44 protein-coding genes and 4 pseudogenes (2 of these 48 only partly in view) are annotated in these 57,671 nt (G+C 41.6%); 38 read left to right on the top strand and 10 right to left on the bottom strand.

The window, feature by feature from the left end; translation table 11 throughout:
- Positions 1–640, bottom strand: the 5' portion of a protein-coding gene (locus P7F88_RS20225; protein ID WP_277827713.1) for a TIGR03013 family XrtA/PEP-CTERM system glycosyltransferase. Its footprint begins 764 nt before the window's first position; the window shows 640 of its 1,404 coding nt (coding positions 1–640); the start codon lies at positions 638–640; its stop codon lies off the left edge, out of view.
- 611 nt (positions 641–1,251) lie between these two features.
- On the opposite strand from P7F88_RS20225, the gene P7F88_RS20220 reads away from it, so the two are divergent.
- From P7F88_RS20220 to P7F88_RS20065, 32 genes and pseudogenes are all read left to right on the top strand, one after another.
- Complete coding sequence (locus tag P7F88_RS20220) at positions 1,252–1,899, top strand: XrtA/PEP-CTERM system exopolysaccharide export protein (RefSeq protein WP_277827711.1); 648 nt, start codon at positions 1,252–1,254, stop codon at positions 1,897–1,899.
- A 13-nt stretch (positions 1,900–1,912) separates the two neighbouring features.
- Positions 1,913–3,484, top strand: a complete 1,572-nt coding sequence (locus P7F88_RS20215) for an XrtA system polysaccharide chain length determinant (RefSeq protein WP_277827709.1) — start codon at positions 1,913–1,915, stop codon at positions 3,482–3,484.
- On the top strand, positions 3,481–4,395 hold the full coding sequence (locus P7F88_RS20210) for an XrtA-associated tyrosine autokinase (protein WP_277827707.1): 915 nt from the start codon (positions 3,481–3,483) through the stop codon (positions 4,393–4,395). The genes P7F88_RS20215 and P7F88_RS20210 overlap by 4 nt, the downstream gene beginning before the upstream one ends.
- Positions 4,346–5,710, top strand: a complete 1,365-nt coding sequence (locus P7F88_RS20205; protein WP_277827705.1) for a TIGR03016 family PEP-CTERM system-associated outer membrane protein — start codon at positions 4,346–4,348, stop codon at positions 5,708–5,710. The genes P7F88_RS20210 and P7F88_RS20205 overlap by 50 nt, the downstream gene beginning before the upstream one ends.
- A 114-nt stretch (positions 5,711–5,824) precedes the next feature.
- Positions 5,825–6,982, top strand: a complete 1,158-nt coding sequence (locus P7F88_RS20200; protein WP_277827703.1) for an XrtA/PEP-CTERM system-associated ATPase — start codon at positions 5,825–5,827, stop codon at positions 6,980–6,982.
- Between the two features lie 50 nt (positions 6,983–7,032).
- The gene (locus tag P7F88_RS20195) at positions 7,033–8,037 is read left to right on the top strand and encodes an NAD-dependent epimerase (protein WP_277827701.1); all 1,005 of its coding nucleotides are present in this window, start codon (positions 7,033–7,035) and stop codon (positions 8,035–8,037) included.
- A 606-nt stretch (positions 8,038–8,643) separates the two neighbouring features.
- Positions 8,644–11,552 (top strand): annotated as a pseudogene (locus P7F88_RS20190) (diaminobutyrate--2-oxoglutarate transaminase family protein).
- Between the two features lie 12 nt (positions 11,553–11,564).
- A pseudogene (locus P7F88_RS20185) lies at positions 11,565–12,810 on the top strand (carboxynorspermidine synthase).
- 82 nt (positions 12,811–12,892) lie between these two features.
- Entirely contained in the window at positions 12,893–14,038 is a 1,146-nt protein-coding gene (nspC, locus tag P7F88_RS20180; protein WP_277827699.1) for a carboxynorspermidine decarboxylase, read from the top strand.
- An 875-nt stretch (positions 14,039–14,913) separates the two neighbouring features.
- Complete coding sequence (locus tag P7F88_RS20175; protein ID WP_277827697.1) at positions 14,914–16,287, top strand: undecaprenyl-phosphate glucose phosphotransferase; 1,374 nt, start codon at positions 14,914–14,916, stop codon at positions 16,285–16,287.
- 104 nt (positions 16,288–16,391) lie between these two features.
- Positions 16,392–16,955: a polysaccharide biosynthesis/export family protein gene (locus P7F88_RS20170; RefSeq protein WP_277827695.1), complete on the top strand. Its 564-nt coding sequence runs from the start codon at positions 16,392–16,394 to the stop codon at positions 16,953–16,955.
- Positions 16,956–17,362: 407 nt separating this feature from the next.
- A complete protein-coding gene (locus P7F88_RS20165) occupies positions 17,363–19,555 on the top strand; it encodes a GumC family protein (protein ID WP_277827693.1) in 2,193 nt (730 codons plus the stop codon).
- 71 nt (positions 19,556–19,626) lie between these two features.
- The gene (locus P7F88_RS20160; protein ID WP_277827691.1) at positions 19,627–21,051 is read left to right on the top strand and encodes a DUF2264 domain-containing protein; all 1,425 of its coding nucleotides are present in this window, start codon (positions 19,627–19,629) and stop codon (positions 21,049–21,051) included.
- A complete protein-coding gene (locus P7F88_RS20155; protein WP_277827689.1) occupies positions 21,041–22,315 on the top strand; it encodes an oligosaccharide flippase family protein in 1,275 nt (424 codons plus the stop codon). The genes P7F88_RS20160 and P7F88_RS20155 overlap by 11 nt, the downstream gene beginning before the upstream one ends.
- 48 nt (positions 22,316–22,363) lie before the next feature.
- On the top strand, positions 22,364–23,236 hold the full coding sequence (locus tag P7F88_RS20150; RefSeq protein WP_277827687.1) for a glycosyltransferase: 873 nt from the start codon (positions 22,364–22,366) through the stop codon (positions 23,234–23,236).
- A gap of 343 nt (positions 23,237–23,579) precedes the next feature.
- On the top strand, positions 23,580–24,458 hold the full coding sequence (locus P7F88_RS20145; RefSeq protein ID WP_338405570.1) for an O-antigen ligase family protein: 879 nt from the start codon (positions 23,580–23,582) through the stop codon (positions 24,456–24,458).
- The gene (locus P7F88_RS20140) at positions 24,424–24,909 is read left to right on the top strand and encodes a serine acetyltransferase (RefSeq protein ID WP_277827685.1); all 486 of its coding nucleotides are present in this window, start codon (positions 24,424–24,426) and stop codon (positions 24,907–24,909) included. Before P7F88_RS20145 ends, P7F88_RS20140 begins: the two co-directional genes overlap by 35 nt.
- A 106-nt stretch (positions 24,910–25,015) precedes the next feature.
- A complete protein-coding gene (locus P7F88_RS20135) occupies positions 25,016–25,936 on the top strand; it encodes a glycosyltransferase (protein ID WP_277827683.1) in 921 nt (306 codons plus the stop codon).
- 25 nt (positions 25,937–25,961) lie between these two features.
- Positions 25,962–26,744, top strand: a complete 783-nt coding sequence (locus P7F88_RS20130) for a WecB/TagA/CpsF family glycosyltransferase (protein ID WP_277827681.1) — start codon at positions 25,962–25,964, stop codon at positions 26,742–26,744.
- 108 nt (positions 26,745–26,852) lie between these two features.
- Positions 26,853–27,977 carry a GDP-mannose 4,6-dehydratase gene (gene gmd / locus P7F88_RS20125; protein ID WP_277827679.1) on the top strand — a complete coding sequence of 375 codons (1,125 nt, stop codon included), beginning with the start codon at positions 26,853–26,855 and terminating at the stop codon, positions 27,975–27,977.
- 59 nt (positions 27,978–28,036) lie between these two features.
- Positions 28,037–29,029 (top strand): GDP-L-fucose synthase, encoded by a 993-nt coding sequence (fcl, locus tag P7F88_RS20120; protein WP_277827677.1) that lies wholly within the window; start codon positions 28,037–28,039, stop codon positions 29,027–29,029.
- Positions 29,030–29,767: 738 nt separating this feature from the next.
- The gene (locus P7F88_RS20115; RefSeq protein ID WP_277827675.1) at positions 29,768–30,220 is read left to right on the top strand and encodes a GDP-mannose mannosyl hydrolase; all 453 of its coding nucleotides are present in this window, start codon (positions 29,768–29,770) and stop codon (positions 30,218–30,220) included.
- Positions 30,221–30,271: 51 nt separating this feature from the next.
- A pseudogene (locus P7F88_RS20110) lies at positions 30,272–31,709 on the top strand (mannose-1-phosphate guanylyltransferase/mannose-6-phosphate isomerase).
- 191 nt (positions 31,710–31,900) lie between these two features.
- Positions 31,901–33,282, top strand: a pseudogene (locus P7F88_RS20105) (phosphohexomutase domain-containing protein).
- Between the two features lie 5 nt (positions 33,283–33,287).
- On the top strand, positions 33,288–33,995 hold the full coding sequence (locus P7F88_RS20100; RefSeq protein ID WP_277827673.1) for a hypothetical protein: 708 nt from the start codon (positions 33,288–33,290) through the stop codon (positions 33,993–33,995).
- Between the two features lie 66 nt (positions 33,996–34,061).
- A complete protein-coding gene (locus P7F88_RS20095) occupies positions 34,062–34,430 on the top strand; it encodes a VanZ family protein (RefSeq protein WP_277827671.1) in 369 nt (122 codons plus the stop codon).
- Between the two features lie 132 nt (positions 34,431–34,562).
- Positions 34,563–35,477: a hypothetical protein gene (locus P7F88_RS20090; RefSeq protein WP_277827669.1), complete on the top strand. Its 915-nt coding sequence runs from the start codon at positions 34,563–34,565 to the stop codon at positions 35,475–35,477.
- A gap of 135 nt (positions 35,478–35,612) precedes the next feature.
- Complete coding sequence (locus tag P7F88_RS20085) at positions 35,613–36,992, top strand: O-antigen ligase family protein (protein WP_277827667.1); 1,380 nt, start codon at positions 35,613–35,615, stop codon at positions 36,990–36,992.
- Between the two features lie 181 nt (positions 36,993–37,173).
- Positions 37,174–38,109 carry a porin gene (locus P7F88_RS20080; protein ID WP_277827665.1) on the top strand — a complete coding sequence of 312 codons (936 nt, stop codon included), beginning with the start codon at positions 37,174–37,176 and terminating at the stop codon, positions 38,107–38,109.
- Positions 38,110–38,260: 151 nt separating this feature from the next.
- A complete protein-coding gene (locus P7F88_RS20075; protein WP_277827663.1) occupies positions 38,261–38,911 on the top strand; it encodes a DUF2057 family protein in 651 nt (216 codons plus the stop codon).
- 19 nt (positions 38,912–38,930) lie between these two features.
- Positions 38,931–39,374, top strand: coding sequence for a low molecular weight protein-tyrosine-phosphatase (locus P7F88_RS20070; RefSeq protein ID WP_277827661.1), 444 nt, complete (start codon positions 38,931–38,933; stop codon positions 39,372–39,374).
- A gap of 18 nt (positions 39,375–39,392) precedes the next feature.
- Complete coding sequence (locus P7F88_RS20065) at positions 39,393–39,854, top strand: low molecular weight protein-tyrosine-phosphatase (RefSeq protein ID WP_277827659.1); 462 nt, start codon at positions 39,393–39,395, stop codon at positions 39,852–39,854.
- A 37-nt stretch (positions 39,855–39,891) separates the two neighbouring features.
- Here the strand turns inward: P7F88_RS20065 and P7F88_RS20060 are convergent, their stop codons facing one another.
- A complete protein-coding gene (locus P7F88_RS20060; protein ID WP_277827657.1) occupies positions 39,892–41,058 on the bottom strand; it encodes a nucleotide sugar dehydrogenase in 1,167 nt (388 codons plus the stop codon).
- A 170-nt stretch (positions 41,059–41,228) separates the two neighbouring features.
- Here P7F88_RS20060 and P7F88_RS20055 point away from each other — a divergent pair, with 170 nt between their 5' ends.
- A complete protein-coding gene (locus P7F88_RS20055) occupies positions 41,229–41,666 on the top strand; it encodes a hypothetical protein (protein WP_277827655.1) in 438 nt (145 codons plus the stop codon).
- 75 nt (positions 41,667–41,741) lie between these two features.
- Here P7F88_RS20055 and P7F88_RS20050 read toward each other — a convergent pair whose 3' ends face one another.
- Positions 41,742–42,272, bottom strand: coding sequence for an REP-associated tyrosine transposase (locus tag P7F88_RS20050; protein WP_277827653.1), 531 nt, complete (start codon positions 42,270–42,272; stop codon positions 41,742–41,744).
- Between the two features lie 429 nt (positions 42,273–42,701).
- A complete protein-coding gene (locus P7F88_RS20045) occupies positions 42,702–43,214 on the bottom strand; it encodes a glycine cleavage system transcriptional repressor (RefSeq protein WP_277827651.1) in 513 nt (170 codons plus the stop codon).
- 280 nt (positions 43,215–43,494) lie between these two features.
- Here P7F88_RS20045 and P7F88_RS20040 point away from each other — a divergent pair, with 280 nt between their 5' ends.
- Positions 43,495–44,727, top strand: a complete 1,233-nt coding sequence (locus tag P7F88_RS20040; protein ID WP_277827649.1) for a CinA family nicotinamide mononucleotide deamidase-related protein — start codon at positions 43,495–43,497, stop codon at positions 44,725–44,727.
- A 278-nt stretch (positions 44,728–45,005) separates the two neighbouring features.
- Positions 45,006–45,311: a hypothetical protein gene (locus tag P7F88_RS20035; protein ID WP_277827647.1), complete on the top strand. Its 306-nt coding sequence runs from the start codon at positions 45,006–45,008 to the stop codon at positions 45,309–45,311.
- Positions 45,312–45,367: 56 nt separating this feature from the next.
- On the opposite strand, the gene P7F88_RS20030 is transcribed toward P7F88_RS20035, so the two are convergent.
- From P7F88_RS20030 to ubiG, 4 genes are all read right to left on the bottom strand, one after another.
- On the bottom strand, positions 45,368–45,646 hold the full coding sequence (locus P7F88_RS20030; RefSeq protein WP_277827646.1) for a 2Fe-2S iron-sulfur cluster-binding protein: 279 nt from the start codon (positions 45,644–45,646) through the stop codon (positions 45,368–45,370).
- Positions 45,647–45,720: 74 nt separating this feature from the next.
- Positions 45,721–46,854, bottom strand: coding sequence for a class Ia ribonucleoside-diphosphate reductase subunit beta (gene nrdB / locus P7F88_RS20025; protein WP_277827644.1), 1,134 nt, complete (start codon positions 46,852–46,854; stop codon positions 45,721–45,723).
- Positions 46,855–46,974: 120 nt separating this feature from the next.
- Entirely contained in the window at positions 46,975–49,251 is a 2,277-nt protein-coding gene (gene nrdA / locus P7F88_RS20020; RefSeq protein WP_277827642.1) for a class 1a ribonucleoside-diphosphate reductase subunit alpha, read from the bottom strand.
- 426 nt (positions 49,252–49,677) lie between these two features.
- Complete coding sequence (ubiG, locus tag P7F88_RS20015) at positions 49,678–50,391, bottom strand: bifunctional 2-polyprenyl-6-hydroxyphenol methylase/3-demethylubiquinol 3-O-methyltransferase UbiG (RefSeq protein WP_277827640.1); 714 nt, start codon at positions 50,389–50,391, stop codon at positions 49,678–49,680.
- A 355-nt stretch (positions 50,392–50,746) separates the two neighbouring features.
- Here ubiG and gyrA point away from each other — a divergent pair, with 355 nt between their 5' ends.
- A complete protein-coding gene (gene gyrA / locus P7F88_RS20010) occupies positions 50,747–53,377 on the top strand; it encodes a DNA topoisomerase (ATP-hydrolyzing) subunit A (protein WP_277827638.1) in 2,631 nt (876 codons plus the stop codon).
- Between the two features lie 108 nt (positions 53,378–53,485).
- Positions 53,486–54,133: a tetratricopeptide repeat protein gene (locus P7F88_RS20005; protein WP_277827636.1), complete on the top strand. Its 648-nt coding sequence runs from the start codon at positions 53,486–53,488 to the stop codon at positions 54,131–54,133.
- A gap of 542 nt (positions 54,134–54,675) precedes the next feature.
- Here P7F88_RS20005 and P7F88_RS20000 read toward each other — a convergent pair.
- Together P7F88_RS20000 and nrfA are read right to left on the bottom strand one after the other, a co-directional pair.
- On the bottom strand, positions 54,676–55,314 hold the full coding sequence (locus tag P7F88_RS20000; protein WP_277827634.1) for a hypothetical protein: 639 nt from the start codon (positions 55,312–55,314) through the stop codon (positions 54,676–54,678).
- A gap of 222 nt (positions 55,315–55,536) precedes the next feature.
- Complete coding sequence (gene nrfA, locus P7F88_RS19995; RefSeq protein WP_422128291.1) at positions 55,537–56,958, bottom strand: ammonia-forming nitrite reductase cytochrome c552 subunit; 1,422 nt, start codon at positions 56,956–56,958, stop codon at positions 55,537–55,539.
- A gap of 487 nt (positions 56,959–57,445) precedes the next feature.
- Between nrfA and P7F88_RS19990 the strand changes: the two genes are divergently transcribed.
- On the top strand, positions 57,446–57,671 hold the beginning of the coding sequence (locus P7F88_RS19990) for a multiheme c-type cytochrome (RefSeq protein ID WP_277827632.1). It continues 431 nt past the right edge of the window; 226 of the gene's 657 nt are visible here — the first part of the coding sequence; it begins with the start codon at positions 57,446–57,448; its stop codon lies beyond the right edge, outside the window.

The following is a 57,671-nucleotide window of genomic DNA, read 5'->3' as shown; positions in this document are numbered from 1 at the left end:
TGATGATTTCAGAGATATCATTTTTTACTGCAAATGATTCAAGTGACTCACCTTTAAGTGCGATTTTTTGTTCACTATCGACTTCTTGAATAGCATCACCTTCCATTGGAATAAAGCCAACAATCTGCATCCCTACTCGGTCTGCTTTTCGTCTCATACCTTTAACGATTAAACTAGCGCGTTTACCTGCTCCCAGTATCATTATTCGTTTTAGACCGATCTGCTTATAAGATGTTTTGCTTGCTGCATAACGTGTAACAACAAACATTAGCAGTGCAGTGCCAAAGTAAAGCTCGGTAAAGTAAAGGGGTAACTCACTGACAGAAAATACTTTGTAGAATACCTTTGCAAGTAAAAAGGCGATGAAAACGCTTACAGCGAGTCTGATTATTATTCCTTTAAAGGTTGCTCGTAACTTTTCGTTATATAAACCCACAGCAAGTATGCAAGTTTGCATAAAGAATATAAATATCAATAGGTGAATTATTAAGCCCTGGTCAAAAGGATTAAATAAATTGGATGCAGATGCTGAATCAAAACTCACTATTAATATGAAAAAAGTTGCAATAATGGTTATAAAGTCATTAGTTGTAATAATTACACTACTTGGTTTCAATCCTTGAAAATGTGACTTTGCCATCTTTCTAATCTCTTTGCCTGATTGAGATATGTATAAATATTGCAGCCAAATCAGAGTGATAACCTTTCATCTTCAATAGCAATGCAATGTTCAACCCGTTTATAAAGCCTTGATTTAGTAATTGTTATATTTGTTGTGATTCAATTTTGGAGTAATTACTTAATTTAGAGTAATACTACAAATATTTGAATTTAACATTTACAAAAGGCAAGTTTCATATCTACATTTGATAATGTTGAGTAAAAACTTTATAGGTTAAGTAACCACTGGCCTTTATCATAATATAGCAACGGATATAAAAATTAGTACGTCAAAAGTTTATATTTATTTTTTTTCTAAATTATAAGAATTGTCCTAACCTATATAATGAATAACAGCATGTATAATAAGGTTTTAGATAAAACTACGATCTCATTGTTCCTATGCCGGAATGACAAATGTCGACAAAATGAGAAAAAGTGAAACTAAAGCGTTAGTTAAGATTTTTCACTACTACACTATATTGAGGTGACATCGAAAAACAGTGTCCAGAAGTTGCTACATACTGATTTCTTTGTCTATTTTGTATCAATATCCACGGAAGAACTAGACAGTAAAAATAGGTGATTACTATGGAAAGATCCGCCAAGCTTGGATACTGGTTTCAAAGAGTACTAATCGTGACTAGCCTTGCTCTTGTGACCGCTTGCTCTAACTCGTTACCTAATCTACCCAAAGCATCAGTACATTCCTCGTTCACGGATAATGTAGATAATTACAGCTATCTAATTGGTCCTAATGATTCGCTAAATATATTTGTATGGGGTAACCCAGAAGTGTCAGGGCAATATACGGTAAGACCCGACGGGATGATAACCACATCTTTGGTAGAAGATATAGAAGCGTCTGGACGAACACCTACTGAGTTAGCGCGTGAAATCGAAAGTAAACTATCCGAGTATCTGAGAGAGCCTATCGTTTCCGTTATTGTTACTGGTTTTACCGGGCCGTTCAGAGAGCAGGTTAGAGTGATTGGTGAAGCTTCGGAACCACAGGCAATCAGCTACACCGAAGATATGACACTTCTTGATGTCATGATCGCTGTTGGCGGGTTAACAGAATACGCAAACGGTGATGATGCGAGACTGATTCGTGTGGTTAATGGTCAGCAGAAACAATTTGGTATTAAAATCGATCAACTTATTACCGATGGTGAAATAGAGGCCAACGTCGATATTCTGCCTGGCGACATCATTATTATTCCAGAAGCATGGTACTAACCAGGAGCCATGTATGCAGGAACTCTTTGACGAGATACTCCAGTATCTAAGAGGTGTTTGGCTAAAACGTCGGTATATTCTTGTGGTGAGCTGGTTACTGTGCCCGATTGGTTGGGCACTGGTAACCATGATGCCAAATCAATATACCTCTGAAGCAAGAGTTTACGCCGATACACGTTCAATATTGCAGCCACTGCTCAGAGGATTAGCCATACAGACAGACCCGACCCGGGAGCTGCAACTTATGGTAAAAACTCTCTTGAGCAGACCAAACCTCGAGATCATTGCGAGAGATATTGACGCAGATATCAGGGCTCAGAGTAGCCAGGAGTATGAGCAAATAATTTCTGATCTTGAATCGAATATTGTGATTCGCTCCACTGGCAGAGAAAACTTATACACCATTAGTTATAAAGGGCCGGATCCGGTGTATGCAAAAAACGTGGTTCAGGCGGCATTAAACGTGTTTGTTGAAAATACGCTTAGTGAGCAAAGGCTAGAGACCGATCAGGCGAGCCAGATTATTACTAGCCAGATCGAAGAGTATGAAGCCAGGTTGACTGACGCTGAAGAGAAGTTAGCGGAATTTAAACGTGATTACCGTGGCGTAATGCCGGGAAGTGATAGTGGATATTACGCTCAGCTGCAGCAAAACCGTCGTTCGCTGGAAGATGCTCAACTGGCCCTAAGTGAGACTGAAACCAAGGCAGCATCTTCACGTTCTCAGTTAGCAAGAGAAGAGTCAAGAGCAACCGAGCAGGTCACTAAGGTACGAACCGAACATGACGAACGGATTTCTTCGCTACAGCAACGCTTGGATGACCTGTTATTCCGGTTCACCAATAAGCATCCGGATGTAGTGGAAACTCGTCGTCAGTTAAAAGACTTGCAGGATCTACGATCGAGTACTATCGCCTCATATTCTGTAAGTGAAGTTCTGGCAAACAACTTTGTGTATCAAGATCTTAAAATCAAAACCAGCCAGCTAGAAAATGAAGTCGCATCACTCAGAGTTCGAGTTTCGAGGTATGAAAGCAAAATAGCAGAGCTTCAGGAGAAGATAGATAAGGTTCCGGATGTAGAAGCGAAACTTACGGCATTAACTCGTAACTATGAAATTACTCGTCAGAAGTATAATCAGCTTCTTTCCAGAAGAGAAAGTGCGCTGATTTCGCAGAGTGTTGGTGATTCATCTGACGATATCAAGTTTCGGATTATTGATGCTCCACGCGTACCGTTAAAGCCTTCTGGCCCCATCCGCCCATTACTGCTTACGGCGGTACTAATTGTAGGCTTTGGTGGTGGTATAACACTTTCGTTGCTTCTTAGTCAGCTGTCGCCAGTTGTCTCTTCCACCAGGCAGCTATATCAATCGATGGATCTGCCGATATTTGGTGTTGTTTCTGCAACAGAACGGTCCGGCCTGGCTAGATGGGAGAAGCGTAAAACCAGATATTTTGTACTCGGGAATTTGATGTTGTTCGCCATGTTTGCTGCCTTTATTGCACTAAACACCATGCCAGCAGCTCAAGGGTACATGTCTCAGGGTGTTGAGTTTATTAAGCAGGGAGTAAGCAGACTGTGAGTTCGATTGTTAAAGCAATGGGAAAACTAAATGTAACTCCCGACAAACAAGAAGATTCGGTTCAGGGTAGTGCTCCTGATTTACATAACAATGCCCAAACGTCTCCGCAGGAACGGCAGGCAGAGGTTAAAGAATTTCATAGTCCTCCGGTTTTAGAGATAAGCAATTCACGTCTCAAAGAGCTGGGGATGATCTCGGCTGGTGGCGACCAGCGTGAGCGTAGAGTGAAAGATGAGTTCAGAGCTATAAAACACAAGCTGATAAAAAACGCGTATGGTGCCGGTTCAGAGTACATACAGAACAGTAATATGGTGATGGTTTCCAGTTCAAATGCCAATGAAGGAAAAACGTATATAGCCATTAATCTGGCATTGAGCATAGCGTCTGAAAAAGACAAAACCGTATTGTTGGTTGATGCTGATGTACTCAATCCAAGTGTGGGCCACACTCTGGATTTAGAGCACAGGCCAGGACTGATTGACTATCTGCTTGGTGATGTAGACAGCCTGGCTGACATTATTTATCCAACGTCGATTCCTGATCTAAGAATCATGCCAGCGGGCACCTCGCATCATCTAAGCTACGAATTGCTATCCAGTGACAGAATGTTGGCTCTGACAAAGGAACTAGCGACAAGATATCCAGACAGGATGATAGTGCTTGATTGCCCTCCGTTACTAGGCGTAGTCGAGACAGTAACTCTATCGAACCTGATAGGACAGGCCGTTGTCGTGGTAGAGCAGAATAAAACAAAAGTGTCGGATGTGAAACAAGCGGTCTCACTGCTTAATAGCGATATGGCAGTCGGGTTTGTCATCAATAAAGCTGTGCACAACACCGGGCATGGCTACGGATATGGGTATGGATATGGCTACGGATACGGCTATGGTTCGACTGGTAAAGGGAAATAAAGGATTAATATTAGGTAGTATGGCCCTTATCTGCTTCGATATTTCAGCAGCAGATGTAGAGTTTATGCCTTTTGTTGATGCTGAATACACTTATACAAGCAACATCGATCAGTTGACTGTTTTGGAACAGAGTAGTGATATTACCACTTTGGGCGCGGGGCTGATTATTGATTCACAAGGAAACGACGGCAACCTTTCTTTGGATTACTCAGCTAAAAAGCTGTTTTACTCGCATGACTCTGAACGCAATAAATCTTATAACGACCTAAGCTTTAATGCAGACAAGGTGCTTGTTTCTGAAGTGCAGCTACGAGGGGATGTTGGAGCCTCAATAGCGAATATCGCTAGTAACATTGAAAATAACGCAAGTGATGATCTGATTTCAGGAAACACTATAGAAACAAGAAATTTTGTGGGCGGCCTTTCTTATCAATCTAACCCACGAAGTTACGTTGATTTAAATACACGAGTTAACGCAACGGCAACCCGAAACGAGGATGATGAAGGGGATAGCAATGGGTTTGGTGTTTCGCTCTCACTAAATGAGGGAGACAAGATAACTCAGCTATTCTGGTCAACAAACTACGATTACGCTACCAATGAAAGTAGTTCGGGAGGAAACAGAACCGAAAAGCATATCTACAGGCAAAAAATAGGGATGCAGCAGGTAGATGGCTGGAGCCCGTTCCTCAATTTTGATTATGAAGATTACAACGGACAAGGTGCAAGTGACAGTGCGAACTCTTCAAACGTAGGGCCTGGTGTCCGTTACTATTGGCACCAGCGTTCTTATGCAGAAGTGAGTTATGAGTTCGATTTGGAAGATAACGATGACTTTCTGAGAGGGGCTGTTTATCTGAATCCGACTCAGAGAACTACTTTTTCTATCGACTACAGAAAACGGTTTTATGGTGACGCTTATGAGTTGGCACTTAGCCACCGCAATCGTAGATTAACCAATGAGATCAGTTATGAAGAAGAAGTTGAAAGTTTTGGCCGTCCGTTTTTTATAGAAGGCAATGAGATTGAAGAGTTCTTACTTTATAAAACGCTTTCGTGGCAGACCAGTCTGGATTTACGCCGTTCTTCGGCTTCTGTTGAAATAAGAACAAGATCTATAGAATCCCTTAACAACAGCGCGTCAAACAAAGATTCCGACTCCTACGGTAGTACGCTGGAATTTGAGTACAACATAACTCGCAAAGTAAAAACGAGCCTAAGCTTTGGATATGATTTCTATGAATTTGAACAGGGGGAAGCACCACACAGGAAGACCATTATCGCAACTGGGATTGGACGTTTGAGTTTGAACTGATGAAGGAACTAACGTCTGGGTTGAGCTTTGTGCATCAAAACCGTTCATCAACCGAAAGACTCTCTGAATTTGAGGAAGAAAGAATCAACTTCAATATAAGGAAAGAGTTTTAACATGTATGAATCCTACTTTGGTTTGAGTGGAAAACCCTTCAGGTTAAGCCCTGATCCGAGATTCTTTTTTGAGAGTCCGCATCATGGTAAGGCAATTTCTTATCTGCGTTATGGGTTAGAGTTAGGAGAAGGGTTTATTGTAATTACCGGGCCGGTTGGTACTGGGAAAACGACTATTGCACGTAGCTTACTATCAACTCTGAGTAACTCAATCGTTGCTGCTCAGATAGCGACAACCTGCCTGTCACCGGAAGAGTTGGTTAACCTGGTTGCTGCTGAGTTTGGTTTACAAGTTGAGGGCCTTACTAAAGCCGATATTCTCAAACGATTTGAGACATTTCTACGCAACTTAAGTGCGCAAGGAAAACGGGCACTGTTGATTATCGATGAAGCACAAAACTTACCTTCAGAAACCATTGAAGAGTTGCGGATGCTTTCCAATTTTCAGATTGATGATAAGCCACTGATCCAGAGCTTCCTGCTTGGTCAAGAGGAGCTTAAACCCATTATAGAGCTTCCAGAGATGGAGCAGTTTCGTCAGAGAATCATCGCGTCTTGTCACTTAAGGCCACTGAATAAAGATGAAACCCGAGAGTATATTCTTCACCGCCTAAAACAGGTTGGTTGGACCGACAATCCAAGGTTCGAATCCAAAGCATTTAAGACCATTGCCAACTACACAGGCGGCGTACCACGCAAGATAAACATCTTTATGGACCGGCTCTTCCTGTTCGCGTTTATGGAAGAACACAATCATATTTCGACTGACGAAGTTGAGCAGGTTATACAGGAACTGGGTAATGAGCTTTCCGGCGGAATGCAACCGGCCAAACCAGTTTCCGGTGAACAAGCTATGCCTCTTTATAAAAAGAAACAGATAGCCGCGGAAAAAGCAGCAGCAGGCATGAATGGTAACAGTGTTGATCTGGAAACCATGCAAAAGGTGCTGTCCGATGTGTCCTTTATTCTGGAAGATGTGGTACAGAAAAAAACACTGACCATCAAACATCTGGACCGGTTAATAAGAGAGAAACGCAAAGAGCTTTCTAACCCGGATGAACCTTCGGTTTCTACCTCAAAAAGTGAAAACCATATTAATCGTTTAGCCAAAAAGGTGTGGATGAGGCAATTGATTAAAGAACAGGAGGGAGAGGTTTAGGAGAAGAGGAAGTAGTCACGCATGGATTAAGCTTATAGAAGGGACGCAACATGAAGTATTTAGTGACAGGTGCCGCTGGCTTTATAGGTAGCGCAATAGTAGAAAAGCTAACTGCCCGGGGTCATGATGTAATAGGCATCGACAATATTAATGACTATTACGATGTTGCGTTAAAGCACGCCCGCCTAAAGCGAATAGAATCTTCTTTGTTTGACTTTATTAAACTGGACATTGTTGATCGAAGCGCAATAGACAAGCTTTTTGCTGATAATCAGTTCGATAGAGTGATTCATTTAGCAGCGCAAGCTGGTGTGCGTTATTCATTGGAAAATCCACACGCTTACGCTGATTCCAATCTAGTCGGCCACCTCAATATTCTAGAGGGTTGTCGGCAATACAAGGTTAAGCACCTGGTTTACGCCTCATCCAGTTCCATCTATGGATTAAATACCAAGGTACCTTTCTCAACTTCAGACTCCGTTGACCACCCAGTCTCGTTATACGCTGCGACCAAAAAAGCCAATGAGTTGATGTCGCATAGTTATTCCCACCTTTACGATATTCCCACAACAGGCGTTCGTTTTTTTACCGTTTATGGTGCCTGGGGAAGACCAGATATGGCACCATTTATCTTCACCCGAAAAATTATCAATGGTGAAACCATCGATATTAATAACCGAGGCGATATGTGGCGTGACTTTACCCATGTAGACGACATCGTTGAAGGCGTTGTTCGAATCGCCGATGTGGTTCCGGTGCGCGATAACTCATGGACAGTCGAAGAGGGCAACCCTTCAAGAAGCTCAGCGCCTTATTCGGTGTACAATATCGGCCATGGTTCCCCTATAAACCTGATGAAGTTCGTTGAAACTATCGAGGCTGAGCTAGGTATCGTGGCGAAAAAGAACTTCCGCGAAATGCAGCCAGGCGATGTTTACCAAACCTATGCGGATACCAGTGATCTGTTTGAAGCAACAGGCTACAAAGCCAAAGTATCAGTACAAGAAGGCGTCGCAGATCTAGTCCGCTGGTATAAAGACTTCTATCAGAAATAGAGTCCAACCCACGAACGCTTCCTTGTTCCCATGCTCTGCGTGGGAATACATACAAACCTTAATTATTTCCCATTATTCCAGCTTACCCCTTCACTCCGCTAGCCACGGGCCTGCGAAGGCAGGAATCAAATAAAAACACTTTCAAGGAAAGCAAGTAAGATCCCGGACAATTGCTTAGGCAATTTCCGGGATGACAGTTTCTAAGAAGATATTCCAGACAACCCACTCACAACTATTGCATCAATCTCTCATTTTGTATAAACTCGCGCGCAATCTCGGACAGAGCTCTGGGGGATACGCGGAAAGTCCTTAAGGCTGGTGACTTTTCGTAGGGTAGGTACTAAGCAAAACCCATGCTTAGTAGACGGGATACTTTTATAGGAAACCCAACATTGTTTTCAATTCAATCAAATTTCAAAATCAGCTTCGTTCTTCCTAGTTGCAGTATTATTACTGAACCTTGATCTGCTGAAAAATCAAATTATTAGCCTAGGCTAATCGTCTGCCTGTACCTCGTTTATTGCAACAACGAGCTCGGGTCATTTGCTGTTTTCCGTTCATATTAATCGGCGCAGCTACGACATATTCTCTATTAAGGTCAATATTATGAGCACAGTTTTAGAGCTGGAAATTGATAAAAATATCAACCCATTTAATGCGGAAACACCAGTAGTTGAAGGTGTTTACGACTTATCGTTGGATCAGCTGCTAATTGATCAGCAAGAGCACGAATCCGAAGTTCGTTCTTATCCACGCCGTCTTCCTCTTGCTATTAAGCGCGCCTATGGCGCTTTAGTAGAGGATACTCGCGGTCAGCTTTTCCTGGATTGCCTAGCAGGTGCTGGCACATTGGCTCTTGGTTACAACCATCCGGAAATTAATCAGGCACTAAAAGATCAGCTTGATTCTGGTTTGCCGTACCAGACACTGGACATTACTACCGAAGTAAAAGATCGATATATCAAACAGGTGAAGGCGTTTTTGCCTGAAGACTTTGCAAAAGATGCAGCCATTCAGTTCTGTGGCCCTTCAGGTGCCGATGCGGTAGAAGCGGCTATTAAGCTTGCCAAGCAAACCACCGGTCGCAACACCATGTTTGCGTTCCGTGGTGCTTACCACGGTATGACAAACGGAACTATGGGGATGATGGGTAACCTGAACACCAAAGCACGCCGCACCGGACTGATGTCTGATGTGCACTTTATGCCGTTCCCATATAGCCTGCGTTGCCCATTTGGAATGGGTGGCGAAGAGGGTGCTAAGCAGAGTATCCGTTATATCGAGCGTATGCTTCACGACGATGAAGCAGGCATCATGAAACCAGCCGCAATTATTGTTGAACCAGTACAGGGTGAGGGCGGTGTGATTCCTGCTCCTGCATTCTGGCTAAGAGAGCTTCGCCGTATCTGTAATGAGCATGGCATCTTACTTATTTTCGATGAAATCCAATGTGGCGTTGGTAAAACTGGCTTCAACTTTGCGTTTGAAGAATCAGGCATTTCTCCAGACATCCTATGTCTTTCAAAAGCTATTGGCGGCGGTATGCCAATGTCTCTGCTTGTTTTCAATAAAGGTGTTGATACCTGGAAAGCGGGAGAGCACACAGGCACTTTCCGTGGCAATCAGCTTGCGATGGTTTCCGGTGCAAAAGCGTTGGAAATTATTGAACGCGACAACCTTGTTGAGCATGCTAACATTGCTGGTAACTACCTACGTATGGGACTGGAAAAAATCCAGGAACGTGTAGATTGTATCGCTGAAGTTCGCGGTAAAGGCCTGATGTTGGGTGTCGAAATCAAAAAGCCAACCGGTGAAGTGAACCGATTTGGTGAGCCGGAAGCCGATTCGGAACTGACACTAAACATCCAGCGAGCAGCCCTTGAACGAGGCCTGATGGTTGAAAAGGGTGGGCGCGAAGGCGCGGTTATTCGTTTTCTGCCACCGCTGACTATCTCTTTAGAACAAATTGACTTCGCTTTGCGCACTCTTGAAGAAGCCATCGTTGTTTCTGGCGGTAAAAACTGATGTCGGTAGATAAACTGGTGAAAAAAGAGAACTCAAGTTGGAATCAGCACTTTATCCATACCGGTGTAAATGGTGCGGATGAATATGCCGAGGTGATGGCGCATACCAATACCAACCTGAAAGCACTATTTGAAGACTTTGATAAGCCTTATTCAGGTATGGACCCAAAGCAGCTAGAAAGTGCCGTCAACGCTATCGATTTAGGTATGGGAAATCAGGATCTTAAGTCGGTAATTGATACTGCGACTAACCTGGTGGCGAAAAACTCAATTATTACCCAGCATCCCGATTGCATCGCGCACCTGCATACGCCTCCGTTAATGCCAGCTATTGTTGCTGAAGCGATTATTGCGGTACTTAACCAGTCTATGGATTCCTGGGATCAGGCATCGGCTGCTACGTACGTTGAGCAAAAAGTGGTTGATTGGTTATGCACGGTTTACGAACTAGGCGAAAAAGCTGATGGCATCTTCACCAGTGGCGGAACTCAATCGAATCAGATGGGCTTATTGCTTGCTCGCGACTGGATTGCTGACAAGATTTCCGGTCACTCGATTCAAAAAGATGGCCTGCCAGAGTACTGGTCAAAACTAAGAATTATCTGTTCGACAAAATCGCATTTTACCGTTCAGAAAACCGCTTCAATTATGGGCTTGGGTGAGCGTGCCGTTCTATGCGTGGATACACACGAAAATGGCACAATTAAAGTTGATGCCTTGAAGCAAGCAGTAGAGCAAGCAAAAGAAGATGGGCTTATTCCTTTCGCTTTAGTCGCAACAGCCGGCACAACCGATCACGGTGCTATCGATGATATCAATGCACTGGCAGATGTAGCTGAGCAAAACGAGTTTTGGCTACATGTTGATGGCGCTTATGGCGGCGCTCTTATTCTGAGTAGCGCGAAATCACGCCTAAAGGGTATTGAACGTGCTAGCTCAGTTAGTGTTGATTTCCACAAACTGTTCTATCAAACCATCAGTTGTGGTGCGGTGCTTATTAAAGATAAAGCCAACTTTAAGTACTTGCTTCATCATGCTGATTACCTGAACCGTGAGCATGACGAACTACCAAATCTGGTTGATAAATCTATTGCAACAACCAAGCGTTTTGATGCGCTTAAAGTCTTTATGACCATGCAGAACGTTGGCCCTCAGGTATTGGGGGAAATGTACGATCACCTGCTTGAGCAAACTCAGCAAGTCGCTGCTATGGTTGACGAACATGCCGGCTTCGAGCTTCTGGCGAAACCGTCTCTTTCTACAGTGCTATTCAGAGCAACCAGTGCAAACGGCGAACAACTTGATGCGCTTAACCAGAAAGTACGTATCGAGGCATTAACGCGAGGAGTTGCTGTTCTGGGTGAAACTACGGTTGATGGCAAATCTGCACTGAAATTTACGATTTTGAATCCATGTCTGACGCTATCAGACTTTGAGAAACTACTAACAAACATTGATTCGCTGGCAAATGAGCTGGCAACTTCTCTATAAGGAATAAATACTATGTCTATCTTACAAATCGGAGCAGGTGGCGTTGGATGGGTTGTTGCTCATAAAGCGGCGCAAAATAACGATGTATTAGGCGATATTACTCTGGCATCTCGTACAATCAGCAAGTGTGAGAAGATCATCGAGTCAATCAAAAACAAAAACAACCTGAAAGATCCTTCAAAGAAACTGGAAGCTCGTGCGGTAAACGCAGACGACGTTGAAGCTCTGGTTGCTCTTATTAAAGAAGTAAAACCAGATCTTGTTATTAACGCAGGTCCTCCGTGGGTGAATATCACCATTATGGAAGCGTGTCTTCAGGCGAAGGTGTCTTACCTGGATACTTCTGTAGCGGTAGACCTGTGTTCTGAAGGCCAGCAAGTGCCACAAGCGTATGACTGGCAGTGGGAGTTCCGCGACAAGTTTAAAGAAGCGGGCATCACAGGTATTTTGGGTGCTGGATTTGATCCGGGCGTGGTAAGTGTGTTTGCTGCATACGCGGTTAAGCACCTTTTCGATGAAATCGATACTATCGACGTGATGGATGTAAACGCAGGCGACCACGGCAAGAAGTTCGCAACCAACTTCGATCCGGAAACCAACATGCTTGAGATTCAGGGCGACTCTTTCTACTGGGAAGAGGGCGACTGGAAACAAGTACCTTGTCACTCTCGTATGTTCGAGTTTGATTTCCCGCTAGTTGGTAAGCACAAGGTTTACTCAATGGCACACGATGAAGTGCGTTCTATGCAGGAGTTTATCCCGGCTAAGCGTATCGAATTCTGGATGGGCTTTGGTGACAAATATCTGAACTACTTTAACTGCATGCGCGATATCGGCCTTCTAAGCCCAGATCCGCTAACGTTACATGATGGTACTGTTGTTCAGCCTTTGCATGTATTGAAAGCGATGCTTCCAGACCCAACTTCACTGGCTCCGGGTTACACGGGTAAAACCTGCATCGGTACCTGGGTACAGGGTAAAAAAGATGGCAAAGAGCGCAGCGTATTTATCTACAACAACGCTGACCACGAAATCGCATATGATGATGTAGAGCATCAGGCTATCTCATACACAACTGGTGTACCCGCTATTACCGCTGCACTTCAGTACTTCCAGTGGAAAATGGGCAGAAGCGGGTGTATTCAATATGGAACAGCTAGACCCAGATCCATTCCTGGAAACCATGCCAGAGATCGGCCTGGACTGGCACGTTCAGGAACTGGAAGTAGGCCAGCCGGATATCAAAATCCTAAAATAGTCCTGTTACCTGTTACCTGTTACCTGTTACCTGCACATACTCGTTCCCACGCTCTGCGTGGGAATGCATACCAGAGCCAAACATGAACAACAAAATAACCACCCAAAACCTAAAAACCCCATACTTCATGATCAATGAAGAAAAGCTGATTCAGAACCTGGAAAAAGCAAAACACCTAAAAGAAATCTCAGGTGTGAAACTCGTACTTGCCCTGAAATGCTTCTCAACATGGGGTGTATTCGACATCATAAAACCATATCTCGACGGTACAACAAGCAGTGGCCCCTACGAAGTAAAGCTTGGCTACGAAACCTTTGGTGGTGAAACTCACGCATACAGCGTTGGGTATAGTGAAGACGACGTACGCGAAGTTGCCGATATCTGCGACAAAATGATCTTCAACTCACAGTCACAGTTAGCTGCTTACCGCCACCTTGTAGAAGGCAAAGCCTCGATTGGCCTTCGCTTAAATCCGGGGGTGAGCTACGCAGGGCAGGATTTAGCAAACCCGGCGCGTAAGTACTCAAGGCTAGGTGTACAAGCAGATCATGTTAATCCAGAGGTATTCGATAACATCAATGGCGCTATGTTCCATATGAACTGTGAAAACAAAGATGTGAATGCCTTTATTTCACTACTTGATTCTATTTCTAACCAGTTCGGCAAGTATCTGAACAAGCTTGACTGGGTAAGCCTGGGTGGTGGTGTGTTCTTTACCTGGCCTGGGTACGATATCGACAAGCTAGGCGCAGCGTTAAAAGCATTTGCCGAGAAACATAGTGTACAGCTCTATCTTGAGCCTGGTGAAGCCATTATCACCAAAACAACCGATTTGGTTGTGACTGTGGTAGACATCGTAGAAAACGAAATGAAGACGGCAATTGTAGACTCTGCAACAGAGGCGCACCGCCTTGATACGTTAATCTACGATGAACCAGCATCGATATTAGAAGCATCAGAGCAGGGGAGCCACCAATACGTAATTGGTTCGTGTTCATGCCTGGCGGGTGATCAATTCTGTGTATCTCGATTCGATAAGCCACTAGAGATAGGGCAAAAGTTACATATACTGGATAGTGCTGGTTACACCATGGTTAAGCTTAACTGGTTTAATGGTTTAAAAATGCCTTCCATTTATTGCGAAAGATCAAACGGCGATATTCAGTTATTAAACGAATTTGGCTACGAAGATTTCAAACGTTCGCTTTCACAATGGAAAGTTCAATAACCATACGTTTTGAATTAGTCATCCATAAGTTTTGAATTCGTCATCCCTGCGAAGGCAGGGATCTATTTTCTCTTACTTCTCACATCATCTAAACTTCCCTTCCAAGCCTGTATTCAAACAAAAATTAAAGCCAGAATTAATTGGCAATAATCTCATTAAAAACCTTAATGATAGTAATGAGAATATAACTACTTGAAGTTGAGAGCTTTGAAACTGATAAATATATCTTACTACATTAGGGATTTATAAAATACATTTGTATTTGGAAACAAATTGTCTCAAAAATGATAATTAACTAATTAAAACATCAATAATAAATTCTAGTTCGAAGCTAAGTTTGATGGAACTTGATGGGAAATGTATTCAGATAAATAAATCTATCAGTTAAAAGCCAAATTGGAGTGCTTATACTAATCAATTACTTATAGTGATGCTGATGTTATTATGTCTTAAAAATAAGAATTTGAGACAGTGTTTTGGGCAGCATATCACGCCTTGATTGAAATCAATGTCTCCTATGTATCATAATCTAGGCACATAATTTTGGCTTGAGTATATATTCAAGTTGTAATAATTTATGTTCATTATAAATGCCGAGCCACCTGTTGAATGAGTGGCTACGAGTAACAAAAGAAATAAATTGTAGTGTTGATGCTTCTCCCCTTAATTATTAAGTATCGAACAGAAAGAACACTAACGAACGTAATAGAGCATTCCATTGGCTAATTACCCATTGGAATGACATTTGGTTGTCTAGATTTAAGCATGGTAGGAGCTTTGAACCTAAGGGCGGTAGCATGCTTAAATCAAAATTATGAGCTAGGTAAATTGCTGTGGGATATGGAAATCGAATTAAGCACCATGGGGAAGAGTCGGTGCTTATATATCGCGTTGTCGATATATTCACAATTTGTGCTCTTCTAATTGCTGCCTCGTCAATATACGTAGGCGCATTCTCTCCCTTATACCAATTAATTTTAAGCGTGGTAGTTGTCGCTTATTCATTAGTTTCTGAAGTTCTTGGTGTCTACCAAAATCATAAATACTCCTCTTTCAAGCAAATCATTCTAACCATTCTCGCTACCTGGTTTATCTGTGTAGCCGTTTCACTAGGAATGGGCTTCTTCTTCAAGATCGGTGAAGCATACTCACGCGTGGTTCTTGGTTTTTGGTTTGTAGCTACTCCTCTTTCGTTATTGTTCTGGCGCTGCTGTGTATTTAAGCTTCCGCGATATTTTCGTCCTCGAGATTCCTATAAAGATAAGTCCATCATCATTGGCGCTACACGTGCCGGAATATTGTTGGCAAACGAGCTAAAGACAAACAAGCATATTGATGAAAACCTGCTTGGTTTTTATGATGATAGAACGCCGGATCGATTAAGCGAAAGTGTCGGCACCAGTAAATTGCCTGCAGCGATGCGTGGCAACATTGATGACGCATTAAGAATGGCGAAAAACCGTAGCGTTAAGAATGTGTATATTGCGCTACCAATGGAAGCCGCTAAGCGTATTAAGCAAATTCTAAATGCGTTTGCTGACTCAAATGCTCATGTCCATGTTGTTCCAGACTTTTTTACTTTTGATTTAATGCATTCTCGCTGGAAAAACGTTGGAAACGTTGTCACCTTAAGCGTCCACGACACTCCATTTCGTGGTTTTACTTCAATGATAAAACGCGTTGAAGATGTAGTATTAGCCTCAATCATCATTGTATTAATCAGTCCTGTGTTAGCAGCCGTTGCATTAGGCGTTAAGCTCTCATCTAAAGGGCCGGTAATCTTTAAGCAAGACAGATATGGTTTAGACGGAAGACCAATTAAAGTGTGGAAGTTTCGTTCCATGCGTTCAACAGACAATGGACCTGTTGTAAAACAAGCAACCAAGGATGATCCCCGCATTACCCCGTTCGGAGCCTTTATCCGACGCACATCCCTTGATGAACTCCCTCAATTTTTTAATGTGCTGACAGGGCAGATGTCCATTGTTGGACCACGCCCGCACGCCGTAGCACATAACGAAGAGTACCGTGGCCTTATAGACAAATATATGCTCAGACACCATGTTAAACCAGGTATTACTGGCTGGGCACAGATCAACGGCTACCGTGGCGAAACCGACACCCTGGACAAGATGGAAAAACGAGTAGAGTACGATTTAACCTATATCCAGAACTGGTCAATTTGGTTGGATATAAAAATTGTGTTCCTGACCGTATTCAAAGGCTTTGTCGGTAAAACAGCTTATTAGTTTCACTTAACCAGAACAATACCCCTTTATCTCCTGTGCATGGGGAGTGGTAAGTTGCGCCCAAAAACAAGATTCGCAAGAACAACACCAGGATTAAACACAAGATGTTAAAGACGATCACAAAACTATTTTTAGTTTGCTTAACCTTTATATCAGTGGCTAGTTATGCCTCCGATTATACCCTTTCAGCAGGGGATACTATTAGCATCTCGGTTTATGGGGAAGAAGACCTTACCTTTGAAAACATGGTTATCGATAACCGACAAAACTTCGATTATCCATACCTTGGCAGCATTAGCACTAAGGGTAAAACATTAAAACAGGTTCAGGTTGCTATCGCGGACGGTTTAAGAGGTGATTACCTTATCGACCCAAAAGTAACCGTTAGCATAGTGAAATACCGAAACATCTACGTAAATGGTGTAGTAAACAAACCAGGTGCTTACGAATACGAGCCTGAACTAACAGTTGAAAAATCCATCGCATTGGCAGGCGGATTTTTAGCGAAATACCGCAAAACAAAAGGTATTTACCTAACGCAAGAAAACGAACTAGAAGGCATGAGTCAAAAACAGATTCAGGACTTCTTAAAAAACAAAGGTGAAGTTGAGTTAACCGAAAAAGTAAGACCCGGCGACACCATCTACGTAGTAAGTTCTTTCTGGTAAAACGGTAATGCCTCGTTCCCACGGCCATTTTCTCGTTCCCACGGACATTTTTTCTCGTTCCCACGCTCCGCGTGGGAATGCGTACAGCACTAACTTACTACGTCATTCCGTATAGCGAGGAACGAGCGTAGTACGGAATCTAGTTAAAGCACGTGGAAAAGTTGTCTCGTTCCCACGCTCTGCGTGGGAACGCATGCAGCTCTAACTTACTACGTCATTCCGTATAACGAGGAACGAGTATAGTACGGAATCTAGTTAAAGCACGTGGAAAAGTTGTCTCGTTCCCAAGGACATTTTTCTCGTTCCCACGCTCCGCGTGGGAATGTGTACAACCTAAACTCAAACAATCACTTTCTCGTTCCCACGCTCCGCGTGGGAATGCATACGAACCTTAACCCAGGCCATATATGCAACAGTTGTTAGAAGAAAACAAAACAAACTCAGAAGAGATCATAGACCTAAGCCACTATTTCAGAGTTCTTAAAAAAAGCTGGTTATCCATTTTCCTATTTGCCGTGTTGGTTACAGGTATCGCCGTATTGGTAGTACTGTCTATCACTCCTAAATACACTGCAACTGCAACACTACTTATCGAAGCGCAAGAGAAAAAAGTAGTATCAATTGAAGAAGTTGTAGGAATCGATTCCAGCCAGGCCGAATACTATCTAACACAGTTTGAAATACTTAAGTCTAACCAGATAGCCGAGAAGGTTATTCAAGATCTTAAGATCGCAGAACTTGAAGAGTTTAATGGTTCACTTAGTACCGAAAAATCAATTGTAGATGAAATAAAAGCAATACCTCTAGTTGCGTCTCTGCTAAATACCGACCTGAACAAAGCGCCGTCAGAAGAATCAATTCGACAATCAGTATTAAAAGCGTTTAAAGATAACCTTGTTATCTCGCCAGTTCGCAAAACCCAACTAGTGAAAATCAGTTTTACTTCGGAAAACCCAGAGCTAGCTGCCAAAGTCGCCAACGCAATCGGCTATGCATATATCGATATAAACCTGGAAGCACGAATCTCTACTACCGAATACGCTTCTAGCTGGATTACTACTCGCCTGGTTGAACTACAAGATCAACTAGCTGCATCAGAGAAGGCATTATCTGACTTCTTAGTAAGAGAAAAATTGATTGACGACAGCGGTATTCAATCATTAGCGAGCCAAGAATTGGCAAACTTAACAGAACGCCTTGCAGAAGTGCGTGATAGACGCATCGAAACAGAATCTGCATATACTGCGCTTCGTTCGATTAACGTAACAGATGTTGCCTCCTTATCCGCCATTCCGAGTATTTCGTCGCACCCACAAGTAATTGCAATTCGTGAAGCAGAAATTGATGCAGTAAACGAAGTAAACGAGTTAAGTAAACGTTACGGCCCTAAACACGACAAAATGAAAGCGGCCAATGCAAAACTGAAATCAGTTCAGGAACAAGCTCGTTCAATTACCAAAAAACTAATCAATGGTATTGGTAAAGAATTGCAGGCAGTTCGTAAGCAAGAATCACTCATTACTCAGGAAATAAATAACCGTAAAGGGGAATTTCAGGAAATTACGGTTAAAAAGAGTAAGTACGAAGCGCTGAAACGTGAAGTAGCAACCAACAGAAACGTACTGAATGTTTTCCTGAATCGCCAAAAAGAAACTACCGCAACCAGTGATTTTGAATCGGCAAATGCAAGGTTCACCGATGAAGCACTGATTCCTCAGGAACCTAGTGCACCAAAGAAAAAGCTGATTGTAGCATTAGCCTTTGTTGCAAGTCTTGGCTTTGCAGTAGTGATGGTGTTTATCCTGGATGCAATGAAAAATACTATTGAATCAGTGAAAAACTTTGAAGAACGTTTTGGATTGATTCCTCTTGGAGGAATCCCTCAAATTAAAGCCAAACGCTTTAAGAAAAAGCCACTGGATAACACAGTATTCTTTGATGAAAACGAAGTAAGCTTTAGCGAATCTATTCGTTCTATTCGCACCTCATTAATGCTTGCTTTTATGAACAAGCAACATAAACGAATTTCTGTTACCTCTTCGTTGCCAGCGGAAGGAAAAACAACAGTTGCTATCAACCTAGCAATGTCTTTTGCTAAGGTTGAAAACGTACTTCTTATTGATGGTGACTTACGCAAGCCTTCAGTTGCGGAGCGCTTTGGTCTTAAAAAATATCAGCAGGGTTTAACCAACCATCTATTAATGGGCACTGAACTACAAGACTGCCTGTTTAAAGATGAGCAATCGGGTTTAACCGTATTACCAGCAGGTATGCTAACACCTAACCCACAGGAACTATTAAGTTCCCCTAAATTTGCTGAACTACTCAATACCCTTGAGCAGCAGTTCGACAAGATCGTAATAGATACTCCTCCAACGCTACCTGTTAGTGATTCACTCATTATCAGCCAGCTAACTAATGAGGCATTAGTTGTTGTTAAAGCAAACTCAACCAAACAAGATGCAATTAAAAAGACCATGTCTAAACTAATTAGTCACAATATTACTATTGATGGTGTGGTGGTTAATCAGGTGAATAGCAAGGCTGCTCAGAAAGAATATGGGTATGGCGAATATAATTACGGTGTTGATATGGGTTGATGTCGTGTTGGAAATGATTCAAAAACATTTAACTTATGATTTAGTTATTCGCGTTAGTGTGAGTTATTTAATTGTTCGTTAATAAAATTACTATATCTAAATTCTGTTTGATAAAAATGACTGTGTATAGAAAAATTAAAGAACAAATCAACAGGTATAAGTATTACAGCTTAGATAGCTGTAATAAGTTTGCAAATGAACTAGCTAAGCCGGAGGAGTTGGAAGGGCTAGATTCGATTGGAATTTGTAATACAGTAATTAGCTACATTTTAGATGTATACGAGAGATATTCGTTTTTAAAAGGGAGCCATGCATCATATCCTGGTTTTATCAGTAATAAAAACAGGAAAATTGACTCAATAGAGTCTGTAGCAAGAATACTGCCGCTATTGTCTGTTTGTATAAAGCGACATGAAGAGTTATGTTTGAGACATTCTAAAGAACAATTGATAGATATGTATACAGCTGTCGTGAGTTCCGCAACTGACAGAGCTAGCGCTTGTTATTGGGGTGACCCACAAGATTTTGACCAACTAATAGTTGAAATGTGTGATGTTGCATTGTCTATTTGGATACTTAAGGACACGGTATGGTCAAGTTTAAATAATGATGTCAAAGAAAATATTATATCTTGGTTAAAAAAAGCACTATATAAAGAAACCGTAGAGAATAATTGGTTGTTCTTTAAACTCATTATCATGGAGGTTCTTTTAGAATTAGGGGCCGAAGTAGAATTTAGACAAGATATTTATGATAAATTGTTGTCTTTTAGGAATAGTGAAGGTTGGTTTCGAGATGGAATCAATGGGAATTTTGACTACTATAATGCATGGGGATTTTATTATGCGATTTACTGGTTGTTAAAAATCAATCAAAATAGATATTCTATATTCATTGATGAAAGTTTTGAAACGTTTTTAAGTCAATATAAACATTTTGTATCACCCAATGGGATTCCTTTTTATGGAAGAAGCGCGTGCTATAAATATGCGATCTCTGTACCGTTATTGATTGGTGCGATTTATAAAGAAGATATAGTACCTAAAGGCGTGGCTATACGAGCGATGAATGTTATCTGGAAACACTATTGGAGATACGAAAAGAACTCCAAATCCATTCTGAGCCAAGGACTGCTGAATGACGATGAAAGACTTTTTAACGAATATAGCTGTTCAGGTAGTTCGTTGTGGTCTCTTAGACCTATTATTTTATACCTTTTTGAATATGAAAACTTTAAAGGTTATCGAGAGAAGTCTCTTCCCATTGAAATACGTGATTTCAAAATAAGTGCTAATGAAGGAAGGTACATTCTAACCGGTATTAAGAACGAACGAGCGATAGAGTTAAGAATAGTTGAAAATAAAAATATGCCGCACCCTGGTATAAAAAATAGAAGTCTAAAGTATAAACTTAAAGAACTAATATTTAAAAAAGGTTCTAGGCCAGATAATTATGATTATCAGTATAGAAGAGCTGTAATATATAATGATAAATAAAAGGCTGTTTAGTAATAAGCATATAATCAATATTATTTGGTTGTTAATTGATAAAATGTTTCTTATTCTTGGTGGATTTATTGTTTCCATTATAGTGGCAAGATATCTTGGACCAGATACTCTAGGCAAGCTATCATTTGGCGTTGCGGTTTCTGGTATGGCAGTCGCCTTTAGCCAGTGGGGTTCAAGCCATATAATTTACAACTTAGCTGCAAAAAAACCAACAAGAGCAAGGATCTATATACAGTACTCTTTAAGTTTTAGGGTTTGTGCCTTTCTTCTATTTACGACAATGACAGCCATTGCTCTTTATGCACTTGAATATGATCTAGAAGATGTATTATTTATTGTTTTAGTAGTTATTTCTCACATGTTCTTAGGTTTAGATACTTATCAGTATTATTTTAATGGTTCATTAAATTCAAGATATAATGCAATAGGTTCAATGCTTTCAAAAGCGACATCATTAGCTTTGAGGTTGTTGTTAGTGTTAATAACAGCCAATTTTTGGTATTTTGTTATTCCGTACTTTATAGAAGGCTTAATTTGTTTTTTTTATAAGAAAAATAAATTCGGCCTTGTCGAAGTAAATAAGGGAACGGTTTACGCTAAAAGCTTTTTTATCAGAGGTTTGCCGTTATTAGTTAGTGTTGTTTGTACGTTCATATATGTCAAAGTAAACGAATTTGTATTAGGTATTGTAATGGGATTTGAGTCCTTGGGTATTTATACTGTTGCTTTTACACTTTCTTACTTTTGGTTGTTTCTTCCTCAATCTGTGGGGATCACTTTGATATCTAGAGTTATGCAAGACAAGGAAGAGAATCAGGTGATAGGCTATGGTTTTGTTAATTTGTGTATGATTTTACTATCCATCCCAATTATCGTTCTTCTTGGCCTCGCTTCAGAAACTTTGGTTAGTTTAGCATACGGTGATGTATATAGTGTTGCATCTAGTTCTATTTGGTTATTGTCATTATCAGCACTGTGTTCAACTTTAACGTTCATTAATAACAGAGTATTGACTTCAATGAAAGGAGGTGCTCAATATTTGATGAAAAAAGTCGTACTTTCTTCCATTATTAGTTTAGGTGTTAGCTATTACTCAGTGTCTACATATGGTTTGGTCGGTGCAGCTTATAGCATATTAATTTGTGAGTTTCTTAATCTTACACTATTTAACTACTTTTTTAATAAAGCAATATTCTTGAAAATACATATAAACATGCCCTTATCGTTAATATATTATAGAAATTATATTTAGCTTTATCAGGTGTTTTTTATTTATTATAGTTTAATAGGAATTCTATTTATGAATGACTTGGTTTCCGTATATATAACAACAAAAAACCGTGTTGATCTACTGCAAAGAGCTGTTGAATCAGTACTTTCTCAGTCATATAAAAATATCGAAATTATTGTGTCTGATGATGGTTCAACAGATGACACTCACCTATACCTATCACAAATCAAAAATGAAAGAATAAAAATTATACTTGGTAAAGAATCTAAAGGAGCATGTGCAGCTAGAAATAAAGCTATCAAAATGTCATCAGGAAAATATGTTACTGGTCTAGATGACGACGACTATTTTGAATTTGATAGGATTGAAAAATTTGTTAAACACTGGAAACTTATTGAAAAAAGTGGACTAGATAATAATGCTATGTCTGGGCTATTTGATGACGAAAAATACCTGGTCGGCGAGGGTAAGTACAAAAATACGACTAGAGCTGATAAAGCTTTTCATCATGAACTTGTCTCAGAAAACAAAATAGGCAATCAGATATTCACTAAAAAGAAGTATTTTGTTGATTCTGGGTTGTTTGATGAAGAGCTGCCTGCTTGGCAAGATTGGGATATGTGGATAAGGATTTCAAAAAATTTTGGGCCCCTATATAATATTCATGAAAAAACTTACATTGTTGATGCAAAACACAATTCTGGAAGAATAAGCAGTTCAAAATCAAAAAAAATCAGATTAGCCTATGCAAGGCTAATATCTAAATATCACTCCAATAGTGATCGAAAAACTAAACTAGCACTATTAGAAAAACTGTATGAATATCCTCAAGTTGATGTTAAAACTAATGAAGTTTTTGAATTGATCATGAACAACAGGGTCAAAACAGTAATTAAATATTTTGCAAAGAAGTCATATCACACTATCGTATGCTCCAATTAAAAAAGAAACATGTCACAACAAGTTTTATTATTGTATTGTTGTTCATATTACATTACTTAGATTCATATAATTTAGGTGGAATTAAAGTCTCTCAGATATGGAAACCTAGCTTAATTTTATTGTTAATGCTGGTGTCTATATTAAGGCTTTATAAATTTCCACTATTTATATTTGTGTTATATATGTTTTCGTTTAAGCAACTCTTATCTAGTGACTTATTTGATTTTCCAATGTCCACTTTCTCTGATTTCTTTTTGGTGATTTCGTTACCTTTATGGTTTACCGCTTTGCATTCTATATCAAAAGTTTCTAAAAAAGAGGAGCAGTTCAACCTATTTTTGTCATGGATACGTTATGTTTATTTATTGTTTTTTCAAGTGTACCATTTGTACTTAATATTTTAGAGCCTATCTCTGATGGTTATTCACTCGCATTGTTAGGTATGGAGACTAGCGGATTAGTAGGAGTTTTTCAGAAATCACATAACACCGGAATATTAACATCTATATCTTCAGTATATTTTTTATATAGGTACTCTGAGTCAAATAAAACATACCCTTATTTATTATTGTTCGTTATTTCGAGTGTTTTCGTTTATATGACTTATGTTCGAACGGGATGGCTGATGTTACTTGTCGGAGTATTGGTTTTTACTTTCAGTTTTTATAGGTTCAACATAAAGTATATACTTATTTTGACAGTAAGCTTATTAATAGTGTCGACCTTATTAGCATCCAATGAAATATTTATGTCGAGGATCTATGACAATAATATATATGTAGAGCAGTATTGGTACGAACGCATAGGTTCTGGAAGGTTACTTTTCTCATATTACAATATCTTGGAGATAATTAATTCAGATTTGTTAACAATTTTTTGGGGAGTGGGCAAGGAGAGTTCAATGATAAGAATGGAAGAACTGATAGGGCTCAGAATATTTTCTCACAACGCTTTCGTCGATGCACTTAACCACCACGGTATTGTTGGTTTTACTTTATTTGTGTTGTTTTTTATAAGTTTATTTTCATTTTTGCAGGCGCATAAATCAAGTAAGCATTATTCTTTTGCACTTTCGGTACTAGTTATTTATGTGATTTTTAACCTGGTTCAAGGCGGTAATTTATTTGTTTTAAACATACTGTTTGCTAGTATTTTTTATTTTATTAAGTATGAGAGTGACAACATAGATGAAGAATCATTTAGTAAGAGACATCGTTCGTAACAAAGGTAATACTAAAGGTTTAATATTTATTATTTTGTTTAGGATATGCAGATTATCTCAAGTGAGCATATTCACAAAGGTGTTATTTTTTCCTTTGAGTTTTTTATATAAATTAACTGTCCAGTGGATACTGGGAATAGATATACCACTACGTGTTTCGATCGGTGAAGGGTTTGTGCTATACCATGGTGTTGGTGTAGTTGTTCATCCAAGCGTAATAATTGGGAAAAATGTGACGATGCGTCAATCTACGACCATTGGTATAAAATACAATAATGGTAAGGCTCCTATAATTGGTGATAACGTTGATATTGGTGCGCACTCAGTATTAGTTGGCGATATAACAATTGGTAGTAATGTTATTATTGGGGCTGGAACTACTATATTGAAAACTATCGATTCCGGGTTGACTGTTGTTAATGAAAATAAAGTTAGGGTTTTGAATGGTTAAAAAGGTATTAGTCATATCTACCTCAAGGTCAACAAGAGGTGGAATAACATCAGTAGTAAAGTCGCACGAGCAATGTGAATTTTGGAATAAGTATGGATGCTATTGGTTGGAAACACACATTGATAGCACCATAAAAAACAAACTATTGATTTTTGTTAAGTCACTATTTAAGTTTTATACCATATTTTTGAGGTATGATATCTTTCACGTACACTTAAGTGAGCCTTCTTCTTTGGTTAGAAAATGCTTCTATATTTTTCCAGCCTTTTTTGCCAGAAAAAAGATAATAATTCATTTTCACTCTTTTAGCCCAGAAACGACGATTAAATCCCGTTTTAAGCCTCTTTATTACATTGTTTTTAAATTGTCTTCTAAAGTGGTTGTACTATCCCCTTATTGGAAAAAGATCGTGCAAAATTCTCTTGGTGGTAATATTGATGTTAACGTGATATATAATCCTTGCATGCCAGTGAATACACCAATACTAAATTTTAAAGAAAACTCAATTCTTTTCGCTGGTACACTTAATCAAAGAAAGGGTTTTGTTGATCTTATAAAAGCTTTTTCTAACTTAAAAAATAGTGAAAATTGGAAGCTCAAGTTTGCCGGAAATGGAAATATAGAGTTAGGCAAGCAAATAGCCAGAGAAAATGGAGTTGAGCATAATGTAGAGTTTCTCGGTTGGGTGAAAAATGAAGAAAAGACAGCCAACTTTTCTTCAGCGTCAGTGTTTTGTCTGCCCAGCTATGCTGAAGGATTCCCAATGGCAATATTAGACGCTCTAGCTTACGAGTTGCCGATTATTACTTCCGATGTAGGTGGCGTTCCAGACTTATTTGAACATGGATTAAATGCACTCATCTTTAAACCGGGCGACTTGACAATGCTCACGCAAAACTTGGAAATAATTATCGGAAGTAAAGAACTTAGAACTAAGTTGGCTCAAAACGCATCCATGCTAAAAAATAAGCATTTTTCAAAAAAGGTAGTAAATAAAGCTATCATTGAGCTGTATGAAGAAGTTTGAAGAATATAAAGACTGAGGGACCTATATGACTAAGATAATCAAAATGACTGTCGATGTTGTCGATACTGCCCAAGTAATTAAAAAAATCTCAGAGTATGTGCGATTACGCACTGTAGGCCAATATATATGTGTTTCAAACGTCCATATGTGTATGGAAACTTTTGATTCTAGAGAGTTTCGAGAAGTTGTAAATGGCGCCGATCTAGTGATTCCAGATGGTCGTCCTATTTATTGGGCTCAAAAACTATTAGGTCATAAAGAAGCACAACAAGTCCGGGGTCAGGATATAACTAATTCCTTGTGTGAATTAAGTAATACTAGTGATCTTAAAATTGGTCTATATGGAGGGTCATCAGACGAAGTACTTGATAAAGTCATCGAAGTTCTAAAGAAATCCTATCCAAGTATATCTATTACTTATTCTTTTTCACCACCATTTAGAGCTCTGTCTGAAGAAGAAGACAAAAACATAATAGATGATATTAATAATGCAGAAGTGGATGTTCTGTTTGTTGGGATTGGATGCCCCAAACAAGAAAGATGGATGGCGCAACATAAAGATTCATTAAGTTGTGTGATGTTAGGCGTTGGCGCCGCATTTGATTTCATTTCAGGTAGTAAAAAGCACGCACCGAGGTGGATGCAAAAAGCGGGACTAGAATGGGCGTTTAGGCTAGCTAGTGAACCAAAAAGGTTGTGGAAGCGCTACTTAAAACAGAATCCTCGCTTTATTTATCATTTTTCTATACAACTTTTTAAAGCAAGGTTATTCAATAAACCTAATCCAGTCAACTCTAACGAAAGCTAATTTCTTATTTGTTTGTTTCAAACTGCAAATTTATTTCTTAACTAATCTAAACAAATTTAATTTCCCGAATTATCGCGTCGGGCCTCTATTTATTCTTAGGATATAAAAATGTCAAAAAAGGTTGCTCTAATCACGGGTGTTACGGGCCAGGACGGTTCGTACCTAGCAGAATTTCTATTAGAAAAAGGCTATGAAGTTCACGGTATTAAACGTCGTGCTTCGCTATTTAATACTGAACGTGTCGATCATATATACCAGGATCCACATGAAGAGAACCCAAGCTTCTTCCTACATTATGGTGATTTAACGGATACATCTAACCTAACACGTATTATTCGTGAAGTTCAGCCAGATGAAGTCTATAACCTGGGTGCACAATCTCATGTTGCTGTTTCATTTGAAGCACCGGAATATACTGCTGACGTGGATGCTATGGGTACACTTCGCTTGCTAGAAGCTATTCGCTTCCTCGGTATGGAAAAGAAAGTGCGTTTTTATCAGGCATCAACTTCTGAGCTTTATGGCCTGGTTCAGGAAATTCCGCAAACAGAAACCACACCTTTCCATCCGCGTTCTCCTTACGCTGTAGCAAAAATGTACGCTTACTGGATTACAGTAAACTACCGCGAAGCATACGGCATGTATGCTTGTAACGGTATTCTATTTAACCACGAGTCACCACGCCGTGGTGAAACCTTTGTAACTCGTAAGATTACACGTGGTTTATCTAATATCTCTCTTGGACTAGAGAAGTGTCTGTACCTGGGTAATATGGATTCTCTACGTGACTGGGGACACGCTAAAGATTACGTGCGTATGCAGTGGATGATGCTTCAACAGGATCATGCAGAAGACTTTGTTATCGCGACGGGCAAACAAATTTCTGTACGTGAGTTTGTGCGTATCTCGGCTCAAGAGCTGGGAATTACTCTGGAGTTCTCTGGAGAAGCTGAAAATGAGATCGCTACCATTACAGCGATTGAAGGTGATAAAGCTCCAGCATTGAGCGTAGGTGATGTAATTGTTCGTGTAGATCCTAAATACTACCGACCAGCAGAGGTAGAAACGCTATTGGGCGATCCAGCGAAAGCAAAAGAGAAATTAGGTTGGGTTCCCGAGATTACTGTTGAGGAAATGTGTGCAGAAATGATAGAGCAAGATCTTAAGAAGGCTCGTCAGCACGCGTTACTTAAAGAGCATGGTTACGATGTAAGTGTATCTGTAGAAGGGTAGGCTGGGTTACAGGTTACAGGTTACAGGTTACAGGTTATAGCGGTTTGTAGCTGAGCCTGTTGAACTGTGCAGAACGGGTTTTAAGAATGGAAAAGAAAAGAGTATTTGTTGCTGGTCATAAAGGTATGGTTGGCTCTGCGATTTGTCGTCAGCTGCAAAAATTTGATGATGTTGAAATTGTAACGCGTGATTTTTCGGAATTGGATCTAACCAATCAGGCGGCGGTAAAGGCGTTTTTTGAACAAGAGCAAATTGAACAGGTTTATCTGGCTGCAGCTAAGGTGGGCGGTATTGTCGCTAACAACACTTACCCAGCAGAGTTTATTTACCAAAACCTGATGATTCAGAACAATGTGATTCATAGTGCGCACAAAGCGGGTGTTCAGGACCTGCTGTTTTTGGGTTCTTCTTGTATCTACCCTAAGTTAGCAGAGCAACCAATGCGAGAAGACGCTCTGCTAACAGGTACACTGGAAGAAACAAACGAGCCATACGCGATTGCTAAGATTGCTGGCATTAAGATGTGTGAATCTTATAACAGGCAGTATGGACGTAACTATCGTTCAGTAATGCCGACCAACCTGTACGGTGAGAATGACAATTTTCATCCGCAGAACTCCCATGTAATTCCTGCACTGATTCGTCGTTTTCATGAAGCAAAATTGGCGGGTGATGCTGAAGTGGTTGCATGGGGTACTGGTAAGCCTATGCGTGAGTTTTTGTATGTTGATGATATGGCAGCGGCCAGTGTTCATGTAATGAACCTTGATACGGAAACGTATCAGGCAAATACCGAACAGATGCTTAGCCATATTAATGTTGGTACTGGTATTGATTGCACTATTCGAGAGCTGGTTGAAACTGTTGCTAAGGTTGTGGGTTTTGAAGGTGAGATCGTTTTCGATACCTCTAAGCCAGATGGAACACCACGTAAGCTAATGGACGTTTCAAGACTTGAGAGTCTAGGCTGGAAGGCGAGTATTACGTTGGAAGATGGTCTGGCGCTGACTTACGAGTGGTTCCTGGCGAATCAGGATAACTACCGGAAATAATATACGTTCTCTTAACCATTGATATGCATTCCCACGGTGACCGTGGGAACGAGATGTTGGAGGAATCTGGAGTCAGACTGCAATTGCGCTCGTTACTATGTTCTGTGTGGTAATGAATACTGTGCTTAGAGGAACTGCTGTATGTTCTTGGTTCGAGTATGCATTCCCACGGGGACCGTGGGAACGAGGTGTTGGAGGAATCTGGAGTCAGACTGCAACTGCGCTCGTTACTATGTTCTGTGTGGTAATGAATACTGTGCTTAGAGGAACTGCTGTATGTTCTTGGTTCGAGTATGCATTCCCACGGGGACCGTGGGAACGAGGTGTTGGAGGAATCTGGAGTCAGACTGCAACTGTGCTCGTTACCATGCTCTGCTTGGTAATGAATACAGTACTTAGAGTAACTGCTGTATGTTCTTGGTTCGAGTATGCATTCCCACGGGGACCGTGGGAACGAGATGTTGGAAGAATCTGGAGTCAGACTGCAACTACGCTCGTTACCATGGTCTGTGTGGTAATGAATACAGTACTTGATGGTTTCGGTGGAGCTTTTTAGGTTTGGTATGCATTCCCACGGGGGACCGAGGGAACGAGGTGTTGGAGGAATCTGGAGTCAGACTGCAACTACGCTCGTTACCATGCTCTGTGTGGTAATGAATACTGTGCTTAGAGGAACTGTTGTATGTTCTTTGGTTCGAGTATGCATTCCCACGGGGACCGTGGGAACGAGGTTATGCGATGTTTTTGGAAAAAGAAACCTTCTCTACGGTTATTAAATCCACTCCCTTGGTGTCTATCGATCTGGTTGTTGTTAACGAGAACGAAGAAGCTTTGCTGGGCTTGAGGTTAAACCGTCCGGCTCAGGGGTATTGGTTTGTGCCTGGTGGTCGAATTCAAAAAAATGAAAAGCTGGAAGATGCTTTTAAAAGGCTAACCAAAGAAGAGCTGGGTAAAGAATATAGTATGGAACAAGCTTGCTTACTTGGGCCTTATACTCATCTTTACGACGATTACGTATTTGGTGAGGAGTTTGGTACTCACTACGTTGCGATTGCTTATGTGCTAGAAGTCAAAACAGACGAGCTAAAACTACCACTTGGAGATCAGCACAATAGCTACAGATGGGTGAATAAAGCAGCACTTCTGCAGGATAACTCGGTGCACCTCCATACCAAGTGGTATTTTCAATAAATACGATAATATATACTAAGCCAATATAAGATTTTATTTCGAGGATTAATAATGATCTTACCTGTAATTATGGCAGGGGGCTCAGGTAGCAGGCTTTGGCCTTTGTCCCGAACGCATCACCCAAAACAGTTTCTATCGCTGGCAAGTGAAAATACTATGCTGCAGGAAACGGTTTTCAGGTTAAAGAATGTGGAGCACAATCCACCGTTGATTATCTGTAACGATAGTCATCGCTTTATCGTCGCAGAACAATTCAGAGCCTCAAAAATTCAGCATAGCGGCATTATTCTAGAGCCAGTCGGCAGAAATACCGCACCGGCAGTAGCGATAGCAGCGTTAAACGCGATTCAGGATGGTGAAGACCCATTACTTTTGGTATTGGCGGCTGATCATGTCATAAAAGATGTTGCAGCCTTTACTGAGTCTGTAACTAAAGCGCAAGAGTTAGCAGCAAAAGGTAATTTGGTTACTTTTGGCATTGTGCCAAACTTTGCTGAAACAGGTTATGGGTATATTAAACGCGGAGGTTCAGTTTCAGAACAAAGTTTTTCTGTGGACGCGTTTGTAGAAAAACCAGATCAACAAACTGCCCAATCTTATCTGGATAGTGGCGACTATTACTGGAACAGCGGCATGTTTATGTTTAAGGCGTCGGTGTTTCTCGCCGAGCTTGAAAAGTTCCGCCCGGATATTCTTGCTGCTTGTAAAGATGCCTTCGTCGAGAAGTATCCAGATCTCGACTTTATCAGGTTAAAAGAAGACATATTCGCTAAGTGTCCAGATGAATCTATCGACTATGCGGTTATGGAGCAGACAGACAAAGCCGTTGTTGTTCCGATGGATGCAAACTGGAGTGATGTAGGTTCCTGGAAAGCGATTTGGGAAGTAAACGATAAAGACCAAAACGGCAATACTACCCGTGGCGATGTTCTAACTGATGATACCAAAGACAGCTATATCTATTCTCAGAACAAGCTTGTTACCACTGTTGGTGTCGACAACCTAGTGGTTGTTGAAACCAAAGATGCCATTCTGGTAGGCTGACAAAAGCAAAGTTCAGAATGTGAAAAACATCGTTAATGAGCTTAAGAAAGCAGATAGAACCGAACATCTTGAACATAGGGAAATCTTCCGGCCATGGGGATCGCATGACGCTATCGCCAGTGGCGACAGGTTTCATGTAAAACAGGTTAAGATCAAGCCAGGTGGAAAAACTGCACTCCAATTACATTATCACCGTGCCGAGCATTGGATAGTAGTAGCCGGTACCGCCAAGGTAATACGTGGCGATGAAGAATTTATGCTAACGGAAAATGAGTCGACATATATTCCTCTTGGCGTTCCCCACGCTATTGAAAACCCTGGCAAATTAACGCTTGAATTAATTGAGGTTCGCTCGGGTAGTTACCTTTCTGAGGATGATATTGTGCGTATTGAGCGCGATGGGTATGTTGACTCAGAAACTAAGCTGTTGGGTGGAGATAGTTAGCTCTGTGGTTATGCTTAGCTTCGGTATGCATTCCCACGCGGAGCGGGGGAACGAGAGATGGTAAAAGTTAGGAACTGTTGAAAAACAGATCCCGGACAATTGCTTAGGCAATTTCTGGGATGACGACGGTTAGGTGTTTTCCGAACTTACGACGGTTAGTTAACATTCGGGATGACGATGAGACATCATAAATGAAAAAAATAACTTGTTTCAAAGCTTACGATATACGTGGGAAATTGGGCGAACAATTGAATGAAGATGTCGCCTATCGTATTGGGCGCGCTTATGCCGAGCATTTTAAGCCACGTAAAATCGCTGTTGGGGGCGATGTTCGTTTGTCATCAGAGTCGTTAAAGTCGGCTCTGGCTTCGGGTTTAATGGATTCCGGGGTAGATGTTATTGACCTTGGAATGACAGGCACAGAAGAGATCTACTATGCGGCATTCTGCCTGGATGTTGATGGTGGTATTGAAGTGACCGCTAGCCATAACCCGATTGACTATAACGGCATGAAGCCTGTAGGCAAGGGCGCTCAGCCGATAGGAAGTAAAACCGGACTTGATGATATTAAGCAACTCGCAGAGAAGGGCGTGTTTAGTTCTTGTGAAAAAAAGGGCGGTTAATAAAACACGACAACAAAAACGCTTATATCGATCACTTGCTTAGTTACATAAAACCGAACAGGATAAAACCTCTAAAATTAGTGGTTAACTCCGGTAATGGTGCAGCAGGTCCGGTTGTCGATGCGCTAGAAAAGAAATTTGCAGAGTTAAACATTCCTATAGAGTTTATTAAAGTTCATCACCAGCCAGACGGTAACTTTCCAAATGGTATCCCTAACCCGATATTGCCCGAAAATAGAGCGGTGACCTCCGAAGCGGTAATTAAGTACGGTGCGGATATGGGCATTGCCTGGGATGGTGACTTCGATCGTTGTTTCTTCTTCGATGGGAAAGGGCAGTTTATCGAAGGTTATTATGTTGTTGGTTTGCTGGCTGAAGCATTTCTTCAACAAAAGTCTGATCAGAAGATTATTTACGATCCTCGTGCATACTGGAATACAGAAAGAATTATTTCAAGGAACGGTGGCATACCAGTAATGAGCCGATCCGGTCATGCGCGTATCAAGCAAAAGATGCGAGATGAGGATGCCGTTTATGGCGGAGAAATGAGTGCCCATCACTATTTCAGAGATTTTGCTTATTGTGATTCAGGCATGATTCCCTGGTTGCTTGCTGCCGAGTTAGTATCGGTTAAAAGAGCAAAACTATCAGAGCTGGTTAATGCGATGATTTCTGCCTATCCAACATCCGGTGAAATAAACTTTAAGATTGAACAGCCAGCTGAGGCGATTAACAGGGTTAAAGAGCACTATCAAAACGACGCCACTCAGATAGAGAATATCGATGGTCTTGGTATGGCGTTTGAAACCTATGATATGGCCTGGCGTTTTAATTTACGTTCTTCTAATACCGAACCTGTTGTACGTTTAAATATAGAGGCAGAGGGTGATAAGAAGTTAGTTGATGCCAAGGTAAAAGAACTCACTCAGTTACTATTAGGAACACAGTGATAATAATGAAGCGTTCTCTATCTACTATTTCGTTATTAGCGATTTGTATAGTTAGCCTTGGGGTAATATTTGCGGCTGTTCATGTGGGCATGGGCTCGCTCTACCAGATCGGATTGGATAACTCAGTAAAGCAGTACGATCAACAATACACCGGGTTAGTTGAACTATCTGAAGAGCAAAAAGTTGAACAAACTAAATCGTTAGCTAATATCAATTTCTTAGTGGAGAAGATGCTGCACTGGAATAGCTACTCGCCGGAAGCACTCTCTCTTGCTGCGTACACAAGGTGGTTAAACAGTTATTCAGAAGAGAATAGCGATTCTTACGAAGAGTTTTTGAGCGAAGCAGTAGTCTTGAATTCTAAGGCAATAGTTTCCAGACCAATTTACCCGGATATCTATGCCCAGCAAGTTTATGCTAAAAACGCTTTGGTTAGCCCTAAAGAAGATGTGTTTGCTCCCTTATATCTGGCCGAGCGTTTTGGGCCGTATGAAAAAGCCACTGCCAGAGCAGGAATTGATTTCTATTTTGGTTTTTGGGAGCAAATATCCACACAGGATAAGGTTAAAGCTAGCCGATATATCTTAACCCCGCAAAAATATGGACTATCTATTCGGCAGCGCGACGAGATATTCAGAAACGCACCATACAAACAAAGAGTATGTAACTTGCTAGCATTTAGTAATAAAAAATCTCGTGTGTGTAGCAATTAAAAACAAGTTTGAGAATTGAGGATTACTTTGGTTTATACACGCACTCGCTTCCCGCTGTTTTTGCTTATGTTAGCAATTGGCGGTGGAGCTTCATTAGCAAAAAGCTCTGGATTATTTTTGCCGCAAATCGGGTTTGCGGAGGTTTATGTTGGTGGACACCAATATTTGCATCTAATTGTTGCTTTAACTCTGAGTTTTGTTGCGGTTTGGAGCACTTTACCAGAGGAAAGGAAGTTTATCTTTGGCTCATTTGGCTGGCCGACAATAGCGCTGTTGTTATTAGTTGCCGTCGATGAATTGCTTCAATATTTTTTACCAAGCAGACATTTTTCGTTGATTGATTTATCAATAAATATTCTAAGTGTTTTATCTGGTGTCTTTATTTACAAAATACTCAGTCTTATATCAGAGAAAATGGGAATATTTAAAAATTAATTGCTTGTTTTGAACATAAATCAAATATTAGAATTCAGAACAAATATGTAAAAAGCCTCTGGCTAAGTTTTGAAAGTAGAGAATAAGTATCCACTAATACAGTGATCTATGACTTTAGGAAAAGGAATATACATGAACGTAAAAAAATTATCTCTAAGCATTGCTACTGCCTTAGCGATACTTTCAGCGCCAGCGTATGCGATCACTGAAAGTGAGCAGTTGGAGATCAATGAAGCAATTTTGGCTGCACAAGTGGAAGGAATTAGCGCGGAAGCTATGGTTGCTAACCTAATTTCTCAATACCCAGCGTTAGCAGCAGAAGTTGCGGCTTCAGTAATTGCATCTGCACCGGAAGCAGCAGCAGCGGTAACAGCGGCGGCAGTTGAGGCAGCGCCAGAAGCAGCAGCAGCGGTAACAGCGGCGGCAGTTGAGGCAGCGCCAGAAGCAGCAGCAGCGGTAACAGCGGCGGCAGTTGAGGCAGCGCCAGAAGCAGCAGCTGAAGTAACAGCGGCAGCGGTAGAGGCAGCGCCAGAAGCAGCAGCAGCGGTAACAGCGGCGGCAGTTGAGGCAGCGCCAGAAGCAGCAGCTGAAGTAACAGCGGCGGCAGTTGAGGCAGCGCCAGAAGCAGCAGCAGCGGTAACAGCGGCGGCAGTTGAGGCAGCGCCAGAAGCGGCGGCAGCAGTAACAGCGGCAGCGGTAGAGGCAGCGCCAGAAGCGGCGGCAGCAGTAACAGCGGCAGCGGTAGAGGCAGCGCCAGAAGCGGCAGCTGAAGTAACAGCAGCTGTAGCGGTAGCAACGGAAGTTGCAGCTGCAGTAGCAGAAGATCCAACAATTGCTGCAGTAGAAGCTGCGATTGAGGCGGGAGTCGACCCAACGATAGTTGGTGAAGCGACTGCTGCTGGTATTGCTGCAACACCAGCGACACCAGCGACACCAGCAACTCCAGCGATACCTGCGACCGAAACCACTGACGCAGTTGCAGCGACCCCTGCGACCCCAGCCACGCCAGCCACCCCGGTGCGTGATGATGGAGTATCACCTAGCTAATTCGTATTGAGTATAACTATTGTAAAAAGTCCAAATTGATATTTGGACTTTTTTTCTGTTTCTCATTCTTTCATTCCGGCTTTTCTTTATATGTGTTGCTGCTTTACGGAGCCGTAGTCGTTTCTAAGGATTTTGATGACTCGAATAGAACGTATTTGCTTTTTCAGCCTGCTCACTCTTATTGTTTGGTTACCTTTGCCTCTTGCAAGTCATCGTGCCTGGGCATGGTCTATTTTTGAAGTATGGGTATCACTTCAAACACTATCGTTAATTCTGACTTATAAAAACAGTTTTCCATGGCATCGAATTAGAAGGTTTGCCTGGTTACTTATTCCACTTTGCTTATTCCAGCTTTGGGTAGTTATACAAATAGTGCCATTGCCACACAGTATTGTTGAGCTAGTGTCTCCTGTAGCCTACAACGTCTACGAATCTTTAGGCTTGGATAACATGACATTATCACTGGATCGATATGCTTCGTTTTCAGGCTTGCTAAAAGGTATCGCTTATACGCTCTTTGCATTTAATGCTGTACTCTTGATAAATAGCGTAGACAGGGTAAAAAAAGTCTTATTGTTTGTGGTGATTAGTGGGACATTCCAGGCATTTTATGGCGCGTTAACTATCTTAACCGGTACAACTGAAAGTTGGATATTTGGTATTCAACAAGGAGCACGCGCTACTGGTACATTTGTGTATCATAATCATCTGGCGAACTATTTAGTTATGACTCTTTCATTGGGTACAGGCCTAATTGTATCTCAGCTTCACCAAAGTGAGTCAGGTTCCTGGCATGTACGTTTTAAGCGCTGGACAGAGGCCATTTTATCTCCAAAGATGCTGGTTCGATTGTGTCTGGTAGTAATGGTTATTGCGCTTGTTATGACTCGTTCAAGGATGGGGAATACGGCCTTCTTTTCAGTAACGATTATTGGTGGTTTGGTTGCTTTATTATTTTATAAAAACCGCCCCAGAGCTCTTACGGTTCTTATTATATCGCTACTGATGATTGATACCTTTATTGTGGGCACCGTTTTCGGTTTAGGAAAAGTTAAAGAACGTTTAGAACATACCTCTATGACCTCTGAAACGCGTGACCAGGTAGTATTTTGGAGTATGGACATAATTAAAGATTATCCGGTTTCGGGCACTGGGTTAGGTAGCTTTTATTCAACGTTTCCAAGTTACACCCAGTACAATATCGGATACTACGATTTTGCTCACAATGAATATATTCAATTTGCTGTTGAAGCGGGTATACCAGCAACATTAATATTAGGTGTTCCTGTATTACTGGCGTTGTGGTTTAGTTTTAAAGCAATGCGTAAAAGAAATAGCAAAACTTTAAAAGGTGCCGCGTTGGGCTGTTTTATGGCAATTATTGGTATGCTCATACATATCAGTGTTGACTTTAATCTTCAACCACCAGCGAATGCCGTCACTTTTATTTTAGTGCTAGTTCTTTCGGGATGTTCGATTAGTTTAAAACCAATAGCTAAGAATAATGTCTCATAACTGAGATAGTGTGGTTTGAGTAATTATTCTTTGTTGAAATTTCACAGCAATACTAGATGATAGATACATCAAAAATATATAAGTATAAATTCAAGTAATTATCTAATTATAAAGTAGAACTTTAGAATTGACTTAAGTAAGTTTAACGGACAATTCCAGCGTCAAAATTGGAGAAGGAATAATGAAGAAGTCTTTATTATCATTAGCAGTGGTAACTATGTTTGCGAGTTCAGCAAACGCAGCAGAAGTATATGCACTAGATGGTGTAACAGTTGATGTTTCGGGTGACGTAGAAATCAACTACTTTAAATCTCAAGACAAAGCATTAGATCCAGAGCTTCAGGTTGCTGAAGGTAATTTTGGATTTAACCTGAACTACGAAATGACGGAAGATTTTTCTGTTGGTGGTGTCGTAGATTTCGACGCAAATAATGAGACGGACGATGTGACTCGTGGTGATGTTTATCTGTCTCTGAATTTCACGAATGTACATACGGTTACGTTTGGTGTACAACCAACTATCCTCGATGATGCGGGCATTGGGGATGACTTTGAGTTCGGCTTTACGTCATACGTCGATAACCTTGATAGCAGTGGTGATCAGGTTATTAAGTATAAATACGACGGTGGCGAAGTGTTTTATGCAGGTATCGCATTTTCTGATCATAAAAATGAGGACAACTTTACGCCTGGTGATTATGAGTTAGACGGAAATATTGGTGCTCGTTTAGATGAGGTTGAGCTCACTCTTTATCTAGTTAATGCAGAGATAAATGGAGAAGATGAACGAGCTTATGTATTAGAAGGCCGTTATGTATTAGGAGATATAAACTTCGCAGCGACATACGCAACGTCAAAAGCTGAGAACACTGGCGAGCCGGATACTGATATCGATATGTTTGGATTAACAGCATCATATTCGAGAGGAGATCGTTTTACCTACGCAGCGGGCTGGGCGAATATAGATAACAGCGATAACTCAGACAGAATTAATGACCTTTATGTGAACGTTGCCTTCGATTTGTCCGATCAAGTGCAAGCTTACGCAGAGCTCGGCTTCACCGACGAAGACAATACAGATACTGGTTATGTTGTTGGTATGAGTGCTTCTTTCTAATTTGGACCTTTTTATCTAACCATAACATAGGTTTTGACGCTTTAATTTACCCACCTTCTCATAAAATATGGGAAGGTGGGTTTGGTGTATTTATAAGGAGCAATAGATTTTGAATACTAACCGCTATTTTAATAATTGTTTAGCATCGCTTATGTTGCTTTTGTCTTTCTCCGTTACTTCAGCTGAGCTTAGCGTACCAAGAACGGTTGATGTGCTGGCGATAAACGGTGTACAGGTCAAGGAAAAGGAGCACTACACTCTAAATGCTGGTGAGAACCAACTTGTTATTCGCTATGCTCAGGTACTTAAAAAGGGTTCACTTAAAAAACAGTTTGAGTCGAAACCTTATGTTGTATCTGTTTCAGTAATTAACCAGTCAAGCGATTATCGTATTACGCACAAACGATTCCTTAATTATTCTGCTGCTGAAGCTGCCTTTAAAAATGATAAGGCGGGTTGGGTACTAGAAACGGACAATGGTTCTATAATGTTAGAGACGGTTGAACTACCGGGTAATCCAGGTTTTATGCCATATCAGGACATAGAAAAGGCGGTTGCTAATTATAACCAACAAGCAGGAATAGAGATTTCTGATCCAGTTGGAGACGTTCAAAAAGTAGTGGAAGTTAAGAAAGATGTAGTTAAGCCAACACCTGCAGTTGTTGAGTCTAGTGCCTCTGTATCTTCTGTTGCCGTTGGTTCGAATTCGGCTGAGTTTGTTAAAGATATTCAATCCTGGTATTTAAATGCATCCGATGAGGAACGAAAGTCACTTCTTAAGTGGATGATCGAACAACAGTAAGGTTCATACTGAAACGCAAATGTTTAATAGTATTCTAGTGATATGTACAGGCAATATATGCCGTTCTCCTTATGCTGAAAAAAAGCTTAAGCAACTGCTGCCTGGCAAGATGATTACATCAGCGGGAGTAGCGACCACTAAAAGTAAACTGGATAATGCACCAGCTGACGCGGAAGCGATAGCAGTAGCTAATGAGTTTGACATTGATATCAGTCAGCATAGAGCAAAGCAGGTAACTCAGAGCCTTATTGATGAATATGATTTGATACTTGCTATGGAGAGAAATCAACTGGATCTTCTATGTGAAGACTTTCCAACAGCGCGTCATAAAGGTTTTCTATTTGGTCATTGGGTAGGAATGAGTGTAATTGAAGATCCTTACCAAAAAGGGCAACATGCGTTCAGACAAGCCTATACTAATATCGATAATGCTGCTCTTGCATGGGCTAGAAAAATTGGTTGATATTAGGATTGTTGGCCGTTGAAAAGTGTTTTGGTTCTCTGTACAGGAAATATATGCCGTTCGCCTTATGGTGAATACAAGCTTCGATCGCTTTGTCCCGAGTTGAAGGTAAGCTCTGCTGGTATTGCTACAAGGTTAAGCAAATTACAAGGAAGGCCGGCTGATAGAGTAGGGCTAAAGGTAGCAGCGGAATTTTTTGGTATCGACATGAGCGAGCATAAGGCCAATCAGGTTACGCAAAGACTTATCGACGATCACGATATTATTCTTGCTATGGAAAAGCATCATCTGGATGAACTGAGGGAAATATTTCCTGGTTTAGAAAGTAAGTGTTACTTATATGGAAGTGTTGTTGGTGTGGAAAATATTGCAGATCCGTATATGCAGGGGGCGCATGCGTTTCGTTCAATATTTACATTGATAGATAGGGCTTCAGAAGTCTGGGTTGAAAAGTTTAGATCCCTGCCTTCGCAGGGATGACAATAATTTCATAGCATGACGATATGGAGGTCTGTGATTAGTCAGAGCCAAATAGGTCACGGGTGTAGACTTTATCCGCTACATCTTGAATTTCTTCAACCATACGGTTAGATACAATCACATCAGATTCTTTCTTGAAGGCATCTAGATCTTTAATTACACGTGAGTTAAAGAATCGGTCTTCTTCTAGCACCGGCTCATAAACAACGACTTTAATCCCTTTGGCTTTAATGCGCTTCATTATTCCCTGAATGGAAGAAGCGCGGAAATTATCCGAGCCGGCTTTCATAATCAAACGATAAATACCAACGACCTTTGGCTTTTTAGCGATGATGCTGTCAGCGATAAAGTCCTTCCTTGTATGGTTAGCGTCTACAATCGCTCGGATGATATTGTTTGGTACTTGAGCATAGTTCGCTAATAACTGCTTGGTGTCTTTAGGTAGGCAGTAACCACCGTAGCCAAATGATGGGTTGTTATAGTGATTACCGATCCTCGGATCTAGGCCAACGCCTTCAATTATTTGTCGGGCATCAAGTCCTAGTGATTCAGCATAAGAATCAAGCTCATTAAAATAAGCAACACGCATAGCTAAATAGGTATTCGAGAACAGTTTTACCGCTTCAGCTTCTGTGGAGTTAGTAAATAGAACTTCGATATCTTCTTTTAACGCTCCTTCCTGCAATAAGCTGGCAAAACGTTTTGCCCGTTCTGTCTGCTCACCGACGATGATTCTGGAAGGGTATAAGTTGTCGTACAGTGCTTTACCCTCTCTCAAAAACTCAGGCGAGAAGATTATATTTTCACTTTCTAATTCGTTTCGAATGCTTTCGGTATAACCAACAGGCACTGTTGACTTAATTATAATTAGTGCATCTTTGTTTATACTAATAACGTCTTTAATTACCGCTTCTACAGATGCAGTATTAAAGTAGTTAGTATCAGGGTCGTAGTCAGTAGGGGTAGCAACAATAACGAAGTCTGCGCCATCATAGGCTTTTTGTTTATCTAGTGTTGCGGTTAAATCTAGAGATTTGGTGGAAAGGTATTCTTCTATCTCTTTATCAGCTATTGGCGATATACGATCATTTAGCTTGTTTACTTTATCTTCTGAAATATCAAGTGCGAATACTGTGTGATTTTGAGCGAGTAAAACCGCATTAGATAAACCCACATATCCAGTCCCTGCTACAGCAATCTTCATTTTAAATCCCTAACAACTGAATTATTTATATTAAATTATGGTTTAGCCTGATAAATTAGCATAGCTACGCTTTATGACAAATTGATATATATAACGTACTTTCATATTTCTGTATTATTTTTGAGAATTTAAATAATTAATAATATTCAAGGATTTGAATAGAGGTAAACGTGACCGATGAAACCATTCAGGTGCAAACTATTCCATCGGATCTAAGAAGAGATCCCACTGTTATGCGCTTGCTGGAGCGCATGCCAGAGTCCGTGCAAGAAAGTTTTAATGATGAGCAGTTGATGCACCTTCGCAACGCAGTCGGAGCCCGTAACTGGGGAAATCATAGTGTCGACAGTCGAGGCGTTCTAACCTTCCCAATGCTTAAGTGGCGTTATTACTATGTGTTTCTGATAGGCCGAAACCGCCGTGAGCTAAGCGCTCAAGAAAAAAGGATGGCAATGTTACTAGGTGCTCTGTTTATGACGGGAATGACCGTATTTGCCGTGCTTTCGGGTTTGCTGGTTCTTTATCTCATCAAATCGGCTATGGGCATCGATCTGTTCCCTAACTTCTCATTAGGTATCTGGGGCTGGTTTAAGACGAATGTGTTGTGAGTGGTGAACTTTGTACTAGTTCCTCACGGTCCCCGTGGGAATTCATATCGGAGTTACTTGTATCAGCGGAAACAACTACCATACTTTGTGAACCTCTATGAGACCTGGCATTCCTTCATAATCACGAGCACTTGAATATCGCCAGTGACTAGCTTTATCAACATAACCTCTTTTCACAGGATTTTGATGAATATACTCAGTTTTCTGACGCATCATATCTTCTCCCGAAATTAACTCAGGATGGGCACCTTCCTGCCAAAACTGATAGGCACGATCATGTTTATGTGCTTTCTTGTAAAACATCAGTTGATCAAGAATTGTTCTTACATTGTGCTCTGTTAAGTACACAATTAGCTGTCTGGCGGTATAGGATTTAAATCTAGCTATATCTCTACTAAGTTGTTCACTCTGAACAATTAAATGCATATGATTTTCTAGGATTACGTAAGCATATACCTTCAAGCCATCTTTCATTAGAAAGGCGAGTGATTCTAGTAGTATGTCTACGGTTTGAGGGCGAGTAAAAACAGGAATCCAGTGTAGAACTGTCAGGGTCACAAAGTGAGGAGCATTTTGTTGGGTAATTTTATATCGACTTCTTCCCATGTTTTTCCTTTGCGCTTGATTCACTTGTTTTGGATTATGAGCTAAACAAGAAGTGAAGTGGGGAGAGAATATGGACTATGCGTCGCATATCTAGTTCAGGTATGCATTACCACGCGGAGCGAGGTAACGAGGAGTTCTGCTCTGGTTCAAGTTTTTCCATTCCGACCGTACAGGACTTAGGCCTAGTTCCTAACGGTCCCCCGTGGGAATTCATACGGAGTTGCTCGTATCATTGGAAGTAATCAAGCCATCGATGGTATCTGGGAAAGGAAGCGGCTATATCGGGTGTTTTTCGGGGAGGTGTGCATTCCAACGCGGAGCATTGGAACGAGGAATGTGTCACTTCAGAGCATTGGAACAGGGATAAACAGAAGAAAAGGGCCACACGGCGTGCGACCCCTTCGATTGCTACTGAGTACTCTTACTTTTTTAACTGCTAAGAACGACCCTTGTATCTTCACTTAATGATTCAAGCTCTTTTGTGACATCTTCAATAGCAACGTCTGCTGGTAACCTTATCGCCATATCGGCTGTAAACAGGCTGTTACTGATGCCACCACCGCCAGCGATAAATACTCTATGGCAATCCATATCAAGAATATGTATATCCTGGCCATCTAGCACATGAGTGATTTCGTTGACTATACCGGCTCGGTCATTCGAATCGAGGCGAATTTGGAATATCTCTTCCTTGTCATGAGCAACACTGTCTGAATCAACAAACTGAACGAGCAATTCAGGAATGCTTCTAAACGCCTGTTTTACCGCCTCTTCGTTTTCTTCCGGGAGCTCGATTTTAATTACCGCTGCGACCTGGTTTTCTATGAAGTTGACTTTACTGATTAACCATTTGCCATCATTTTCATGTGTGGTTGCTGCCAACTGCTTGATTGTTGAAGGTGATGCCTTGCCTACAAAGTTAACAATAAAAGTACTGTTCATAATAACCCTCCCTAATTGGGTAAGCACTCAGTAATCAGAAATAACACCTATTCTTAGTGTAGAAGCTAAATAATTGAAAAGTATGACAGTTGTCAATTTTTACAGATCACGTGGTTATTTGATGGTGAAGAATGCTATCTGGTACGCAAAATTTTCGGGATAAGGATTTTCTTTACCTTATTTTTTAGACCGGTGTTTTTTAGAACAATGAATACTCGACAATTGTTCGTGGAGTCAGTAGTTTAACGGTATGCAACCTTGGGATTGATAAGGTAAGTAAATGAATAAAATAGCAATGTTGAGTACGGGTGAAGAGGTTCTTCACGGAGATATCACCGACACAAATGCAAGTTGGCTGTCCAGGCGATTTTTTGAAGAAGGGTTCGCGCTTTCAAAGCGCTCTACGGTTGGCGATGCAAAATCGGCTCTGGTTAATGAATTTATTAATTTGAGCCTTAATTTTGATATCGTGATCGTCAATGGAGGGCTAGGGCCAACATCCGATGATCTCACCGCTGAAGCAGCGGCCGAGGCGGCCGAGGATGAGTTGGTTTTGTTCAAGCCATGGTTAGAAAGACTGGAAGCTATGTTCCAGAAATCTGGCAGGGTAATGCCAGAAAGTAATATCAAGCAAGCGGTGCTGCCTTCGTCTTCTTCTATTGTCGACAACCCGATAGGAACGGCATGCGGCTTTAAAACACAGATTAATAACGCGACCTTTTACTTCACTCCGGGTGTACCTCGGGAGTTCAAGTATATGGTGGATACTCAGTTATTACCTGATATCAAACAGCAGCTTCAAACGGTTATGCCTCTGGAAGTAAGCCGAATGTATACCTTCGGCCTTTCTGAGTCCGGGATATCTGACTTGCTGGACAAAATTGCTCTGCCCGAAGGTTTCGAGTTTGGTTATCGTTCTTCATTGCCATTTATCGAAGTAAAGCTATTTGGCCCGATGGACGATGAAAAACGTCTTCAGATTTTAAAACTTGTTTACGGGCATTTAGGGGAAAACGTTGTAAGTGTTGATGAGCCCTTACTGGATAACATTGCCGCTTCACTTATGGATAGCGGGCAACTGGTTTCTATTTCCGAAATAGCCACCGCTGGTTATCTGACTAGCTGGATGACGGAGAATGAGCAGTTATCTAATAGCGTTAAACAATCCTGGATACTGAACTCCAATACAGCTCTCAATAACGTTGAGCAGGAAGCTCTAGCGTCTGCTTTAGCATTGGCAGCTTCGATCAAAGAGAAAACAGCAAGCCATATCGGGCTTTCGACAGGAAAATTCGATGAGGACCATGTAGCGATAGCCATGTCTACTTCAGAAGGGGAGTGGGGGCAGGTTGTTAAACTGAAGCGAAAATACGAACGACAAGATGTAAGAAAGGTGATTGCGACAATTGCGTTGGATATGCTTCGTCGTAAGCTAGAAAGCAAACCAGTTTTTGGAAATTACACTTTTATTGAACGCGAAAAAGAGTTGTTTATTCCTACTAGTGCACTCTAAATTACACATGGTTATAAGCGTAATACCTCCATCTTTAGAGGGCTGAAGGGGAGGTTTGCCATAGGCTATAAACTCTTCCACCACTGGTTTTATAACGATATTTTCGGTTGTTTTGCAATCACATATAACATAACGATCTATTGGTTAATGTTATGTTAATTAATGAGTTTTTTTGTTATTGCGATAAATCACACGATCTGGCTCTAGCGTTTATAAATAAAAGGAATAAACTGGATTAGAGCCTGTTGGATAAGCAGGTAGACCATGGAGGTGTCGTTATGCAGTGTTATTCAAAAATCGAAGTGTGGTACAAAGTATCCGGCGATCGCATTCTTCTTGGCGAGACAAGCAGCAACAAAAGAACCGACGTTATTTCGCTATGGGTAAGCCTACCATTTGATACTACTTCTTCTCAAAATGAAGGGTATGAGCTGACTTTAGTCGACGATGACGGAAAGCAGATTGGAGCTAAGAAAGTAACTCCTGAAAATGCGGAGATTGTGCTGGGAAAGCGCCAAAAGCTGGAGCTGACTCAAATGGTGAACGAGTTCGCATGTCTTAACAGCTACGCTTTAACTACCTAAGCCTTGAGAACCTAGGGGCCTTGATAAACCAGGCATAAATAACTTAGCCCGGAAAGTTATGCCGATTTAGCCTTTACTTGATAATTCACTCTTGCCAATACAACATTGGATTTCGCCCTGCTAATGCAGGGCAATATTTCTTCTGGCTGGGTGTAAGCCATTTTAAAACCCATTTCTTCAATTTCTCCCGACACGAGTTCACAGCGGCATGCACCACAGTGACCGTCACGACAATGGAACTCTGGTTGTAAACCAGCCGATTCCATCGCCTCCAGAAGCGTCTTATCAGAAGACGCCAGTATCGTAGAAATATTGTTGATTTGGATTTTTTTCAAAATAGCTTTTAACCCGTAACCCGTAACCCGTAACCCGTAACCCGTAACCCGTAACCCGTAACCCGTAACCCGTATTACAACTCAAACCCGTCAAATTCATCGGCATCGATTTCGTTATCGATTTGACCTACAAGATATGAACTTATCTCTGCCTCTTGCGGTGCCACCTGAACGTTATCTGAAGATAGCCATGCGTTAATCCACGGGATTGGGTTAGAAGTCGCTTCAGGATAAGCAGCATCAAGACCAACGGCCTGCATACGGATATTGGTAATGTACTCAACGTATTGGCACAAAATATCTTTGTTCAGGCCAATCATTGAGCCGTCTTTAAACAGGTATTCAGCCCATTCTTTTTCCTGCTCTGCTGCTTCTTTAAACAGATCAAAACATTCCTGCTTACACTCTTCAGCGATTTGCATAAAGCTGAAGTCATCTTGACCGTTTCGAAGCAGGTTCAGCATGTGCTGAGTACCGGTAAGGTGTAGTGCTTCGTCACGAGCGATTAGTTTGATGATCTTTGCGTTACCTTCCATTAGTTCACGCTCTGCAAAAGCAAACGAACAAGCAAAACTTACGTAGAAACGAATCGCTTCCAGCGCGTTCACTGACATCAGACAAAGGTAGAGCTTCTTCTTAAGGTCAGATAGCTTAATATCAACGGTTTCACCAGCAATATTGTGTGTACCTTCCCCCAGGCGATGGTAATCATTGGTTAACTGAATGAGGTCGTCATAGTAGTGAGCGATATCTTTAGCTCGCTTTAGGATATGTTCGTTCTCAACGATATCATCAAACACAACACCTGGCTCATTCACAATATTACGAATGATGTGCGTGTAAGAGCGTGAATGGATGGTCTCTGAGAATGACCAGGTTTCAATCCAGGTTTCCACCTCTGGCAGAGAAACAAGCGGCAGCAGAGCAACGTTCGGACTTCGTCCCTGAATGGAATCCAGAAGTGTCTGGTATTTTAGGTTACTAATGAAGATGTGTTTTTCATGATCCGGCAAGTTGTTGTAGTCAATTCGATCGCTTGATACATCGACTTCTTCCGGACGCCAGAAGAAACTTAGCTGCTTCTCAATAAGCTTTTCAAAAATTTCAAATTTCTGCTGATCGTAACGCGCAACGTTAACTGGCTGACCAAAAAACATTGGTTCTTTTAGCTGGTCGTTTTTTGTCTGTGTGAAAGTACTGTATGCCATTTTTTATACCTTAATTCTCTCTTGTCCCTGACGTAGCGTTACGCTTTTAGTCTGGTATGCATTCCCACGGTGACCGTGGGAACGAGATTATCCTGTAACCTGTAACCTGTAACCCGTTACCTAGATCTTACAAGCGCCGCCGCCGCAATCGTCGTCTTTTGATTCAACGGTTTGTTCGTCGCTCGCACCGTCACGGGTGTTGTGATAGTAAAGTGTCTTCACACCAAACTTATAAGCGGTTAGTAGATCTTTAAGCAGCACTTTCATTGGAACTTTGCCCGTTTCGTATACCGCAGGGTCGTAGTTTGTATTGGCAGAAATCGCCTGGTCGACAAATTTTTGCATAATACCCACTAGATGCAGATAACCATCGTTACCCTCAATATTCCAAAGTAACTCGTAGTTGTCTTTAAGGTTGGTAAAGTCAGGCACAACCTGCTTCAGAATACCGTCTTTCGATGCTTTCACCGATACATAACCACGCGGTGGCTCAATTCCGTTCGTCGCATTCGATATCTGAGAAGATGTCTCAGAAGGCATTAGTGCAGTTAGTGTTGAGTTTCTCAGGCCGTGAGTCTGAATCTCTTTACGAAGTGCATCCCAGTCGTAATGAAGCGGTTCATCACAAATAAGATCGACATCTTTCTTATATGTGTCGATTGGCAGAATACCTTCGGCATAACGAGTTTCATTAAATGAAGGACAAGCGCCTTGCTCTTTCGCCAGTTCCATAGAGGCTTTTAGCAAGTAGTATTGCATCGCTTCAAATGTGTTATGAGTGAGGCCATTTGCACTGCCATCTGAGTATTTCACGCCGTTTTTAGCAAGGTAATAAGCGTAGTTGATCACGCCAACACCAAGTGTACGGCGGTTCATCGAAGATTTCTTCGCCGCTGGAAGAGGGTAGTCCTGATAATCAAGCAGCGCATCAAGGGCACGTACAACCAGCTCAGAAAGCTCTTCAAAGTCATCTAGTGACTTGATAGCACCTAAGTTAAATGCTGACAGAGTACACAACGCAATCTCGCCCTGGTCGTCTTCTACGTTACTTAGCGGCGATGTAGGTAGAGCAATTTCCAGACAAAGGTTCGACTGGCGAATTGGCGCTACGCTAGGATCAAATGGACTGTGAGTATTACAGTGGTCAACGTTCTGTACATAGATACGACCGGTTGAAGCGCGCTCTTGCATCAGTAGCGAGAACAATTCAACAGCTTTTACTGTTTCGCGTTTGATAGAAGCGTCCGCTTCGTACTGAGTGTATAACCTTTCGAATTTTTCCTGGTCTTCAAAGAACGCGTCATATAGCCCCGGTACATCTGAAGGTGAGAACAGGCTAATGTTTCCGCCACTGATCAAACGAGCGTACATGGTTTTGTTGATCTGAACGCCGTAATCCATATGGCGAACACGGTTCTCTTCAACACCACGGTTGTTCTTAAGAATCATTAAGTTCTGAACTTCGCCGTGCCACATTGGGTAGAACACCGTTGCAGCGCCGCCACGAACGCCGCCCTGAGAACAACATTTAACGGCTGTCTGGAAGTATTTGTAGAAAGGAATACATCCGGTATGGAATGCTTCACCGCCACGGATCTCTGAACCAAGAGCTCGAATGCGACCTGCGTTGATGCCAATGCCTGCACGTTGGGAAACGTAACGAACAATAGAGCTTGCCGTTGCGTTGATTGAGTCCAGGCTGTCGTCACACTCAATCAGTACACAAGAACTGAACTGACGGGTTGGGGTACGAACACCAGACATAATTGGTGTCGGTAGTGAAATCTTAAACGTAGAAACCGCATCATAGAATCGGCGAATGTAATCAAGGCGTGTTTCTGATGGGTACTTAGCAAACAAACACGCTGCCACCATCATATAAAGGAACTGAGCGCTCTCGTAGATCTCTTTCGTTACACGGTTCTGAACGAAGTACTTACCTTCCAGCTGCTTAACCGCAGCGTAAGAAAAGTCCAGGTCACGATCATGGTTGATAAACTCATCCATCATATCCAACTCTTCTTTGCTGTAGTCTTCCAGAAGATGCTTGTCGTACTTTCCGGTTTCGACCATTTTCGACACATGGTCGAAAAGCGCTGGTGGCTCATACTGGCCGTATGCTTTTTTGCGCAGGTGGAAAATAGAAAGGCGAGCAGCCAGATACTGGTAATCCGGGTTTTCTTCAGAAATCAGATCCGCTGCTGACTTGATGATGGTTTCGTGGATATCCGACGTTTTCATTCCTTCATAAAACTGGATATGAGATTTAATCTCTACCTGAGAAACAGAAACGTTGTCCAGCCCTTCGGCTGCCCATGTGATAACACGGTGGATCTTTTCAAGATCAATAGGTTCGTTGCGTCCATCACGCTTGGTAACGGTGAGTTGTCCGTACATTCTTATTGGTTTCCCTTAAAAGACTGACTAAAGCCACATTTATGAAACTTATTTGCGAAACAAATGTTGCTTTTTGAAATACCATTGTGTTCCCAATTGTTTTTTTAATACTACATATTGGGTTTTAATGTTGAGCGGGTTACAAGATAGTGGGTTTTGAATTGCTTTTCAACCGACGGATGTTCAAGTGGTGTGTGAATAACCAATGGATAAAAAAGAGGAAGTTAGTGGATGCTTACGTATCGAATTAGGTGGCATTTATTGATCTTTTTCTAAGATCTTTTGATTAGTGGGATTCAAAGAAATTAAAAATAATTTTTCTTGATTTTTAAGAATTTTGATCTGTTACGAAAGAGATGAAAGCCATCCCATTTGGAAGGGATGAATTTCATCGAGTTTTAGTTCAAGCTCTCATTTTGTTGCAGGTCATTTTACAGCATGAACAATGTAGTTTACGTCAACACGCTTACCAAGAAAGAAGGAGTCTTTAAGTGGGTTATAGTTGATTCCCGTAATTCCTCTGTCTGTGAGCTCTGTTTGATCGATAAGCTTTAACAGCTCGGAGGGCTTGATAAACTTGCTGTGGTCATGCGTACCTTTAGGTACGATGCCAGTGATGTATTCTGCTCCCAAAATCGCGAATAGATACGAAGGAATATTTCGGTTCAGAGTTGAAAACAATACATGCCCGCTTGGTTTCACCAGTTTTGCACAGGACTTGATAACAGAAAGAGGGTCAGGAACGTGTTCTAACATCTCCATGCAGGTGACAACGTCGTATGCTTCGGGGTGCTCTGTTGCGTGTTGCTCAATCGTCATCTGGATATAGTTGACTTTAATCCCCGTTTCTAACGAGTGAAGGCGCGCAACTTCTAACGGCTCTTTACCCATGTCCAGACCAGTAACATCAGCGCCTTCTCGGGCCATGCTTTCAGAGAGAATTCCGCCGCCACAACCAACATCGAGAACTTTTTTACCAAACAGGCCGTTTACACAATCTTTTACATATTGAAGTCGAGGTGGGTTGATTTGATGAAGAGGCTTGAACTCGCCATCCAAATCCCACCAACGAGAAGCCATCTCTTCGAATTTCTGTATTTCAGCCGGGTCAACATTAAGTGTCTGATTGGTCGTGTGCATCGCTTTTGGTTCTTTATCTTCCTTATGATTTAGTGATTATAAACACATAGATAATGACGATGCACTCGATAACTGGCGAAAGAGTAGAACCATCTCTGCCAAAGCTTAGCAACAGTAGTAATAGCAACGAATCTACAAGCTGAGAAACGAGTGTTTAATAATTAGACGTTTTTCAACAAGATAATGGAGATTGTATGTTTTATAAGCTATTTGCGCGCCACAGAGCTCACAAGCTGATAAAAGGTGAGGGAAAGTAATGCCGAATCTCTGATTTTTGTGTTATATTTTTCGGCCTTGTACGTATAGGGATGTAAGTCCTGAAATTACGATCAAACTATAGAGGGATAATGGCTCTATGAGCGATCTAGCTAAAGAGATCACGCCGGTAAACATTGAAGATGAGCTTCGTGGCTCATATCTCGACTACGCGATGTCAGTAATCGTGGGTCGTGCACTTCCTGATGTGCGTGATGGCCTAAAACCAGTACACCGCCGCGTTTTATTCGCGATGAATGTACTAGGTAATGATTGGAATAAACCATATAAAAAATCTGCCCGTGTTGTGGGCGATGTAATCGGTAAATATCACCCACACGGTGATAGTGCTGTATACGACACTATTGTTCGTATGGCTCAGCCGTTCTCACTACGCTACATGCTTGTTGATGGCCAGGGTAACTTCGGTTCTATCGATGGTGACTCGGCGGCAGCGATGCGTTATACCGAAGTTCGCATGGCGAAAATCGCCCATGAACTTCTGGCTGACCTAGATAAAGAAACCGTGGATTACGTACCAAACTATGATGGTACTGAGCAAATCCCAGCGGTTCTTCCTACTAAGATTCCTAACCTGCTGGTTAACGGTTCTTCCGGTATCGCAGTAGGTATGGCAACCAACATTCCACCTCATAACCTTACTGAGGTGATTGATGGCTGTCTGGCATACATCAATAATGAAGAGATCACTATTGATGAGCTAATGCAATACATCCCGGGTCCAGACTTCCCAACGGCTGCACTAATCAGTGGTCGTAAGGGTATTATCGATGCTTATAAAACGGGTCGCGGTAAGATTTACATGCGCTCTAAAGCAGAGGTTGAAGCAGACAAGAATGGCAAAGAAACCATTATTGTTACTGAGATCCCTTATCAGGTGAACAAAGCTCGCTTGATCGAAAAGATTGCTGAACTAGTTAAAGATAAGAAAGTTGAAGGCATCAGTGCACTGCGTGATGAGTCTGATAAAGACGGTATGCGCATTGTTATTGAGTGTAAGCGTGATGCTGTGGGTGAAGTTGTTTTGAACAACCTGTACGCACAAACTCAGCTACAGACAACTTTCGGTATCAACATGGTTGCGCTGGATAACGGTCAGCCAAAACTGTTTAACCTGAAAGAGATGCTGAAGTGCTTCGTTGACCACCGCCGTGAGGTTGTGACTCGTCGTACTATCTTCGAACTACGTAAAGCGCGTGATCGTGCACATATCCTAGAAGGTCTGGCACTTGCTCTGGCGAACATTGATGAAATCATTGAACTGATTCGTCGTGCTCCAACACCTGCAGTTGCGAAAGAAGGCCTGACTTCTCGTGGTTGGGATCTTGGTAATGTTGCAGCAATGCTGGAACGTGCTGGTACTGATGCGGCTCGTCCAGAGTGGCTTGAAGCGCAGTACGGTATCCGCGATGGCCAGTACTTCCTGACCGAGCAGCAGGCGCAAGCGATTCTTGACCTTCGTCTACAGAAGCTAACTGGTCTGGAACACGAGAAGATTCTTGACGAGTACAAAGCACTGCTTGAAGAAATCGCAGAGCTGATGCATATCCTTGAAAGCACTGAGCGCTTGATGGAAGTTATCCGTGAAGAGCTTGAAGCAGTACGTGAAGGCTTTGGTGATGAGCGTCGCTCAGAAATCACAGCTGCGGTTCACGATATCGACATGGAAGAGCTGATTGCTCAGGAAGATGTTGTTGTTACCCTGTCACACGAAGGTTACGTTAAGTACCAGCTGCTAAGCGAGTACGAAGCGCAACGTCGTGGTGGTAAAGGTAAGAGTGCAACTAAGATGAAAGATGAAGACTACATCGAACGTCTGCTAGTTGCGAACACGCACGATAATATCCTATGTTTCTCGACTCGTGGTAAGACATATCGTCTGAAGGTATATCAATTACCTCAGGCAACTCGTACTGCTCGTGGTAAGCCAATCGTTAACATTCTTCCTCTGGAAGAGAACGAGCGTATTACAGCGATTCTGCCAGTATCTGAATACTCTGCAGATAAGTACATCTTTATGGCAACGGGTGACGGTACGGTTAAGAAGACTTCTCTGGATCAGTTCGCTAACGTACGTTCTAACGGTCTAATCGCAGTTAACCTGCGCGACGACGACTCACTAATCGGTGTTGATATCACTGATGGTGAAAGCGACATTATGCTGTTCTCGAAGCAGGGTAAAGTAGTTCGCTTTAAAGAAGAGCTAGTACGTGCAATGGGCCGTACAGCGGCGGGTGTTCGCGGTATGAAACTGGCGGATAACGACCAGGTAGTGTCTCTGATTGTTCCTTCTAACGAAGGAGACATCCTTACAGTAACTCAAAACGGTTACGGTAAGCGTACCGAACTGGCTGAATACCCAACTAAAGGCCGTGCCACTCAGGGCGTTGTTTCGATCAAGGTTTCTGACCGTAACGGTGAAGTGGTTGGTGCAATCCAGACTGAAGATGGTGATGAATTTATGATGATCACCGATGCAGGTACTCTGGTACGTACACGCGTTTCTGAAGTAAGCCAGGTTGGCCGTAATACTCAAGGTGTTACGCTGATCCGTACAGCAGATGACGAAAACGTTGTTGGCTTGCAGCGCATTGAAGAAGTAGAAGAGGAAGAGCTGGAAGAGGGAGTAGAGAGCGAAGAAGCTACTACTGACTCAGCGCCAGAGGCTGATTCGGATACTGATTCAGGTGAGAGTTCAGAAGAAGAATAATACCTCTTTCTGATAACTTACAAGTATCTCAAACCGGGCATTTTGCCCGGTTTTTTATTGCTTATAATGTTATGGTTAGCTCAGTATTTTCATGAAGTTACTTTAAATATGGTTATTATAATTCTTTCTTTGTCCGCTGTTGTTTTGCTTGCTGCGCTATACCTCTATTTCAGTAAAAGTCGTAAGCCCGGTAAACCCATAATACTGGGTGTTTGTGTAGTCGTTGTATCATGTGCTATCTGGTATACCACTCTAGATCAATCAGCAGAGTTGGAAGTCGCCTTAAATAATGTGGAACAAAAGGTGGCGGCCGAGCCTAAAACTGTGGCTGAGTTGATTGAACAGATAGAAAATAAGCTGCGAGAAGATAGAAATAATTCGAAGTTGTGGTACGAGCTTGGGCATGGTTATCTATCTTCTAATCGTTTTGAAGAGGCTTCCCAGTGTTTTAGTTATGTAATTCGTTTAGAAGAGAACCCGACAGCTTCCGTATTTTCAGCGAAAGCGACAGCGGATTATTATGCTAACTCGCAGCGAATAAACAAAAATATTCAATTGTTGCTTGATGAAGCGCTATCAATGGATGAATTTAACTATCCAGCGCTGATGTTGATTGGCAATGATCACTTTATTAGTTTCCGTTATGAAGATGCGATTGAAACCTGGCAGAAAATATTGGATTCAGAAAGACAAGGTTTGGACAGAACAACGGTAATTAACTCGATTAACCGCGCAAAAGAGATGTTACAACAGTAGGGTATTCCTAGTTCCCACGGTCCGCCTTGGGAATTCATATCGAAGCCATTTGTTTCACCCATACTAAATCAAATACAGGTTCAGATTAGCCCGGAGAAAGATGTAGCTCCACCGGATACTTTGAGACAGATATGCATTCCAACACGGAGCGTGTGGAACGAGGGCACCAGAGTCTGAAGTTTTTGCTAGTTCCCACGGTCCCCCGTGGGAATTCATATTGAAGCCATTTGTTTCCCCCAAACTAAATCAAATACAAGTACAGATTAGCCCGGAGAAAGAAGTTGCTCCACCGGACACTTTGAGACAGATATGCATTCCAACGCGGAGCATTGGAACGAGGGCACCAGAGTCTGAAGTTTTTGCTAGTTCCCACGGTCCCCCGTGGGAATTCATATTGAAGCTATTTGTTTCACCCATACTAATTCAAATACAGGTTCAGATCAGCCTGGAGAAATAAGTAACTCCATCGGTTACTTTGAGCCAGATATGCATTCCAACACGGAGTGTGTGGAACGAGGGCAAAGTTTGATTGGGTATATCCGTCAGGCATACTCGCTTTTAGTGATCTTTATTGTCCCAATGGCAATGATGTAATAGGCCAATAGTTCTGAACCTTCTTCGACGACATTTTTAACTATTCTCATATAGTCGTCTCCCATTACTTCCTTCCAGAACATTCCCATTCCCATAATACGGCTAAGCACCAATAGAAACACAACACCTAACAGCAATATTGGCATAAATCTATGGCTTAGAAGGGTTTGTAATTGATGGTAAGCCACGGTTCTATGCTTTACGAGGTAACATAGTCCATATAGAGCGGCGCTAAGAGCAGGGTATACCCAGAAGCCATGCGTGACTATATCAAACCATTGATCGAGTTCCCGGATGAGCAGGACAGTGAAGAAGATACCAGCCAGTACATAGATGTGATTGATGCGCTCAGCATTTTGCCTATCCCTATTGTTTCTTGAGTGCCTGAGAAATCGAATACTAATTGATAGCAGAAGAAGCTGGGCGCTAAATTCAGTTAATGACGTTTCACTAAAAGGGTTGCTGAAATAACGGATATCCAGATAGAGAGTAAGAAAAACCAGAAGACAGGCAAGTACAACATCAGCGACAAAGATTAGGTTTTCCAAAAGAGGGTTATCTGGCTGGCTATGATCGAAAGAATACAAAGGATTACCCTCGGCAAGTTAACAGTGTCTGAATGTTATTCTTCGCTAGAATAGAAAATGTGATTCAGATCAACCGATAAAAGACTTTAAGGTAAAAAAGAAAAAACGTTATAAAAGCAGCTAAGGGCAAGAAAAAAGCCAGCGGGGGAGGGTCGCTGGCTTTTGGTTTTACGGAGTAAGTAAGCTTATTATTAATTGATAGTAGCTTAGTGACTTAGAAGCTTAGTAGTTGTAGCCCGCTTCGCGTGCTTCAGCTTTCTTCTTCCACTCTGGTACTAATGTTTCCAAGAATTTCTTCTTGTCTGCATTCATCTTATCCATATCCATACCTAGAGCAGCTTGCGCTTTCTCTTTAGTAGAGATGTCTGGAATTTGAACTGGCTCAGTAATACCTTTCTTAGCTAGAAGACGAACGAGCTTAGTACGAGCGTCAGTAGCTTTGTCTACTGCAGTACCTAGAATTTCTAGAGCAACTTCAGGAGCGTGCATATGTACACCGTGAGATGCAATTGCATAGTCCCAACGCCACTGAGCATGACGGATATCCATTAGGATGTCTTTCATTTCAGCTTCAGTTGCACCAGCTTCCCATGCAGCGCCAGCTTCGAAGTGAGCAGCTACAATGTGTTTCTCAGCAGTAAGCTTCATGTTAGTAACCTGAGCTTTACGAGTAGAAACAACGCCTTGTAGGAACTCTTTCTCTTGAGAGTGACACTGTGCACAAGTTACGTCGAAAGAATCAAGAGGGTTACCAACTTTGTGGTCTGTGTAAATGTCGCCGTTATCTTTCTCAACTTTAGGCATGTGACAGTCAGCACAAACTACGCCGTTCTTACCGTGGATACCTAGACGCCATGTTTCCCAGCCTGGGTGCTGTGCTTTAAGCATAGGAGCTTTAGACACTTTGTGAGTCCAGTCTTTGAAGTTAAGAGCATCGTAGTATTTTTCCATCTCGTCTACGTTTGTACCCATGTCCCAAGGGAACTTAACAGTCTTGTTAGGACCTGTGAAGTAGTACTCTACGTGACACTGAGCACAAACCGCACCCGCTTTATCAGCGTCATCCATTTCATCGAATGGCATACCGATAGTAGTGAATGCACGCTCAACGTATGGACGAGTCAGCATTAGAGCAGGCTCACCATTTTTGAACTCTTCGCTACGAGTGTCGTGACAGTCAGCACAACCAATAGCATTATTGATTTCGTGACCTAGACGCGCCCATTTACCCTCGAAGTAACCGTCTTCACCGCGCTCGTCGATAACACGTGCTACGTCAGGGCTCTTACAGCTCCAACATGCCATAGGCATTGGGCCTGTTTTCTCATCGACTGGTCCACCAGTACGAAGAGTATTACGTACATCATCAACTGCGTAGAAGTGACCACGAGCTTTGTTATAGTCTTTAGCGAAGCCGTAACCAGCCCACATGATTACCATATTAGGATCGTGTGCTAGTGCATCTTCGATTTCAGAACTTTCAGAAGTCGCTTTCCAACCTGCATATTGATCTGCATGGCTTGCCTCGTACTGGTCGTTTCGAGGGTCGCCGATCTTATCCGCTGCAACAACGCTAGTAGCTGCGCCAAACATCATGCCAGCTGCCAAAATCGCTAGAGATTTCGTCATCCAGTGTTTTTTCATGGTGTTTTCTCCATGTTTGTATTGTTTATTCCCACATACTCCGTTTATTTGTACTAGCGTTGTGGACTAGTTCTAAATATAAGAGTTTTTAGAGATACCCATATATAGTAGCTAATAAAATTAACCTTTCATTGCACTAAATTTGCTAAATTGTTTTAGATCAATTTAGACAGGTGATCTGGAACACGAAATATTTTAAATACCCCTTAAGGGTTAGCAAAAAGTCTTGCAGTTACAGTGTTATAGGCTATTGAAGCGTAAGGAAGTTAATAATTCGTAACATTTTTTAATTAGGTGAAATAGGTCACTATTTTGCTAATAATTCATTAGCTTATTCGGCTGGATATATATAATAGCCTCATTAGCGTTGTGGCTTTCTAAAATAAGAATCATTATCGTTTGGAGTTAATTAATTTTAACTCCAACGTTTATTTGTATTTAGCTGATTTTTAAGTGCAAATATTATTCTGATATGTAGGAAAGAAAAATGGCCAATAATAAATTGACCATAGCCATAATGCTGAAGTCACTTCTTATATTATGTCTCTATGGTTTCTCAGTTACACAAGCTGTCGCTGCAGGTGATGCTACTGCTAGTCAGTCGGAACCAGCTAAAAAGACAGTTAAGCTTAAAACTGCGCGCGCAGATAAAAAATGTCTTCAGTGTCATAAAGGCGCAGATAAAACCCAACATGAAACACACGGACAGGATG

This window comes from Vibrio hannami (assembly GCF_029589055.1).
Lineage (GTDB): Bacteria > Pseudomonadota > Gammaproteobacteria > Enterobacterales > Vibrionaceae > Vibrio > Vibrio hannami.
This window is presented reverse-complemented; position numbering and strand designations above follow the sequence as displayed.

Bases quoted from the DNA above. Each gene is read 5' to 3' on its own strand.
- P7F88_RS20100 (WP_277827673.1), top strand. From the start codon at position 33,288: ATGAAGCGTTCTCTATCTACTATTTCGTTATTAGCGATTTGTATAGTT.
- P7F88_RS20130 (WP_277827681.1), top strand. From the start codon at position 25,962: ATGACTAAGATAATCAAAATGACTGTCGATGTTGTCGATACTGCCCAA.
- P7F88_RS20040 (WP_277827649.1), top strand. From the start codon at position 43,495: ATGAATAAAATAGCAATGTTGAGTACGGGTGAAGAGGTTCTTCACGGA.
- ubiG (WP_277827640.1), bottom strand. From the start codon at position 50,391: ATGCACACGACCAATCAGACACTTAATGTTGACCCGGCTGAAATACAG.
- P7F88_RS20115 (WP_277827675.1), top strand. From the start codon at position 29,768: ATGTTTTTGGAAAAAGAAACCTTCTCTACGGTTATTAAATCCACTCCC.
- P7F88_RS20075 (WP_277827663.1), top strand. From the start codon at position 38,261: ATGTTGCTTTTGTCTTTCTCCGTTACTTCAGCTGAGCTTAGCGTACCA.
- P7F88_RS20140 (WP_277827685.1), top strand. From the start codon at position 24,424: ATGAAGAATCATTTAGTAAGAGACATCGTTCGTAACAAAGGTAATACT.
- P7F88_RS20215 (WP_277827709.1), top strand. From the start codon at position 1,913: ATGCAGGAACTCTTTGACGAGATACTCCAGTATCTAAGAGGTGTTTGG.
- P7F88_RS20085 (WP_277827667.1), top strand. From the start codon at position 35,613: ATGACTCGAATAGAACGTATTTGCTTTTTCAGCCTGCTCACTCTTATT.
- P7F88_RS20095 (WP_277827671.1), top strand. From the start codon at position 34,062: ATGTTAGCAATTGGCGGTGGAGCTTCATTAGCAAAAAGCTCTGGATTA.
- P7F88_RS20060 (WP_277827657.1), bottom strand. From the start codon at position 41,058: ATGAAGATTGCTGTAGCAGGGACTGGATATGTGGGTTTATCTAATGCG.
- P7F88_RS20005 (WP_277827636.1), top strand. From the start codon at position 53,486: ATGGTTATTATAATTCTTTCTTTGTCCGCTGTTGTTTTGCTTGCTGCG.
- P7F88_RS20035 (WP_277827647.1), top strand. From the start codon at position 45,006: ATGCAGTGTTATTCAAAAATCGAAGTGTGGTACAAAGTATCCGGCGAT.
- P7F88_RS20165 (WP_277827693.1), top strand. From the start codon at position 17,363: ATGCAACAGTTGTTAGAAGAAAACAAAACAAACTCAGAAGAGATCATA.
- P7F88_RS20220 (WP_277827711.1), top strand. From the start codon at position 1,252: ATGGAAAGATCCGCCAAGCTTGGATACTGGTTTCAAAGAGTACTAATC.
- P7F88_RS20200 (WP_277827703.1), top strand. From the start codon at position 5,825: ATGTATGAATCCTACTTTGGTTTGAGTGGAAAACCCTTCAGGTTAAGC.
- nrdA (WP_277827642.1), bottom strand. From the start codon at position 49,251: ATGTACGGACAACTCACCGTTACCAAGCGTGATGGACGCAACGAACCT.
- nrdB (WP_277827644.1), bottom strand. From the start codon at position 46,854: ATGGCATACAGTACTTTCACACAGACAAAAAACGACCAGCTAAAAGAA.
- P7F88_RS20170 (WP_277827695.1), top strand. From the start codon at position 16,392: ATGTTAAAGACGATCACAAAACTATTTTTAGTTTGCTTAACCTTTATA.
- P7F88_RS20070 (WP_277827661.1), top strand. From the start codon at position 38,931: ATGTTTAATAGTATTCTAGTGATATGTACAGGCAATATATGCCGTTCT.
- nspC (WP_277827699.1), top strand. From the start codon at position 12,893: ATGAACAACAAAATAACCACCCAAAACCTAAAAACCCCATACTTCATG.
- P7F88_RS20090 (WP_277827669.1), top strand. From the start codon at position 34,563: ATGAACGTAAAAAAATTATCTCTAAGCATTGCTACTGCCTTAGCGATA.
- P7F88_RS20150 (WP_277827687.1), top strand. From the start codon at position 22,364: ATGAATGACTTGGTTTCCGTATATATAACAACAAAAAACCGTGTTGAT.
- P7F88_RS20145 (WP_338405570.1), top strand. From the start codon at position 23,580: ATGGATACGTTATGTTTATTTATTGTTTTTTCAAGTGTACCATTTGTA.
- P7F88_RS20050 (WP_277827653.1), bottom strand. From the start codon at position 42,272: ATGGGAAGAAGTCGATATAAAATTACCCAACAAAATGCTCCTCACTTT.
- P7F88_RS20205 (WP_277827705.1), top strand. From the start codon at position 4,346: ATGGATATGGCTACGGATACGGCTATGGTTCGACTGGTAAAGGGAAAT.
- P7F88_RS20155 (WP_277827689.1), top strand. From the start codon at position 21,041: ATGATAAATAAAAGGCTGTTTAGTAATAAGCATATAATCAATATTATT.
- P7F88_RS20045 (WP_277827651.1), bottom strand. From the start codon at position 43,214: ATGAACAGTACTTTTATTGTTAACTTTGTAGGCAAGGCATCACCTTCA.
- gmd (WP_277827679.1), top strand. From the start codon at position 26,853: ATGTCAAAAAAGGTTGCTCTAATCACGGGTGTTACGGGCCAGGACGGT.
- P7F88_RS20195 (WP_277827701.1), top strand. From the start codon at position 7,033: ATGAAGTATTTAGTGACAGGTGCCGCTGGCTTTATAGGTAGCGCAATA.
- nrfA (WP_422128291.1), bottom strand. From the start codon at position 56,958: ATGAAAAAACACTGGATGACGAAATCTCTAGCGATTTTGGCAGCTGGC.
- gyrA (WP_277827638.1), top strand. From the start codon at position 50,747: ATGAGCGATCTAGCTAAAGAGATCACGCCGGTAAACATTGAAGATGAG.
- P7F88_RS20080 (WP_277827665.1), top strand. From the start codon at position 37,174: ATGAAGAAGTCTTTATTATCATTAGCAGTGGTAACTATGTTTGCGAGT.